Source organism: Bradyrhizobium sp. (assembly GCF_019244115.1).
Taxonomy (GTDB): domain Bacteria; phylum Pseudomonadota; class Alphaproteobacteria; order Rhizobiales; family Xanthobacteraceae; genus Bradyrhizobium.
In genome coordinates this window covers 1-44,923 of sequence record NZ_JAFATE010000314.1, presented here as the reverse complement: position 1 = coordinate 44,923, position 44,923 = coordinate 1, and the positions used below count along the sequence as shown (strand labels likewise).

The window sequence follows — 44,923 nt, the reverse complement described above, 5'->3', positions numbered from 1 at the left end:
TTCGAGGCCGCTCCGGCCCAATCCGGATTGGCGCCGATCAGCACAAGCCCGGCATAGGCGCCGCGCGAGTAGCCAAAGAAGCCGATTCTCTCCTGATCGATTCTCGCGGCGAACGGCGACGCACCGAGCATGAAGTCGATCAGGCGCTTGATGTCGGTGGGCCGCTCGTTGAAGCCCGAGAGGTCGTCGGTATGGCTCAGATCCTGCACGTAATCGCCGGGGTGATTGATCGCTCCGACAATGAAGCCGTGATCGGCGAGGGCCTCGGCGGTGTCGTGATTGATGAGAAGGCCAGCGCCTTGCCCATGGGAAAAAGCGATCAGCGGCAGATGGTCTCCCGCGAGCGGGCAGCCCGGCACGGCCGGCACGATGAAATTGTCGGCATGAAACTCTCCCGGCGGCTCAGTGCAGGGTGACCACACCACGCCGTGAATGGCCGGACCTTCGGCGTCGGCCGGAATATCGATCCCCATCAGCCCGGCGGCCGATGCCAGCGTCGCCGTGAGGCAGAAGCCGATGACGGAAAGGAATCGGCAGACGTGGTTGGAAGCGTACATCGACTTCTCCTCCCTGTTGCGCAAGGTTGCTCGACTGCAAAGAGCCTACGGCATCTGCTTGATCTGACCTGAACCCAACACGCGCGAATTGATCCGCGCCGCCGCCGCGCCGTGCAGTTTCACCACCGAACTTCCGAAGACGGAGATATCGGCATCCTGGCGCGGCGCGAGGTCGACGTCGCTGCTGCCGTAAACCTGCGCGCTGGCGCGTTCGGTGATCAGCCGGCCGAGGTCGGCGCGGCCGGAGCCAGCGGACTCGAGCGATACTTCTTTGGCCGCTCCGCTGGCGGTGACGACGCCGCTGCCATGCATCGTGAGGCGCAGCACGTCCTGCTTGATGTCGGCGAGGTCGAGAGCGCCGCTGCCGTGGATTTTCGCGATGGTCTGCTGGGTGACGAGCCGGCCGAGGTGGGCAAGGCCGGAGCCGGATGCCTCGAGCGACGCCTCGCGAACCTCGCCGCTTGCCGTCACGATGCCGCTGCCATGCATGGTGATGCGCAGCACATCCTGCTTGACGTCGGAGAGGTCGAGTTCACCCGATCCGTTCAGCGTCCATGCCGTGACCGCGGGGCCGGAGAACTGGATCACGAGATCGCCCGCCGGGAAACAGTCGACCAGGCGGTCCCATTCCACCGTGTCCCACTCCAGCGTGCCATCGCGCAGGCGCACATGGCTGACCAGGTCGGCGTCACCGCTGACGCTTGCCTCTGCCTTGGGTCCCGGCTGGTAACGCACCTGCGCCGGAATCTTGATCTTGACGGCGTTGCTGCCGAGCCAATCGAGATCGACGGTGCGGTGCTCGCCCGCGCCGGCTTTTTTCGCCGATGCGCAGGTTCGGAGCGGAGCGGCCCAGGATCGGTAGTCGCCGTTGATCCAGTCCGTTGCCGACGTCAGAACCGTGAATATCCCGCACGCCGCCGCAATGCTCAGCGACACCGCCGCAATCCCTATGAGACGTCTGTTCATGGCGCACCTCTGATCCCTGTTAAATCTGGTCCTGTTCCGGCTTGAGCAGCCGGTAATGCAGCCGGGCGTAATTGCCGAGCATCTTCACCGCGCCGTTGAGCCCCAGCAGCAGCAGCGCGCCGCCGCCGACACTGCCGGCGATCAGCCCGATGCCCGCCACCGCACGCAGCACGATTGCGGCGATCGAGGCGAAGTGCCCGAGTTTTAGGAGACTGAGCAGCAAGCCGATGCCGACGATGCCGAGCACGACGACGACGAGACCGATCACCAGCATGATCAGCGTCACCGTGAACAGCACCGGCAGCAGAAACAGAAAGTCGACCGCGGCCAATCCGCCGAGCGCCAGCAGGGCGGCTGCGGAATTGCCGAGGCTGCGGCGATTTTCCCAGCGGCGCAGCCCGGTTTCGGCGCGCAGTTCCCGCGCCAGCCGCCGGGGATCGCCGAGCGCGGCAGCGACCTCCGCCTCGCTTCGGCCGGAGGCCTCGGCTTCATCGAAATACGACATGTAGTCGGCGAGGATGTCGTCGATCTCGTCGGCGGGAAGCCCGGCAAGCCCGTCATTGAGAATGGTCAAGAAGGCGACGCGGTTCATTCAGCGGTCTCCCAGCAACTGATCGACGGCATCCGTAAAACTTCGCCATTCGCGCTTCTGCGCCGCGAAGGCCGAGCGGCCGGCCGGCGTGAGGCGATAGTATTTTCGCGGCGGGCCGCTGCTCGATTCGGCGAGGCGGGTATCCACCAGCCCGTCGTCCTGCATGCGACGCATAAGGGGATAGATCGTGCCTTCGCTCATGCCGACGCCGGCCGCAAGCGTGCTCGCGATCTCATAGGCGTAGCTCTCGCGCCGCGCCAGGAGGGCGAGCACGCACAGTTCGAGCGCGCCTTTCTTGAGCTGAATCTGGTTCGCCGAGTCCGTCATCAACGCGCACAGCCCGCTGGCTCTTCGCCTTACCTTATATAGCAAGGTACACTGTATAGCAAGGTACCTGTTGAAGCAAGTTTCTCGATCCCTGATTGTCCTGCGACGGCCGGGCAGCCGCCGCGAAGGGGCCGCCGCATGGCGGCGCGGCAAGGCAAAAGCCGCTTTCGCGCTGATCAGGGATGGGGGATTGACATGCAAGGCTGTAAGGTCCGCGATCAGCGCGAGGGGGAGGGATGACGGGATTCAATCCGCAGCGCGATGAGCTTCTGGAGCAATCATGCCTGTCCTATCAGGCCCAGTTCGCATTGCCGGCAGCGGTCCGCGGCGCATTGGCGGAATTCTCGCGCCGGCTTCGACAGACCGTGGTGTCCGGATTGTGGGTTGCTCCCGCGGAAAGCCTTCACGTGACTTGCTATTCGCTGGTTTCTCCCCGCGACCTGTCTTTCGACAAGGACCGCTATTGGCGCAGCATGCGATCGCAGGCCGAGGAGGCCGTCAGGCGCATCCAACTGGAGGTGCCGGCGTTCCAGCTTCGTTTCCGGACAATACGCGTTACCGAGCGCGCAATCGTCGTGCTGGCCGATGACCAGCCATCGGTCGCACGCGCGCGCCGAGTGTTTTCGCGGCTCGTGCTACCGCCCGGCGCAAAGCAATCGCTGGTCTACGACACCATCCACGTCACACTCTGTCGCTACGCGGACCCAAGCGGCATCAGGCGCGATCTGCCCGAGACCGTGGCGCCGTTGCGGCTGGAACTCCGCGCCGACATCGACACGCTGACGCTCGTCCGCGAGACGGTCTATCCCTCGTTGCACAGGCAAACGCTGATCTCGGCGTCGCTGGCTCGGATCGGACCTGCGGGTTGAACAGCCCGATCCTGAGCCCAAGTTGGACAAGTCCCGCCGGTTGAGCCGGCGGGTCTGCCTGTTGGACGATCTATTGCGGCGCGTGAAATCAGTCGCGATCGCGTTCGGCGCGATCCTCGACGTGGTCGATCAGCCTTTTCGCGCGATCGCCAAGCCCGTCTTCGGCCCGTTCGTCGACCGGACGATGATGGAATGCCGCGTTGTCGAGCACCGTCTTGATCTGGCCCGCGAGTTCGTCGCGATCCTCAGTGACGTCGCCGATCTCCTTCAGATAGCGCGCATAGACCTTGTCGGTCGCGATCACGGAGCGATTCGACCAGACGAGGCTCGCGCGGCCGAGCCGGCCGAGCGGGGCATTAAGCTGCTTGTAGGCCTGCGCGAGCTCGATGAAGTTTTCCCGGGCATCACGGATGCCGTCCGGCAGCGCGCGCTCATTGATCCATTCGGCGACCACGCGGCCCTCATGCAGATAGTCGTCGGAGAGGCCGAGCAGCGCCATGACCGTCGGCCGCACGTCGGCATGATCGGTGAACACCTCATCATTGCGCCCGAGCTGTTTCACGCCGGGGCCGACCATCGCGACCCAGGTCCGCGTGATGTCCCTTTGGAAGTCGCCGTGATTCCAGGCAAAGCCGGAGCCGACGAAGACGCAGTCGGACTGAACCGCGCAAGCCGTCGCAGGCGGCTTGCTGACGGTTACGAAGAAGTAATTTTCGTTGCCGAACATGGTCAGCGTCGGCGTGCGTGCGGCGCTCGTGGTGACCATGTGCAGCAGCTTCATCTCGGCCTGATCGGCCAGCAGCGCCGACAGCTTGTCGGTATTGCCGGTGATCGGGTTGGTCGCGACCAGCGCATCCAGATCGTGCTCCATCGTGCGGGTGACGGCGGCGGTTGGCGCTGGATTGCCGGTGAGATAGAAGGTCGGCGCGTCATCGGTGTGGATCGCGAACGGTGTCGTGTTGGCGCGCTGCGTGATCAAGAGACGATCGATTTGGGCGTTGACCTCGCCGACCTTTGCATAGGTGCAGGGCACCTTGATGCCGTCGCAATTGGCCGGCGTCGGAGCGCTGCCGACGAAATGATCGTTCTCGTCGGGCACCACCGTGAACAGCGTATTGTCCTTGGTGATGCCGTCCTTGGCGAGGCGCTCGAAGAATTTTCCGAACGCGATGTCGTACTGCTTGAGCTGCGCGACGTAGCCGGCCTCGCCGGGGCCGAAGGTGCCGGGGGCGGAGCGGTTGTCATGCGCGTCGGCGATGTAGAAATACACCACCGGCACGCCGGATTCGAGCATGGTCGCGGCATAGCCGAGCGATTGCGTCGCCAGCGGGCTAAAACCGTTCGGGAAGCCGGGATGGCCGAACTGGTCGGCAATCACGTTGCCATCAAGATCCTTCACCGGACCGGATGGCGAGATCACCGGCTGCACGTTGATGTTGCCGAACAGGCCCTTGAAGCCGACATAGCCGTTGGGCTCGTCGGGCAGGGGATCATTTGCGGCAAAGCCGTTTTGGCAGAGCTTGCTGCCGACGGCGCAATGGATGGCGATGCCGAGATAGTCGGTGGTCGCCTGCTGGCGGGTGGCCGGGCTCGACGAGGCGAGGTCCGCCCGCACCGCGAGGTCCTGAGGGCTGCCCGCGCCATAGAATGTTGTCACGTCGTCCGGCACGCGCTCGAACTCGATATTGGCGACGGAGAACGCGCCGACGTCACAGCCGGCGCGGGTATAGGGCACCCATGGCGCGGGCGCGGTCTTGCCCAGTTCGTTGAGCATTTCCGGTTTGCCGTCGCCGCCGAGCGCGGTCCAGTACAGGAAGGAGCTCGAGAAGCCGACGCTGCCGTCCGGCTTGAAGAAGCCGTAGGAGTTGGCGACGGGAATACCGTTGCGGTCGCCATAGACGCCGGTCAGACCGGTGACGATGTCGTGCGCGGTGTGCGAGATCAGCGGCGTATGGTTGTTGCCGCTGACGACGCCGTTGCTCTGCAGGAAGTTGAGCAGGTTCGGCATCTGTTCGAGGTCGGAGGGAACGTTCGGATTGTCACGCCGCAGATGCACGTTGTCGAAAACGATATTGATCACATGCTTGATCCGGCCGTCCGGCGAATGCAACTGGCAGGCGGCCGATGCCGATTGCGAGGCGGTACCGAGAAAGAACAGGCCGAGCGCAACGGAGATCGGCGCCCGCATTTGAGCTTTCAATCTTGTCATCATGTTCTCCCGACGTCGGCTGGTGAAGACTGAAATGTCCGACATGGAGAGATTACGGTGCGGCGTGTTGCGCTACGTTGACGCTGGCGTGACGTCTGACCGGAACGCACATGAATGTCGCGGCACGCCGTGACATTGTCGTGCCGGGCAATGAATTTAGAATCGGCCCGGTGCCCAGCTAAGCGCGAGATGCTGTCCTTCGCCGATCTGCGCCGGCGACATCTTTGAGGCCACGGCATTGCGCAGGCGCAAGAAATAATCGCGCTCCCGCAGCGAAGCCCGCGCCGCGGCGAGATCGAGCCATTTATAGGCCAGCACGAAATCCTGCGGCACGCCATGCCCTTTGTCGTACATCAGCCCGAGCATGCACTGAGCGAACGGATTACCGCTGACCGCCGCCTGCATATAAAGATCTGCGGCAGCGACATAGGCCTGCGGCGCGCCGTAGCCGTTCTCATACAGAAAGCCGAGAAACGCCTGCGCCCGCGCGTTTCCATGCAGTGCCGGCGGCGTCAACAGGTTGACCGCCTGGATGAAGTCGCCGCGGGCATAGGCGGCGTTGGCGCGCGCGACCGCGTCCGCACGCGCGGGCGCCGGCTGTCCGACGCAGCATACTGCGAGCAGCGCGACCGTAAGCCAGACGCGCCAGTGCGCATCCGCCGCTATCAAATGGTGTGACGCGCCTGCGGCGACGCCGTCACCGCGTCGTGTGAACCACGAGATCATCGGTGCTTGCCCCCACGTTGCCACGCAGTTTCGACCGCAGCTCTTCGGCGACGTGATGGGCATCGCTGCCGTCGCGGATGATCTGCGGACGAATGAAGATGATCAATTCGGTCCGCGTGCCCTTCTTGTCCTGATGCGAGAAGGCGTCGCCCAGCCCCTGGATCTCGTCGAGCACGGGAATGCCGTTGCGCGCGCCATTTTGCTGTTCGCTGATCAGGCCGGCCAGCAGCACGGTCTGGCCGTTGGCGATGGAAATCGAGCTTTTCACCCGCCGTTCCGAAACCGTCGGCGTCAGCGAAGCAGCTGTCTGCGGCGAGACGTTGCTGATCTCCTGCTCGACCTCCAGCCGGACATTGCCGTTGGCATTGATGCGCGGCGACACGCGCAGGATGATGCCGGTGTTGCGGTAATCGATGGTGTTGACGACGGTGTTGCTGGTGGTGAGCACCGTGGCGCTGCCGGTGGAGACCGGGACGACGTCGCCGACCTGCAGCGTCGCGACCTGGTTGTTGATCACCACCAGGGATGGGTTGGACAGCACCTTGACGCTGGTGACGGTGTGGAGGGCATCCAGGATCGCGCTCGGCTGCGCCTCCGAGCCGATCAGGAAATTGAATCCCGGAAAGGCGCGGTTGATGAAGGCGCTGGTCACCGTGGTCGCGACATTGTTGACCGTCGTGGTGGTTGTGGCCGGCGGCGCCGTCGACTGCGTATTGAGGATCGAGCCCTGGTCCGGCTTCAGGCCAAGATTCTTGCTGGTCAGGAACGCCTGCACGCCATAGCTCAATTCGTTGGTGAGCGTCACCTCGGCGATCGTCGCATCGATCGCGACCTGCAATTGCGGCCGGTCGATCTGCTGCAGCGTAGCCTCGATGATCCGATAGTTGCCCTGGTCCGCATAGATCAGCAGCGTGTTGTTGACGGTATCCGGCGTGATGCGCACGCCCTGCATCGGCGGCTGGCCGCCTCCGCCAGCGGAGCGGCTGTCGAGCGCGCCGCCCGCCGCCGATTGCGATCCGGCGGCGGTTTGGGCCGTTTGCGACGATTGGCCAAACCCCGATGTGCCGCCGCCCGTAGCGGATTGAAAGCGCGAGGCAAAGCTGCCTGGTGAAGACTGCGAATTGCCACCGGCGGAGGAGTTGTTCGTATTCAGCGACAGCCGGTCGGCAACGCTCGATGTCGCCGACGAGCCGGATCCAGGCGCAATCTCGTTGTCGGCATTGTCGAGCGAGGATTGTGATCCGCCGATGAACATGTCGGTCAGGACCCGGGCCATCTGGCGCGCTTCGCCAAAGCGGACATGGTAGACGTGAACGGTGTTGCGCGCCATGTCACCTCGGTCGAGCCGCCTGATCCAGGTCGCGGCGGTCTGCAGCAGCGCCGGCTTGCGGCTGACCACCAGGATGGCATTCAGCCGGGCGATGGCCTGCAGCTTGACGAGATTCTGGCTGAGGCCGCTTTCACCGGAGTCCATGATCTTTTCCAGTTCGGAGATGATCGGTTCGGGCGCCGAGTTGGCGAGCGGGTAGATGCCGACGGACTGGCCGCGCATCCAGTCGACATCGAAGCTCATCACGGTTTCGACCGCCGACTGCCGCTCGGTGCCGGTGCCCTGGATCATGAGCAGATTGCGCGTCGTGTCGGCGCGCACGCTGCCCGGCCTGGTCGCAAAGGAATCGAGCAGTTTCAAAATGGTCTGCGCCGACACATATTGCAGCGGCACGATGGAGACGCCGTAGCCGGGTTCCGGACTCCCTGCGTTCGCATCGACCCGGCCGGAGCCGATGGCATCGCCGAGCGGCGACAGGCGATAACCGCTGACGTCGCGCACCAGCACCACGCCACTCAGCCTGAGGGCGCTCTCGAGCACGAAAATGATGTCGGATTTGGCGACCGGCCGCACCGAGACCAGGCTGACCGTGCCCTGCACCCGCGGATCGATGGTGTAGCCGGTGTTCATGATGTCGCCGAGTACCACCTTGGCAACGGTCGCGACCGGCGTGTTCTCGAAATTGAGATCGTAGCCGTTGCCGCTCGATGTGCGCTGCACCCGCGCATCGGGAACGTCCGCTACGACGGTTCCTTCATACACGGCAGCCTGGCTTCGGCCGTTCATCCCGGGCTGTGAGCCGTTCACGCCCTGTGCCTGGCGGGGCATGATGTCCAGCGAACGCACCTTGTCGAGCACGTCGATATCGGCGGGAGCCGTGTTTCCGGTGGTCCCAAATGTCGCGGAGTTGCAAGATGCCAAGAGGCTGATCGCGCAAAGCGCCGCCGCGATCGCACAAAGTCCAGGTACGGTCGCAATAGGCCGGCGCTGACTGCCGACACGCACCATCTCTTCCCCGATTCAACTCAACAATGTCGATTGCGAATCCTGCACGATGGCGATCCGCACAAGGTTGCATCAGTAGCCGGGGAACATGACAACAACAATTAGCTGGCGTGCTTGATGACTTAATGACAGACAAGTGTGACCTTTCGGCAATGGTCGTTTGCTGCACTGCCGTCTTCGTAGCGGTGTCACATTTCGGATCGATAAGGCTGGTGTCCCGGTCCCGACATTCGTATTATCCCGCCGCGGGCTCATTCGCGGATGTCAGAACCGAAGGACACTAGCAAAATCAAGATTCTAGTATGGCTTTGATCTGACGTTTGCTATCAGAACCTGCGGACATGATGTAGCGAATGTCAGATGCGCCAAACTAGCACCAGACCATTGGTCCGGGCGGCCACCGCATCATCGGTTCAATTGAAACGCTGCGACTGGAACGAAGCATGACCGGCCAGCCATTGCAGTTCATAGAGTATCTTCGCCAGGCCGGGCATCTGAAGCCCACGGAAGCCTCCCAGGTTACCGATTCCGGCATCGCCGACCAGCCGCAGGGCAGCGGCCCGCGCAGCCCGCAACAGGCCCCGCTCGCCAAGCTCTGGGAAATGACTACGCTGTCGCCGGGCGAATTTGCCGACGAGGGTGCCCGCTTTTTCCACAGCGAACGTGTTGCACTGCAAGAGATGCTGGCGGCGACGCCGCTGATCGCCGCCTTCTCGCAGCGCTTTCTGCGCGAGACGCTGGTCTTTCCCTACCAGTCCGAGGATCGTCGCGCCATCCTCGCCATTGCCGATCCGACAGACCTGGCGGCCAGGCGTGCGGCGGAAATCGTGCTTGGCGCAGATATCGAAATCCGGATCGCCGCGTTCGACGAACTCGCCATCGTGCTGGACCAGCGCCTCGTGACCGACCAGGTCGATGGACAGCGCGATGCGGACGGGCCCGCACAGCTGCGCGAGGACGATATCGAGAGCCTGCGCGACCTCGCGAGCGGCGCGCCCGTCGTGCGCGCGGTCAACGATCTCCTGGAAAAGGCTGTCGAACTGCGCGCCAGCGACATCCATGTCGAGCCGTTTGCGTCAGGCCTCGTCGTTCGCATGCGGATCGACGGCCTGCTGCGGCCGGTCGCGTCCCCGGCCGGCGTGCTGCCGCAGGCGGTCATCTCGCGCATCAAGATCATCGCAAGCCTCAACATCGCCGAGCGCCGCCTGCCGCAGGATGGCGCGGCGCGCCTGCACGCCGGCCGCACCGACATCGACATCCGCGTCGCGATCATGCCGACCCAGCATGGCGAATCCGCCGTCATCCGCATCCTGCCGAAGGATCGCGGCCTGCTGGTCGTCGACAGGCTCGGCTTCGCGCGGACCGACGAAGCCAAGCTGCGGCGTCTCTTGAAACTGCCGCACGGCATGATCGTGATCACCGGGCCGACCGGCAGCGGCAAGACCACCACTTTGGCGACGATCCTGTCGATCCTGAACGAGCCGACCCGAAAGATTCTCACGATCGAGGATCCGGTCGAATACGAGATTGCCGGGGTCAACCAGTCGCAGGTCAAGCCGGCCATCGGTCTCACCTTTGCGAGCGCGCTGCGCTCCTTCGTCCGCCAGGACCCCGACGTCATCATGGTCGGCGAGGTCCGAGATGCCGAGACCGCCCATGTTGCCGTGCATGCCGCGCTGACCGGGCATCTCGTGCTGACCACGCTGCACACCGAGACTGCGGCCGCCGCCCTGCCGCGGCTGCTCGATCTCGGCGTCGAGGCCTATCTGTTGCGCTCGACCTTGCGCGCCGTCATCGCGCAGCGGCTGGTGCGCCAGCTCTGCGAACGCTGCAAGTCTGCGAGGGTGCTCGACGAGGCCGATATGGCCGAGGATCCGCGCCTTGCCTCCCTTGGCTTCCGGATCGGGGAGACCATCCATCAGCCCTGCGGCTGCGAGCGTTGCGGCGGCACGGGCTATCGCGGCCGGATCGGCGTGTTCGAGGTGCTCGAACTGGACAACGCGCTGCGCGAACTGATCGGTGAAAAGACCGATGGACTGAAGGTCGACCAAACCGCGATCCGCGGCGGCATGACCACAATGCTCGATGACGGGCTTGCCAAGTGCCGGGCCGGCCTCACCAGTCCCGCGGAAATCCTCCGCGTCACCACCGCCCGCTAGAGGTGACACGTGCCGACATTTCGCTACAGGGCCCTGACCCAGACCGGCGAGATCGTCCAGGGCACGCTCTCGGCGCCGACCGAGCACGAGGTCGCCGCCCGCATCGAATATCTGCGGCTGCTGCCGATCGAAACCGTCGAGGAGAAACGCGCCGCCGCGGCGGGCGCCAGCTTCGGCTTCTTCAACCAGCCGAGCGCCGCAGAAGTCACGACGTTCACGCGCGATCTCGCGCTGCTGCTCAAGGCCGGCGCGCGGCTTGACGATGCGCTCGAGCTGCTTGCAAGCGATGCCGATGTCGGCCGCCTGCGCCCTGTGGTCGCCAAATTGCGTGCCGCGCTGCTGACCGGGGAAAGCTTTGCCGAGGCAGTCGGCGGCCATCCCCTGCTGTTTCCGCCGATGTATGTCGCGCTGGTCAGGGTCGGCGAGGTCTCCGGCACGCTCGACCAGGTGCTGGAACTCCTCGGGAGCGAGCGCGAACGGGCCGAGCAGATGCGCCGCAAACTGTCGGATGCCATGCAATATCCCGCCTTCGTGCTGGTCGCGGCGCTCTGTGTGATGCTGTTCTTCATCCTGTTCGTGCTGCCGCAATTCTCCTCCGTGCTGCAGGATTTTGGCGGCAAGTCCGATACCGCGCTGAGCTTCTTCATCCAGCTGTCGGAGCTCATGCGCGGCAATGCAACGACGCTCTCGCTCGCGGCCGCCGCCCTGATTGCCGCGATCTGGTTCACCTTGCGCCAGCGCGGCGCGCGGGCCGCCCTGATCGGCGCGATCGCGCGGCTGCCCGGCATCTCCGGTATCTTCCGCTTCTACCGGACCAGCCTGTTCTGCCGGAATCTCGGCGTGCTGCTGTCGAGCGGGGTCAATCTGACGGCGACGCTGCGCATCCTGGTCGACATCATGGCGGTCACCGGTGACGCGCAAACCTGGTCGGTCGCCGCCGATCGCGTGCGGCATGGCGGCAAGCTGTCGGAAGGCCTGTCGGCTACCAACAGCCTGCCGCCGATGGCGGTGCGCATGCTCAGATTAGGCGAGGAGACCGGGCAACTGCCCGTGCTCGCGGGCCGGGTCGCCGAATTCTACGAGGCCAAGCTGCAGCGCAGGCTCGATCGCGTCGTCGGCATCATCGGGCCGCTCGCCATCATCTCCATCTCGACCGTGGTCGGCGGCCTGATCGTCTCGGTCATGACCGCGCTGCTCTCGGTCACCCAGCTCGTCGGATAATCGGAGGTCGTCATGCGAAAAGAAGCTCTAACAAAAAGGGACATGCATCGCCGGCAAGGCAGAGGCGGCGAGCTCGGCTTCACGCTGGTCGAGATGCTGGTGGTGATCACCATCATCGGTCTGATCATGGGCTTGGTGGGCCCGCGCGTGCTCAACTATCTGAGCGAGTCGAAGGTCAAGGCGGCCAAGATCCAGATGCAGAGCTTTGCCAGCGCGCTGGATCTCTTCAATCTGGACGCCGGCCGCTATCCGTCGAGCGCGGAGGGCCTCGCCGCGCTGGTGCGCCCGGCTCCCGGGGTGGCCGCCTGGAACGGGCCTTATCTGAAGGGCGGCGCCGTTCCCAACGATCCCTGGAGCCATCCCTACATCTATCGCGCGCCCGGCGAGCACGGCGCCTATGACATCATTTCCCTGGGGTCGGACGGGCAGGAAGGCGGCAGCGGCACCGCCGCCGACATCTCGCTCGACACCATGACGAGCGCGCGAAACGAGTAGATGACGAGGTCCAGCCAGCAGGGCTTCACGCTGTTGGAGATGGTGTGCATCATCGCGCTCATCGCCGTGCTGGCGGCCGTGCTGCTGCCGGCGCTTGCCCGCCACACCTCGCGTGCGCAGCTGCAGGCCTATGCGCTGGAGGCGGCGACGGTGCTGAAGACCGATCGCGACATCGCGATCCGCCGTCACGCCGACGTCGCGACGCTGGTTGATGCACATGCGCGCGCCATCCGCTCGGGCGCGACGGCGCAGGCGCTTCGCATTCCCGAGGACGTGCGCTTCGATGCGTTGCTGCCAAAAACCTGTCGGCAATACGCGGCGCTGTCGACCATCAGCTTCTTCGCCGACGGCATGTCGTGCGGCGGCGCGATCGCGCTGACACGGCTGGATCAGACCTACGAGATTCGCGTCAACTGGCTGACCGGAAGGATCGAAATTGTCTCCCGCGCGCCATTCGCCAACTGACCGATGTGAGGCCGGCTTCACGGTTCTGGAAGTCCTGATCGCGCTCGCGATCGTGGCGGTGGCGGTCGTCGCGATCGGCTCTGTCATGTCGACCAATGCGCGCGGTGTGCGGACGCTGGAAAGCCATGTCGCGCTGATGCAGACCGCACAGAGCGTGCTCGCGAGCGAAGTGCCGCCGCGCAAGGAGCTGCGGCCCGGCGTACTCTCCGGGCAGCTGCACGACTTTCGCTGGCGGATCGACATCGGTCCGGTCGGCGGCGACTGGATCGTTGAGCATGCGGATGTGGCCTGGATTCCCGAGCTGGTGAAGGTCCGGGTACGCGCCGCCTCCGGCGCGAGCGTCGAGCTCGAGACCGTCCGCCTGATGCAAAGGCCTCGGCAATGACCACGATGGCCATCGGGCGAGCTGGCGAGCGGGGCTTTACGCTGATCGAGGCGCTGATCGCGCTGGCGCTGACCGGTCTCGTATTGTCCGCCCTCGCGACCTTGACCGCGCAATGGCTGCCGAACTGGAATCGCGGCATCGACCGCATCCAGCGCAGCGAGATTTTGGGCATCGCGATGCAGCGGGTCGCCGCCGATCTCGCGGCCGCCGAATATGTGCCGGCCAGCGGCAACAGCAAGAAGCCGCTGTTCGACGGCTCGGCGCTTGCGGTGACGTTCGTGCGCACCGCGCTCGGTCCCAATGTCGGCATCGGGCTGGACGTGGTGCGGATCGGCGAAAACGCCGACAAGGGCCAGTTCATCACGGTGCGCTCGCGCGCGCCATTCGCACCGCTATCGCCCGGCGTCGCGCCGTCGGAGATTCACGTCGCCGATCCCGTGGTTCTGCTGCGATCGCCGCTGCGCCTGTCGCTGTCCTATGCCGGTCCGGACCACGTGTTCCACGACGCCTGGCACGACATGGAGATGCTGCCGGCACTGGTCAGGCTCACCGTCCGGGAGGCGGGCAGCGGACGGGTCCTCTCGGTGTCGACGGTGGCGACGGTCCATGTCGATGCGGCCGCGGGTGCCGCCAAATCCGATGACGATGCAAAGGGCGACACGAAGGACAGTGGCAAGGGCGACACCCCGGCCGCGCCCGCAAAGCCGGGGGCAAACGGATGACAAGATTCTCCGCGTCCCGCGCATCATCCAATCGCGGCTTCGTCATTGTCGCGGTGCTTTGGCTGCTTGCCGCGTTGGCCGCGCTGGTGACGGTCTTCTCGGTCTATCTGTCGAACTCGGCGCGCGCGCTCTCGGTTGCTGACGAGGCGGTGCAGGCCGAAGGCCTGGTGTCCGCCGGCGTCGAACTGACCGCCTATCAACTGCAGCTCACAGGCGAGAAGGCGCGGCCGGCGCGCGGATCGTTTCACGCCCGCCTGAGCGACATGGATCTCGCCGTCAGCTTCGTGTCGGAAGCGGCGCGTATCGATCTCAATGCGGCGCCGAAGGAGCTGATCGCCGGCCTTTTGACCGTGCTCGGTGCATCGGCGGAGGACGCGCGCGAATATGCCGAGCGCATCATCGCCTGGCGCACCAAGGCGATGGAGGACGACAAAGGAAAAGAGGACGCGCTCTATCGGGCGGCAGGCCGGGCCTATTCGCCGCGCCAGGCGCCGTTCGCCCATGTCAACGAGCTTGCGCTCGTGCTCGGCCTGCCGCCGGCGCTGGTGGCGCGGGCGCTGCCCCATCTCACCGTGTTCAGCGGTGCAGCTGGCGTCGATGCCCTGACCGCAGCGCCCGAGGTGATCGCGGCACTCCCCGGCATGACGCCGCTGCTCCTGAAGCAGTTTCTGGACGGTCGAGGCGCGCTCGCGAACGACAAGGCGGCCATCGCCGCCGCGCTCGGCCCGGCCGCCGCCAGCGCGTCCGCGCAGCAGAGCCGCGCCTACCGGATCGAGGTCCGGTTGCGCTTTCCGAACGGGCGGCAGACGATGTCCGAAATCGTGATCCGTCTCGGCAACGAAAAAGAAGAGGACCCTTACCGGGTTCTGTCATGGCAGAACGACGTGCCGAGGCTCCGGCGCGCTTCAAGGGAGTTTTGACAGGACATGATGTCGGAACTGAAAGACCTGTTCGCGGTGTGGATGTCTGGCGTCGCGGCCGCGCTCGATGCCGTGACGGCGCGAATCGCGCCGCAGCGGCGGATCGTCCTCGTCGAGCATGAAGCGGGCGCCTTCACGGCGCGCGCGGGCGCGCTGCGAAAGGGGGCGACGCTGCCACAGCTTGCGTTCAGGCTCGATCATGATCGCGTCGAGCCGGCCCCCGGCGCGGAGTGGCGCGCCGCGTTCCGCGGCAGCCGCATCGACATCCTGATGCGGCCGGACCAGGTGCTGTTTCGCGCCGTCGATTTCCCGAAACAGGCGGCTGATTTTCTGGGCGGCATGATCCGTGCCCAGATCGACCGCTTGACGCCGTGGACGGCAAACGACGCCGTGTTCGGCATGACAGCGCCTGCGCCGGTCGCGGGCGACCGCATCGCCCTGACGCTGGCGGCCACCTCGAAGCAGACGATCGAGCCACTCGTCAAGCTCGCGCAGAATCTCGGTGCGGCGTCTGTCGTCGGACAGGTCGTGCCGGTCGATGCAGCCAGCGGAACGGACCGGGTCACGCTGTTCGAGCGGCGGCTGACGGGCGCCTCCATGATCGATGCGCCACGCCTGCTGCGCGTCGCGCTGCTCGGCAGCTGCGCCGCGGCGCTGCTGTCGTTTGCAATCTCGAGCTATGTGGTCGGCTCGCTCGAGGCCGAACAGCAGGAGCTGGGCCGGCGGATCGCGCAGCGTCGCGCGGCGCTTCGGCTCAATCCGGGAAGCGGATCGGCCGAAACGCTGCTCGCCCGGCGCAAGCAGACCTCGCCGTCGAGCGTCATGGTGCTCGAGGGCATCTCGCGCGTGCTGCCGGACAGCACCTATGTGACGGAGCTGCGCATCGAGGGCGACAAGATGCAGGTGGCCGGTCTGACGCAGGATGCACCCGCACTGATCCGGCTGATCGAACAGTCACCGCAGTTCACCCGCGCGACATTCTTTGCTCCGACGACGCGCGCGCCGGAGGATCCCGGCGAGCGCTTCCATGTCGAAGCCCATGTCACACCCTATTTCGGATCAGGTTCATGAATCAGGCCGCCACACTGCAAAAGGCCTTGGGCAAGCCGCTGCCGGCCGCGGCAGCCTACGCCTGCGTCATGCTGCTGGCGCTGTTCGTGATCGGAGGCGCGCTTGCCGACATGCTCGGCAAGCGCGCCGAGGTCGCGGCGGCAAGGGCCATGCTGGAGCAGTTCGAAGGCCGCAAGACCACGGCGTCACATGGGTCGGCCGTGGACATTCAGGGGCCCGCCGGCTCGCCATTTTTGGATGGCGCCACCGTCACCGTCGCCGGCGCGGCGCTGTTGCAGCGCGTGTCCACCGCGGTCACCAGGCTTGGCGGGAATGTACTGTCCTCGCAGATCGATCTGCAGGGCACGCAAGCCAAGGCAGGCTTCGTCACGGTCATCGCGAACTGCGAGATCGATCAGCCCGGCCTGCAGAAGCTGCTCTATGACGTCGAGGCCGGCATGCCGTTCCTGTTTGTCGACCAACTCTCCGTGCAGGCGCCGGCCGGCGCGTCAGCGGGCGGTGAGGGCAAGCTGCGCGTCCTGATCGCGGTCTCCGGCCAATGGCAGGGGGCAAAATGAGCGGGCTCGGGACGATGCTGAAACACGCCAGGACGCTTGCGGTGCTGCTGTTGTCCGCATTCGCTGTGCCAGCCTCGACCTCGGCCTTTTCAATCGACGACAGCGGTCATGACATCGACCCGCCGCGGCGCGCCGATACGCCAACGGCGCCGTCATTGTGGGATCAGCCGGCGGCGGTCGCGGTGCAGGCGCCGGTATCGGCGCCTGCACCACCGGAACGCGCGCTGAGCGCCAATCCGCTATGGGCGATCCCGCTTGCGACACTGTCGAACACACGCGAGCGGCCGATCTTTTCGGTCTCGCGCCGGCCGCCTCCGCCCGCCGTCGCGCCGGTCGCGCTGGTGAAGGCGGCGCCGCCTCCGCCAAAGCCCCGGGTCGAGCGGCCGCCGCTCGCACTGGTGGGCACGATCTCGAGTGGAGATGAAAGTTTTGGAATCTTCATTGACCAGGCAAGCAGGGCGGCGCTGCGCCTGAAGATCGGCGAGGATTTTCAGGGCTGGCGACTGCGCGCGGTGCAGGGCCGCGAGGTGATCCTGCAGCGTGACCAGCAGACGGAGATCCTGAGCCTTCCCCAGCCCGGCACGGCCGGCGCGTCGCCGACAAGTTCGTTGCGTGCGCAAGTCGATGAGAGCGAGCAGTCCCCCGATCCGCCGCGTCGCGGCAACCGTCGTCAATAGACCATCCAGCCGGTTTGCTGAAGGGCGAGTGTGGCGAGCTGCCCGAACGCGAGAAACGGGCCGAACGGAAGCGCCGTCTGCCGCGTCATCTTCGCGCCCGCCAGATGCAGAACGCCCGCGGCCGCGAGCGCTGCGAGCGAGGCGACCAGCAGCAGCATCGGGATGCCGGCGATGCCGACCCAGATCGCGGAGGCGGCGAGCAGCTTGACATCGCCGAGCCCGAGGCCCTGGCGCTGTCGCAGCCGAAAATACAGCCACCGCAGCAGCCAGACGATCGCGCCGGTCAGGATGCCCTCGGCGGCCGCGCTGAGCGCCAAGACCCAGTCCTCGAGGATCACGATCCTGGCGAGACCCAGAACGGCGATTGCCAGATTGAGCCAGTCGGGAATGATGCCGCGGCGCAGATCGATCCACGCGAGCAGCAGGCTCGCAAGCGCAAGCAGGACGAGGAAGGCGACGGCGATCATGGCTGTGAGATGGACAGGCTGAAGAGTGACGCGTCGTCATATAACCCAAATATGCCCACTGTCCCGAATCCGAAGTTCGCCCGGAAGCGATTGCGTGGCGTCATCATTACTGCCGGAAGCCTATACCACGGCACCGCTGTGACGCTGCGTTGAAATCTGAGACGGCGTTCCGCAAGGCGAACGGCCGGACGATCCAAAGCCGGTTCCCGCCGATACCTCGATCGATTTTTTCGCGCATCTTTTGTGGTCTCATGCGCAATGACACGATCCTGAAGCAAACCTGTCATGTCGGCCGCTTAGGTTCTGGCGCGACATCAAGTCGCTTCGATTTTCATTTTCATCTCATCATGAGGACATGATGCTCAAGCAGCTGACGCAACGACTGCGCGATCGCACCGTGGTCACCGCCGCCATTCTCTCGCTGATGGGCTGCGATGCTTACGCGTCCGAGGCCACGCTGGGTGGCTCGCACGCGGGCGACCGCAAGGCCGACACCCCGATCAAGCACGTCATCATCATCATGGGCGAGAACCGCACCTTCGACCATGTGTTCGCGACCTATGTGCCGCGTTACGGCGAGCAGGTCGACAACCTGCTCTCCAAGGGCATCATCAACATCGACGGCACCCCGGGACCGAACTATGCGAAGGCCGCGCAGTTCGCCGCCGAAGACACCAATTTCTATTCCAATCATCCCGGCAACAAGACGCCCTACAACACCACCAGCAACAAGCTGCAGACGCCCGGAACCTCCTATGCGCCGCAGACCTGCTATGGCGCGGTCGACACTGCGGCGCTCAATGGTCCGGGCTGCATGGCCACGCTCGATCTCGCCAAGCAGGCCGAGAGTGACGACAATGGCGTCCATTTCAGCCTGCGCACGCAGGATCTGCCGCTCTTGACCGAGGGGGCGACGGGCATTGCCGGCAACTCGCCGGACACGCGCATCCAAAACGCTGCCAACCTGCCGAACGGACCTTATCCGCTGGTGACGGCGCAGGGCGCGAGCCTCTACGACACCTATGGCGGCAGCCCCGTGCATCGCTTCTACCAGATGTGGCAGCAGCTCGACTGCGACGCCGTCAAGGTGTCGCGGCAGAATGCCAGCGGATGCCAAGCCGACCTGTTCCCGTGGGTCGAGGAGACCGTCTCTTCGGGCAGCAACGGCAAGCCGTTCCCGTCGCCCGCCCCGTCGCCTCTGCTCAAGGAAGGCAACATCGCGATGGGCTTCTACAACGTCGCGAAAGGTGATGCGCCTTATTTCGTCAAGCTTGCCCGCGAATACACGCTGCTCGACAATTATCACCAGCCGATCATGGGCGGCACGTTTGCCAACCAGATGATGTTCGGCTATGCCGACGCGCTGTGGTATTCCGACGCCAACGGCAATCCGGCGACGCCGAACCATGTGCTGGTGCCGGGCTCCAATCCGCCCGCCTATGTCGATGAGGTCGAGAATCCGAACCCGGCACCGGAAACCAACAACTGGTACACCAATGACGGCTACGGCGGCGGCAGCTACACCAACTGCTCCGACTCGATGCAGCCAGGCGTGGCGACGATCGTCTCCTATCTGGGCGCGCTGCACGTCTCGCCGAACTGCGCGCCGGACCATTATTATCTGTTGAACAACTACGTGCCCGCCTATATCGGCAGCGGCCAGACCGACCCGATCAACAATGGCCCGTTCACGCTACCGCCGGTCATCAAGCAGAAGCATATCGGCGACGTGCTGAACGGCGCCCAGGTGTCCTGGGCCTATTTCGGCGAGCGCTGGAACGACTTCAAGACCGCGCCGGGTGAGGGCACGAATTTCGGCGCGCTCGATCCGGTCGCCTATCTCTACTGCAATATCTGCAATCCCTTCCTGTACTCGGCGTCGATCATGACGCACGCCGACCAGCGCGATGCTCACCTGAAGGACACCAATGATCTCTACGATGCCATCGCCAGCGGCAACCTGCCGGCGGTATCGTGGGTCAAGCCGTCGACCTTCAACGACGGCCACCCGGCGTCATCGAAATTCTCGCTGTTCGAAGCCTTCTCGCGCAAGATCATCGAACAGGTACAGTCGAACGAGGAGCTTTGGGAGTCCACCGCGATCCTGGTCACGACCGACGAAGGCGGCGGCTATTACGATTCGGGCTACGTGCAGCCGCTCGACTATTTCGGTGACGGCACGCGTATTCCGATGATCGTGGTCTCGAAATATTCACGGGGCGGGCGCGTGTCGCACGAATATACCGATCACGCCTCGATCGTGAAGTTCATCGAGCGGAACTGGGACCTGCCAAAAATCTCGGATCGCAGCCGCGATAATCTGCCTAACCCGAAGACGTCGAACGAGAACCCCTACGTGCCGCTCAACCGTCCGGCGCTTGGCGATCTCTTCGCGAGCTTCGACTTCGACCGCCACGGCGGTCACGACCACGATCACGACTGATCGCGCGCACATTGCGCATCGGGGCTTTGGCTCCGGGGCGCTGAATTTCCTCCGTCGTCATGCCCGGCCTTGTGTCGGGCATCCACGTTTTTCTTCTTTGGTGCTTCAAAGACGTGAATGGCCGGGACAAGCCCCGTCCATGACGAGCCGGGGGGGAAGCGATCGTTCTCCTTTTCGGAAGGAGCCTGTTGATTGAGAACAACCGTTCCACACCGTCAGCCGCCAGGCATCGACGCAGCCCGGCGCGCGTTCGGCGCGGGAGACATTGCCGCGACCGAGCGCATCTGCGCGGAAATTCTCGCGGATAGCGCCGACGATTGGGCGGCGTGGTGTCTCCTGACCGAGACGGCCCTGCGGCGCGGCCGGTACGATGCCGCGATCGTCTGCGCAGGCCGCGCGGTCAGGCTTGCGCCGCGCCAAGCCATGCCGCTCATTCTTCGCGCCAAATGCCTTTTCCTCAGCGGCGACAGCCGCGAGGCGTTGTCGGCCACGGAAGCTGCCGCGAAGCACGTCGGCGCCGCGCCTGACGCGCTCGACGCGCTCGGGGCGATGTTCGGCCTGCTCGGACTGCACCGCAGGGCCGGCGAATTCTTCGTCCGCGCGGTCGAGCTATGCCCTGACGTGCCGCAATATCTGTTCAATCTGGCGGCGACAGAACGCATGATCGGTGCGCTCGGCGATGCTGAAACGCATTGCGATGCCGCCATCGCGCGCGATCCGCATTATGCGCTTGCGCATTATCTGCGCTCGGACCTGCGGGTCCAGAGCGCCGACCGCAACCATGTCGAGGAGATGGAGGCGCTGATCCGCGACGCAAAGCTGGCGCGGCCGAGCGAGATCCTGCTGCGCTTTGCGCTCGGCAAGGAATGCGAGGATCTGGAGCTTTGGGAGCGCGCCTTCGCGCATGTGCAGGCCGGGTGCGACTTGCAGCTCCACCTCATGGCGCCTGATCGTCCCAATATGGCGGCCGAGATCGACCGGATCATCCGCCTGCACACGCGGGACTGGATCGCCTCCGCGCCTTCAGGCCACGCCGCCGCGGCCCCGGTGTTCGTGACCGGCCTGCCGCGCACCGGCACGACGCTGGTCGAGCGCATCATCGCGAGCCACCCGGCGATGAGTTCGGTCGGCGAAACCGGCGCATTCGCTTCCGAACTCGCCCGCGCCATCGCGGGGCAGGCCGGTGCGGCCGATCCGGCACGGCTCGGCAAGCGATATATCGACGCCGCCGCATTCCGCCTGCCGCCGAATGCGCGCTTTCTCGACAAGACGCTGGAGAACTATCTCCATTGCGGGCTGATCCACGTGGCGCTGCCGGCTGCAAAAATCATCCTGGTGCAGCGTCATCCGCTCGACGCCGGCTGGGCGATCTACAAGGCGCATTTCCAGGGCAAGTTTCCGTTCGCCTACGATCAGGTCGAACTGGCGGACACCATTCTGGCCTATCGCCGCCTCTCGCAACATTGGCAGGCGACCTTGCCGCCACACGCGCTGATGATCGTAAACTACGAGGATGTCGTGCGCGAGCCGGAAACGTCGAGCCGAACGATCATCGATTTTCTCGGACTGCCCTGGGCCGACGAGGTGCTGCGCTTTCATGAAAGCCCGGCGCCGTCGGCGACCGCGAGCGCGGTGCAGGTGCGGCGTCCGATCTATACGTCGTCCCTGGGCAGGTGGCGGCATCATGCCAAAAATCTCGCGCCGCTGCGAACGCGCCTCGCGCACGAAATTCCGGAGTCGGAGCTTGTGTGAGCGCGCTCGCGATTTCGTGTTCACGGCGATCCGGAATAATTACCGTCCGATCGGTCTGCCACCGTCCTGTCGCTTCGTTGTCTCCGAACTGTTACGCAAGCGCTGAATTGCGCGTCATCGACTCGCACTAAGCACGCTCCTGTTGCTGTTCATTTCCAAAAATCCAACAGGAGAGAGCTATGTGGAAAGCTTCGCTCGCGCGGAGGCTTGGCCGATTGCTGCTGGGTGCATCGGTCGTCACCCTCGCGCTGTCACATGCCGTTCGTGCGGAAGAGGGAAGTGCCTCGCAGAATGCGGTTGAACGCATCAGGACCGCCTCCCGGATCAAACATGTCATCATCATCGTCGGCGAGAACCGTAGCTTTGATCATCTGTTTGCGACCTACCGGCCGAAGTCGGACGACGAGCATGTGCTCAATCTGCTCTCCGAGCGGATCGTGAAGGCCGATGGCTCGCCGAACGAGAATTTCGACCGCGCGCACCAGTTCCAGATCGTTTCGGCGCCGAATGGCGGCAAGTTTTTCATCAGCGCCGGTCCGGCCAACAAGACGCTGTACGCGACACTGCCCGCGCCGGACCTGGCGGGCGTGCAAAATCCCCCCGCGGCTGCCATTCTCGGTCTGCCCGGCGGCGATCCCGGCCTGCCGGCCGCGGATCAGTTTCTGTTCGGCACGGGCGGAACGGGCCTGCCGAACAGCGTCGGACCGGACACCCGCATCACCAATGTCAACACGCTGCCGCCCGGCCCGTTTCAGTTGACCGGACCGACCATGCCCTATGACGCCTATACCGGCGACACCATCCATCAGTTCTTCCAGATGTATCAGCAGATGGATTGTGCCATCGACAGCAATCATGTCAGCCGCCGCAATCCGACCGGCTGCCTGCACGATCTGCAGTCGGCCGTGACCACGACCTTTTCGACGCCCCCGGGCGGCACGCCGCACGACACCGGCCAGACCATGGCGTTCTTCAACATGCAGCGGGGCGACGTGCCCTTCTTCAAGTCGCTCGCCGACACCTACACCATCAGCGACAACTATCATCAGCCGGTCATGGGCGGGACTTGGGCCGACAGCATGCCGCTCGGCTTCGCCGATCAGATCTTCTACAGCGACGGCCACGGCATCGCGATCGCGCCGCCGGCCAGCACCATCTACAATCCCGACCCGCAACCGAACACGCTCAACCTCTATACGTCGCGCAAGCAGTGGTTCAACTGCTCCGATTCGACGGCGCCGGGCATGAAAGCGATCCTGGATTACCTCGGCAAGCTGCCCTACAGGTTGCAGACCAAGTGCGATGCGGGCCATTTTTATCCCGCCGTCAATATCGGCCCGGCCTGGACGCCGCAGGGCACCCCCGCCGGCGCGGGTTCAGTGCCGACGGTCACGATGACCTCGATCGGCGATCTCCTCAGCGCCAAGAACATCCCATGGAAGTATTATGGTGGCGGCTACAACGTGTCCGGCACCGGCGCTCCGCTCGACGGACTTTATTGCGACATCTGCAATCCGTTCGAGTATCAGCTGAACTATCCGGCAATGCGCGCCGATCACATGCGCGATGTCACCGACCTGTTCGATGATCTGAAGAAAGGCACGCTACCGGCCGTCTCCTATGTCAAGCCCGACGGCGCGATGGACGGTCATCCGGCCTCGTCGAAGTTCGATCTGTTCGAGGCCTTTGCCAAGAACATCATCGAACTCGCTAAGAGCAATCGGGAGCAGTGGGAATCCACGGCGATCTTCGTGACGGTGGACGAGGGTGGCGGCTACTACGACTCCGGTTTCATCCAGCCCGTGGACTTCTTCGGCACCGGCCCGCGCATTCCGATGATCGCGGTGTCGCGGTTCTCACGCGGCGGCCATGTCAGCCATGTCTACAACGAGCATTCCTCGTTCGTGAAATTCGTCGAACGCAACTGGTACCTCGGCAAGCTGACGGCGCGCAGCCGCGACAACCTGCCCAATCCGCGCTCGGACGACGACAATCCCTACGTTCCCGTCAACATGCCGGCGATCGGCGATCTGTTCGACATGTTCGATTTCGACCATGGTCACGACTTTGATCATGACCACGATCACGGTCACGATCGCGACTGACACGAAGTGACGAATCGATCGGGGCCGGCAGATGGCCGGCCCCGATTTTCTTTGGCATGCGGCGCAGCCCGCTGGTCGCGGGGCCGCTCTCAATCGCGACGCCTTCTCAGCAAGGGTTCGTCGTCTTGGTGCCCGTCGTCGTCCTGTTGGACGTGCCCGTGCAGCCCGCGTTCGGGTTGACGCCCGGGTTGGCATTGGTGCCGGGGTTGGCATTGACGCCGGGATTGGCATTCAGGGAATTGCCGGAATTCATGCCGGTGGTGCCGCTCTGACCCGACAGGTTGCCGGTCGCCGGATTGCCGGTGCCGGTCGCAGTGCCGCTGCCCGTGCCCATGCTGCCGGTCGAACCCGAAGCGCCCGCGGACGATCCTGCGCCGGCGCCACCCGCGCCGCCGCCACCCGCGCCGCCACCACCGCCGTCTTGTGCAAATGCAACCGTGCTGGCCGAGGCGAGCGCGAGCGCGAAGAAACATGTGACCAACTTCATCGTTGCTCTCCATCTGCTTGATGGTGGGCAATGAACGCCGCAAGCCGTGGTTCCTAAGTCGTCCGGCCCTTGGTCGAAACGCCGCATCATTGGTTGCCCGGAAAACGTCGGTGCGAGGAGCGGCGCGCCGGTCCGTCGAGGAACGATCGCGAGCCCTCGCGGTTGAGTTGCGCAGAGGCGGACGGCAGCGGAGGATGCGATGAGAGCGCTGGTCTGGCATGGCAAGGAAGACATCCGCTGCGACACGGTGACCGATCCGGAAATCGAGCATGAGCGGGACGCCATCATCAAGGTGACGAGCTGCGCGATCTGCGGCTCGGACCTGCACCTGTTCCACAATTTCATTCCGGCCATGATGCCCGGCGACATCATGGGCCATGAGACGATGGGCGAGGTGGTCGAGGTCGGCGGCGGCGTCAACGGCGCTCTGAAGAAGGGCGAGCGCATCGTGGTGCCCTTCACCATCATTTGCGGCGAATGCGACCAGTGCAGGCGCGGCAACTTCTCGGTCTGCGAAACCACCAACCGCAACAAGGCGCTGGCCGAAAAAATCTTCGGCCATACGACCGCCGGTCTGTTCGGTTATACCCACATCACCGGCGGCTATCCCGGCGGCCAGGCGGAGTACCTGCGCGTTCCCTATGCCGACAGGACGCATATCAAGATTCCCGCCGGCATGACCGATGAACAGGCGCTGTTTCTCAGCGACATCCTTCCGACCGGCTGGCAGGCCGCTGTGCAATGCGACATCGAGCCCACCGACAGCGTCGCGGTGTGGGGCTGCGGCCCGGTCGGCCAGATGTCGATCCGCAGCGCCCTTTTGCTCGGTGCCCGGCAGGTGATCGCGATCGACCGCATTCCCGAGCGTCTTTCCATGGCTGAAGCCGGGGGCGCCATCACCATCGATTTCGACAAGGAAAGTGTGGTCGAGCGGCTGAACGCGCTGACCGACCACAAGGGACCCGACAAGTGCATCGATGCAACCGGCATGGAATCCCACGTCAACATGGCTCAGCCCGCCACGCTGCTCGATCGTGCCAAGCAGATGTTCATGCTCGAAAGCGACCGCCCGCACGTGCTGCGCGAGATCATCTATGTCTGCCGCCCGGGCGGCGTGATCTCGATTCCCGGCGTCTATAGCGGCTTTTCCGACAAGATCCCGATGGGCGCACTCATGAACAAAGGGCTGACGGTGCGCACTGGCCAGACCCACGTCAATCGCTGGACCGACGAACTGGTGCGGCGGATCGAGGAAGGCCAGATCGATCCCTCCTTCGTCATCACGCACCGCGTCGCGCTGGAGCAGGGACCGGAGATGTACCGGGTGTTCCGCGACAAGCAGGATTCCTGCGTCAAAGTGGTGCTCAAGCCGTAAAACCATGCGAGTTGTTGCGATGAATTTCTTGGCCAATGTTGCGAGATCGAAGGGTGATCCGAAAATCGTCAGCTCCGGTCCAAGCGTTCGGACCCCGGCGGACCGGATGGCGCGTGCGCTCGGCTGGTTCAGCATCGGGCTCGGCACGGTCGAACTGCTTGCTGCACGTCGCCTGACGCGTGCGCTGGGGATGCGCGGCAGAGAGGGTCTGATTCGCGTCTTCGGCGTGCGCGAAATCATGGCCGGCGTGATGTCGCTTTCAGTCGACAAGCAGGCCGGTCTGAAAAGCCGCATCGCCGGCGATGGCCTCGATATCCTGGCGCTGCTGGCGGCCCTGCGCTTCGACAATCCGCGCAAGGGCAATGTCGTGCTGGCCCTGTTGATGGTGGGCGCCGTCACCATGCTCGACGTCAGAAGCGCCCAGGACCTCGCCGTGCAGCACGACCCGAAGCGGGGCAGGCGGCGGCTTTACCCCGATCGCAGCGGCTTTCCCAAAGGGATCGCGATGGCGAAAGGCGCGGCCCGGCGGCTGCCCTCGCGCGCCGCGGCTTCCTAACTGCGTCGCCGTCGGCAAAATGACCGCCCGCCGCTCGTTGTCGGGCGCGCCGTTCCCCGTGCAGTCGTGAAGCATCCGTTTGCAACTGCGGGAACTCCCGCGGCGCATCTAGCGTTGGCCTCCGCCCGCCGGCCTGGGCCTGGTCCATCACCAGGTGGGCGGTTCCTCCCTGACATCTGGCGGAACGAGTGACATGCCCGACGAACCCATCGCCAATGCCGTCGATTCCAGGGAGCCTTTGGCCAGCAATCCGGATCCGGGAGAGGGCGGCAGAAGGAGCGCGGGGCGGCCGCGATGGGGATATGTCGTCGCCACGCTTCTCTGTCTCGTCTTCATCGTGGCGGCGAGCATCGCAGCGGGGTTCCTGGTCGCGTTCCCGTGGCCGACGGCAGCGGAGGTGACGTCGCGGCGCGTGATCGTGATGACCTCGGCCGACGGGCACGACCTGTTCCGCAAGGGTAACCTGCAGCTGGCGCCGGTGGCGGTGAAGGACATGCCCGCCACCGTCATCGACGCGGTGCTCAGCATCGAGGACCGCCGCTTCTATCGGCATCACGGCGTCGATCCGCTCTCGATGGTGCGGGCGTTCCGGGCGAACAGCGAGGCCGGCAGGGTGGTGGCGGGCGGCAGCACGATCACGCAGCAGCTGGTGAAAATTCTCTTTCTCGGTCCGCAGCGAACCTACAAGCGCAAGATCCAGGAAGCGGCGATGTCACTGTGGATCGAGCATCACCTGACCAAGGACGAGATCCTCACGAGCTATCTGAACAACGTCTATCTCGGCTCGGGGACCGTCGGATTTCCAGCGGCCGCGAAGGTGTATTTCGGCAAGACGGTCGACCATTTGAGCCTCGCCGAGGCGGCCATGCTGGCCGGCATGATCAACGCGCCGAGTCATGACGACCCATTCCACGATCTTGGCGCCGCACGCAAGCGGGCGACCAGCGTGATCGATGCGATGGTGGCCAACGGCAAGCTGACCGAGGAGGACGCGCTGGTCGCAAAGCTGCATCCGGCGACGCCCGTGGCCGGCGAGAGCGCGCCGGCGTCGACCGGCTGGTTCGCGGACTGGGTCTACAACAAGGCTGCGCCGATCATACCGGCCAGCGGCGGCACCGTTCGCCTGCGGACGACACTCGATCTGCGTTTGCAGGAGCTGGCCCAAAACATCGTGCAATCGACACTGGCCAAATCTGGCGGCGAGAAGAACGCTGGCCAGGCGGCGCTCGTTGCGATGCGGCCCAACGGCGCGGTGCTCGCGATGGTCGGCGGCCGAAACTACGATTCGAGCCAATACAACCGCGCCGTCGATGCCGAGCGGCAGCCCGGCTCGGCATTCAAGCTGTTCGACTATTACGCCGCGCTGCGCCAGGGTTACACGCCTGATGACACGGTGCTCGACGCCCCGATCGACATCCGCGGCTGGCAGCCCAAGAACTATGGGCATCGTCACCGCGGCGAGGTGACGCTTGCGGATGCCTTTGCCGATTCGCTCAACGACGCCGCCGTGCGCCTGGCGCAGCAGGTCGGCATCGGCGAGGTGATATCAGCGGCGCGCGACCTCGGCCTGCGGGCCCCACTGAAGAACAATCCGAGCCTTGCGCTCGGCAGCAACGAGGTGACGCTGCTCGATCTGACCTCGGCTTATGCTGCCGTCCGCGCCGGACAGGCCCCCGTCAGCCCGCGCGGCATTGCGGCGCTCGTGACCGAGAAGGGCGACGTGCCGGCCGATGCGTCCGGCACGACGCAGCACAGTCTGGGACAGTACCAGTCCCAATTGATCGCACTGTTGCGCGGCGTGGTCGAGCACGGCACCGGGCGTGCGGCGGCGCTGCAGGGCTTTGCCGCGGGCAAGACCGGGACGGCGCAGGACTATCGGGACGCCTGGTTCATCGGCTTCGACGACCATCTCGTCGTCGGCGTCTGGGTCGGCAATGACGACCACACCCCGATGAACCGTGTGACGGGCGGCTCGCTGCCTGCAAAAATCTGGAAGGATTTTGTGGAGCAGGCGGAGCAGATAGCGGCGGTTGATGTCAATTCGCCGGCATCCGGCGCGCCGGCAACGACGGTCGGACAGTCCAGCGGCGGGACCTCGCCCGAGCGCGCCATCGCATCGGACCAGGATCGCGCGGCGGCCGCCGATGGAAGCCTCGCGCCGGCCTCTGCCGAGTCGCATGGCGGCCAGTGCAACGTTGCGGCCTGCGAGCAGTTTTATCACTCGTTCCGATCATCGGATTGCACCTACCAGCCCTATTCGGGCGGCCCGCGGCAATATTGCGCCCGCTGATCGGCCGCCTGGCTCGTCGCAACGAGCGGAGCGTCGCGATTGCGGCCGCGATGCGCGCCTGATCGGGGCACGCTTTGATGGTCCGCTTTTGCTTCCGGCGCGCTTGGTCTAGCCTTGCCCGTGCACGGAGCAGCAGCAAATGGAAAATTCACTGGACCGAATGCCGACAGGCGGGTTCGCACCGCTCGTCCCCGAGCTCGACGTCTTCGATCTGGCGAAGAGCAAGCAGTTCTGGTGCGACATTCTTGGTTTTCAGATCGCGTATCAGCGGCCGGAGAACGGCTTTCTCTATCTCGAGCTGCAGGGATCGCAGATCATGCTGTGCCAGCACAATGGCAACTGGGAAACCGGCCATCTCGAGTGCCCCTTGGGACGTGGCATCAATTTCCAGATGTTCGTGGCCTCTGTCGACCCGCTGCTCAATGCACTCGCGCGGGCAAATTGGCCGCTGTTTCGGGACTGTCACGTCGCGTGGTATCGGATCGGAAATCAGGAAAAAGGCAGCCGGCAATTCCTGGTCCAGGACCCCGACGGATACTTGCTGCGCTTTGCGGAGGACATGGGAGCCAGGCCCAAACTTGAGCTGCTTCAATATCTCTCCGCTGTCGTGCCCCGCTTTAAGCGGGGCATCCAGTATTCCAGAGACGGCAGTGCTCGAGCTGATGAGCCGCCGCGTACTGGATCGCCCGGTCGAGCCGGGCGATGACGTCGGAAATCCCAATCTGTTCTCAGCGACTTGCCGTCATCTGTTGACGGTAACGCTCGGCGTCCCAGTTGAGCAGGGCCTGCTCGGCCTTTGCGGGCAGGTATTTGATCTGTGCCCGCAACGGCAGGCGGCTCGCAACCAGCACGAGGCAGCTCAGCATCGCCTGCGCGGCCGCATTGGCGTCGTTGCGGATGACGATGCCCTTGCCGGGGATCAGCATGGCGATCGGCGCGGGCAAACCGGCCCTCGCGGTGTGTGCGAGTCTCGCCGTCAGGGTTTCGCCGCCCACAAGTGCGGGCAAGGCGGGGCCGAGGAAAATGACGTGGTCCGGATAGAGCGAGCCTGACGTGACGAGGCGAAGGTTGTGACGGTCGGTCGCAAGCTGGTGGCTGATCTGGTCCGCCACGGGGCTATACGCCGTGCCATCGCAGATCTCCGCGAGCGCGGTCGTGTCGGCAAGCGCAGCGCTGCGCGGTGGCAGCGCAAGGCGGCGCTCGACCTCCAGGACGAGCGCCTCCGCGGCCTCGCAGGTTTGCGCGCCGACGACGAGGCCATGATTGCCCAGGATCAGCACGTCGGCGGGCCGCCGCGCCAGGCTTTCGCTCACGGCGCGTGCAAGCGGCAGGCCGGGGTGGTGATAGTCGAGCCTTTGCCAGGCGAGGCCATGAAGGCGCGCGGCCAGCTTGTCGGCCGCGTCGGTTCGCACCGACCATGCAATCGTATTCACGGAATGGACGTGCAGCACGACCGGATGCGGCATCAGCGCATGCAGCGAGGTCTCGATGGATCCGCGAAGCGGGCTGTGGTGGCCCGGTGCGAGCGGCATGCGCTCGTCGTCCTCGGCAAGTGCGGCGCGGGCACCGGAGAGCGAAATCGGCACGAAGACCTCCTTGTCCTCGGCATCGGCCAGCCACATGCCGGAGGCTTTGACCCAGAGCACGTCGTCCTGCTTGATGGAGGAATTGCCGCCGGCGGCCTGCGTCAGCAGGATGTTGCTGCCGACGCGCGCGGACATGCGGCGGAGTTCGTCGATACCAGCGGGTTTCTGCATTGCGTGGTGTCACCAGGCCAGATGTTGCAGTGTCCAATGCGGCGTGCGCGCTTCGGAGCCGGCGAGTTTAAGGATCGCCTGTGGCAGATCGGCGGCGTCCGCCAGCGCCGCCCGGTGGACACCGGAGCGGATCAGCGCCGTCAGCATGCCCGCCGCGCGTCCGCCGGCGACGTCGTGATCGAGCGAATCGCCGACCACGAGGACGCGGCTAGGGTCCGGCTGGCCGAGCCGCGCCAGCGCCGCTTCGAAGATCGGGGCATGCGGCTTGCCGACGAATCTCACCTTGCCCCCGAGCGATTGATAGAAGGCCGCCAAGGCGCCCGGCGCCGGGATCAGTCCTCCGGCACCGAACATCACGAGGTCCGGATTGGCGCACAGCATCGGGACGTCGTGCATCGCCGCCGTGCTCAGGCGGCGCCGCCACTGTTCCGGCTCTGCGGCCGCGTCATCGAGCCCGCCGAGCAGGATGAAGTCGGCCTGTTTGAGATCGTCGACCAGGCTGAGGCCGAGTCCGGCGACGATGGAGCGGTCATTGTCGCGCGTGATCAAAAAGCAGGCCTGGCCGAGGTCCTTGAACGGCGCGCGATCGCGCGCGCGCAGTCCGTTCCACGTCACCTCGCCGGACGACAGCACGCCCTCATAGCTCTCCGCTGGCAGGCCGAGCGCGGCGAGACGGCGCTGATTGGCCTCGGCGCGCTTGCCGGAATTGGACAGCGCCAGCACGCGCTTGCCCGCGTCGCGAAGCTTCATCACGCAGCTATAGGCGGCGGGCGCGATCGCGCGGCCCTCGTGCAGGGTGCCCCATTGGTCGAGCAGGACGTGATCGAAACGGTCGGCGATGGCGCCAAGCCCGGCGATGGCGACGGGACCTTCCGTCATGGCGGGCTGCCATGAAGCGCAAGCAGCGCGGCGCCGTAACTGGCCTCCGTCTGTTCTGCTGTCGTGACGGGAACGCCGAGCGTGCGGCGGCGGATGTCCGTCCATGGTGCATTCTTCGCGCCGCGGCCGATGCTGATGACGCGGCGCAGGGGGTGCGCGCCGAGTAGCGCCAGGCGCTGATAGGCGAGCGCCTCGACCGCAGCGATGCCCTCGAGCAGGCCCTGAAAAAAGCGAACCGGTTCGGCGGGGCGCGGCGTGATCCGCGCCGCGAGATAAGGATCGGCGATCGGAAAACGCTCGCCGGGCTTTGGCAGCGGATAGTAGTCGAGCCCGGTGGGCTCCGCCGGTGTGAGCTGTGGAGTGAGGCGGTCCATCTCATCTGCGGTGAAATGCGCGAGCAGCGCCGCGCCGCCGGTGTTGGAGGCGCCGCCCGCGAGCCAGCGCTCGCCGAGGCGGTGCGAGTAGACGCCCTGGTCGGCGGCAAAGATGGGCTGGGTTGCGAGCTGCTTGAGGACCAGCGTGGTGCCGAGCGAAGTGACGGCATCGCCCGGCTGATCTGCGCCGGTTGCGAGGAAGGAGGCGACGCCGTCGGTGGTGCCGGCCGCGATCTCGGCCGAAGGCGGCAGACCCAATGATCGCGCGACGGCCGGATCGATTGTCGCCAGCGATGTCCCCGGCACCAGCACCTTTGGCAGCAGCGCGCGCGGCACGCCGACGTGATCGAGCCAGGCCGGCCATCTGCGGGTCACCGGATCATAGCCGAGCTTCAAGGCATTGTTCTCGTCGCTGATGCCGTGCAGAGCGGCGAGGCGGCCGGCGATCCAGTCAGCTTGGTGCACGGCGTGGCGGAGATCGGTGGCCTCGGCCTGGTCCAGCAAATGCAGCAGTTTTGCCAGCGCGCTGCTGCGGCCATGCGCGCCGCTCTCCGCCGGCACGATTTTGGCGATGCGGGCTGCCTCCGCGACGGAGCGCGCGTCGTTGTACATCAACCCAGGCGAACGCGGCCGGCCCTCCGCATCGATCAGCAGCAAGGTGCCGGACGTGCCGTCGACCGAAATGCGCGTGACGCGGCCGAGATCGACGGCCTGGCCGAGCTTGCCGATCGCAGTCACCATCGCCTGCCACCAAAGCTCCGGCTCCTGGTCGATCGCATCGCCCTGCTGCCGCGGCGGCGGCAGGGACGCCGCAGCCGTGCCCTGGATCTCGGCGCGTGCATCGATCGCACAGGCGCGGACGCCGCCGGTGCCGATATCGATGCCGAGGAACAGGTCTGCCATTCGACTTCACTACGCCCTTTGCGGTCAGCCGGTCAGGTGCCACCGACCGGCAGCCGCCACCACCGTTGCGCCGCAGCATGATCAGGGGCTTGACGCACGGAGCTGCTTTTGCAATTTTTTGCAAGACGTGAAGAATTTTGCAAGCGGTCGTTTTCAGCATGGCTGGGTCTTCCGACAGGCTGCCGATCATCGACGACGATGCGTCACTGGCGACGCGCGCGGCCTGGCTCTATTTCGCCGCCGGGCTGACGCAGTCGGAAGTCGCCGAACGGCTGAACATCCAGAGCACCAAGGCGCACCGCCTGATCGCGCGGGCCAGCCGCGAGGGCATGATCCGCGTCTTCGTCGAAGGACCGGTGGCGGAATGCGTCGCGCTGGAAAACACGCTGGCCCAGCGCCTCGGGCTTGCGTTCTGTCGCGTCGCGCCCGACCTTGGCGAGGGCGACCTGCCGCTAAAAGCGCTGGCGCTCGAAGGCGCAAGTTTCTTGCGCCAGATTCTCGAACGCGGCGACGACAAGGTCATTGGCGTCGGCCATGGCCGTACGCTCGCCGCCGTGATCGAGCAGTTGCCGCGGACGCCGGCGCGCGAGGTGCAGTTCGTCTCGCTGCTCGGCGGGTTGACGCGAAAGTTTGCGGCCAATCCGTTCGACGTGATCCATCGCCTGTCCGAACGCACCGGCGCCGAGGCCTATCTGCTGCCGGTGCCGGTATTCGCCAATTCCGTCGCCGATCGCGCCGTGCTGATGAAGCAATACGGCATAGCCGACGTCTTCGCGTTGGCGCGCCAGGCCTCGCTGCTGTTCGTCGGCATCGGCCAGATCAGCCGCGACGGCTTTCTCGTCTCCAGCGGCATGATCAAGCCGGAGGAGGTCGTCGAATTGAAGCGGGTCGGCGCCTGCGCCGATCTGCTCGGGCATTTTTTTCACGAGGACGGCCGCGTGCTCGACATCGATCTGTCGGCGCGGGCCACGTCCATGAGCGCGGATGACCTGCGAAAGCACCGCATCGTGGCGATCGCGGGCGGCCTGCCCAAGCTGACCGCGCTGCGGGCGGTGCTGCGCAGCGGCATGCTGCACGGGCTCATCACCGACGAGGCGACCGCTCAGGCGCTCGCCAGTGACAAGCCGGAGGCGACATCCGGCACGAGAAGAACCAAGGGTCGGAAGTGAAACGTGTAACCAGGGAGAGGATTGAATGTTCGATCGTGAGAAGAATCTGTTCGACTCCTACGCCAAGAAGCGCATCAGCCGGCGCGATCTCTTGGACGGCGCCGCCAAACTCGGCATCGCCGGGCTCGCCGCCAATGCCGCCTTCGCAGCCTCGGTGTCGCGGGCGATGGCGGCGGATTTCAACTGGAAGGGCCAGAGCGGCAAGTCGATCAAGCTGCTGCTGAACAAGCACCCTTACGTCGATGCGATGATCGGCGACCTCGACGCCTTCAAGGCGCTGACCGGAATGAACGTCTCCTACGACATCTTCCCGGAGGACGTCTATTTCGACAAGGTCACCGCGGCGCTGTCGTCGAAATCGGACCAATACGACGCGTTCATGACCGGCGCGTACATGACCTGGACCTACGGCCCCGCCGGGTGGATCGAGGACCTCAACACCTACATCAAGGATGGCGCGAAAACCAATCCGGCCTTCGCCTGGGATGACGTGCTGCCGGGCCTGCGCGCCTCGACGGCGTGGGACGGCGTCGCCGGCTCCGAGCTCGGCTCCGGCAAGGCCAAGCAATGGTGCATTCCCTGGGGGTATGAGCTCAACAACATCACCTACAACCGCACCATCTTCGAGAAGGTCGGCGTCAAGCCGCCGCAAAATCTCGACGAGATGATCGAGGTCGCGGCCAAGATCACCAAGGATGCCGGCGGGCCCTATGGTGTCGGCGTGCGCGGCTCGCGCTCATGGGCGACCATCCATCCGGGCTTCCTGTCGGCCTATTCGAATTTCGGCCAAAAGGATTTTGTGATGGAGGGCGGCAAGCTGAAGGCCGCCATGAACACCAAGGCCTCGAAGGATTTCCACGAGAAATGGGTCAGGATGATCCAGCAGTCGGGACCAAAGAACTGGTCGACCTACACCTGGTACCAGGTCGGCACCGATCTCGGCGCCGGCGCCTCCGGCATGATCTTCGATGCCGACATTCTCGGCTACTTCATGAACGGGGGCGACAACAAGGAGAAGGGCCATCTCGGCTATGCCGCCTTCGCGGCCAATCCGGCCGCCAAGGCGCCGACGCCGAATGTCTGGATCTGGTCGCTGGCGATGTCGAGCTTCTCCAAGCAGAAGGATGCGGCCTGGACCTTCATGCAATGGGCGGCTTCGACCGAGCATGACCTGTTCGGCGCCCGCAAGATGGATTTTGTCAATCCGGTGCGTGCCTCGGTCTGGAAGGACAGCGAGTTCCGCGACCGCATCGCAAAGTCCTATCCGGGCTATCTCGAGCAGCACGACGTCTCGGCGCCCGGCGCAAAGATCTATTTTACCGCGCAGCCGCTGTTCTTCGATCTGACCACCGAATGGGCGGCCTCGCTGCAGAAGATGGTCGCCAAGGAGGTCAGCGTCGACGAAGGGCTCGACAAGCTCGCCGACAGCATCAACCGCCAGCTCAAGCAGGCTGGTCTCGGCTGATGTCTTGCATGGTGCCCGTTCCTCCCGCACCATGACAGCCCGCCGGTTCGGAAGTTGGCCCCGTCCGGGCCGGCGGTGTGCCTCGCAACGCGATCAATGGTCAGGGATGAGCATACTTCAGCTTCTTCACACCAGCCCGCTGACCGGCCGCAAGGCGCGGCCACGCGGTCGCTGGCTGCCTTATCTGCTCAGCCTGCCGGCGTTGCTGGTCTGCATCGCGATCCTGGTGCCGTTCGTGACCGCGGCGGCCTATTCCCTGCAGCGCTACCGGCTCAATTTGCCGTACCTTCGCGGCTTCATCGGGGTCGACAACTATATCGACTTTCTGTCGGATCCGGCGTTCTGGAACACGCTGCGCATCTCGCTCGTCTACACTGCCTTGACCGTGATTCTCGAGCTCCTGCTCGGGCTTGGCATCGCACTCCTGCTACGGCGTCCGACGCGCTTCCACAACGCGGTCTCGATCGTGCTGCTGCTGCCGCTGATGACCGCGCCCGCCATCGCGGCCTTGATGTGGAAGCTGATGACCAATCCGGGCTTTGGCATTCTCTCTTATCTCGTCAGTCTGTTCGGCGTCACCGACTTCAAATGGGCCTCTGATCCGTCGAGCGCGCTGTTCACGGTGGTGCTGGTCGACATCTGGGTCTACACGCCCTTCATCATGATCCTGCTGCTCGCCGGCCTGCGCTCGCTGCCGCGCCAGCCGTTCGAGGCGGCCGCGCTCGACGGCGTGCCGGCCAGTTTCGTGTTCTTCCGCATCACGCTGCCGATGCTGGCGCCCTACATCATCACCGCTTCGCTGTTCCGCCTGCTGGACTCGATCCAGCAGTTCGACATCATCTATGCGATGACCCAGGGCGGGCCCGGCGACCGGTTGATGGTGTTCCAGGTGCAGGCCTATCTCGAATTCTTCCAGTATACGAATGTCGGGCGTTCGGCCGCACTTCTGATGATCCTCTGGCTCATCACCAATATCCTCTCGAACATCTTCATCAGGAACTGGCTGCGATTGCGCGCACGCGCACACGGCCAGGCCTGAGGATGGAGCGCTGGCCATGGAACATTCCAGTCTCGCCGGACGCATCTTCCGAGGCATCGCCCTTGCGCTCGTCCTCGTGTTCTTCATGTTTCCGATCGTCTGGATCTTTCTGATGTCGTTCCAGACCAACGAGCAGATTTTGCGGATCCCGCCCCGCCTCGTGTTCGAACCGACGCTTGGCAATTACGCGGCGCTGATCTCCGGCCAGTTGCGGACGACCGCGGGCAATCTCGAAATTTCCTTCGTGCACAATCTGTGGAACAGCTTTGCGCTGTCGAGCGCCGCTGTCGTGCTGGCGCTGCTGCTCGGCGTGCCGGCGGCCTATGCCTTCGCACGATTCAAGTTCAAGCTCGGCGAAACCATCGCCTTCACGCTGCTCTCGTTCCGCTTCGCGCCGCCGTTGCTCGTGCTGCTGCCGCTGTCGCTGTACTATCAGGACATCGGCCTCAACGACACCTATTTCGGCATCGTCTGGGTCTATCAGCTCATTGCACTGCCGTTGATCCTCTGGATCGTGCGCGGCTACTTTGAGGACATCAGCCCCGATATCGAGCATGCCTACCGTCTCGCGGGCCATTCCTGGCGCGAGGCTTTTACGCGCATCGCGGTGCCGCTCGCCGGGCCCGGCATTGCCGCGGCCGGCCTGTTGTCGTTCATTTTCTGCTGGAACAATTTTGTCTTCGCGCTGATCCTCGCCTCCGCAGACAAGCAGCCGGTGACGGTCGGCGCGCTCGCCTTCGTCACGGCTTCGGGAATCCAATACGGGCAGATCGCCGCGGCGATCGTGCTCTCGGTGACGCCGACCCTGCTGCTCGCGCTTTATGCGCAGCGCTACCTGGTCGAGGGGCTGTCGCTCGGCGCGGTGAAAGGCTAGGGAATGTCACGGCTCGAGCTCAAATCCGTCAGCAAGGCGTTTGGCACGACACTGCCGGCCGATCGTCTGTCGCTCGCCGTCGAGCCCGGCGAGATCGTCGCCGTGTTCGGACCGTCCGGCAGTGGCAAGACGGTGCTGCTGCGCATGATCGCGGGCATGTTCGAGCCCGACGAAGGCGAAATTCTCATCGGCGGCCGTTCGATGGTCGGCGCGCCGCCCGAGCGGCGCGGCATCGGCATGGCGTTCCAGAATTTTGCGCTGTTTCCGCACATGTCGGCCCGCCAGAACATCGCGAGCGGACTGCGCGGCAAAGCCGCCGAGGTGGCGGCCCGCGTGCAGGCGATCAGCCGATTGCTCAAGATCGAGCATGTGCTGGGTCACATGCCGCGTGAATTGTCGAACGGGCAGAAGCAGCGCACCGCGCTGGCGCGTGCGCTGATCGGCAGCCCGGACGTGCTGCTGCTGGACGATCCCCTGCGCAATGTCGACGCCAAGCTGCGCTATGAAATGCGGCTCGAACTGCCGAACCTGCTGCGGCGCGGTTCTTCATCGGTGCTCTATGTGACCCAGGATTATCGCGAGGCGATGGCGATCGCCGATCGCATCGCCGTGCTGATCGACGGCCACCTCGAGCAGGTCGCGCCTCCCGAGGACATTTATGCGAGACCCGCCTCCGTCGCCGTCGCGCGGCTGTTTGGCGATCCCTCCATCAATCTCGTCGAGGTGACGCCGCTCGCCGAGCATGGCGCGCTCTCGGCCGCGATCTCTGGCGCCCGCGTGCATCTCGGCCCGGCTGGCGCGGAGCCGCCGACAGCGGCCTGCTGGCTCGGCGTGCGGCCTGAAGATCTGATGATCTCGTTATCGGCTGCTGACGACGCCGTCCCGGCGCGCATCCTCGCGGTCACGCCGATCCACGAAAAGGCCGTGCTGTTGCTTCGCCTGGCCGATGGAACGGAATGGCTCGCGGCCCTGCCGCCTGACGCACCTTACACGGCGTCCGACGCGTCAGTCTTTGTCCGCTTCACGCCGGAGGCGGCGCTGTTGTTCGACCGCGCGAGCGGACGCCGCATCGAACTGTCGCACCGGCGACAGGCCGCATGATGGAGCAGTGATGGCCATGGGCATACTCGAGCTTCGCAGCGTTGACAAGGTCTATGCGAGCCGCAGCAAGACGCCGGTTCACGCCGTGCGATCTCTCGACATGGAGATCGGCAAGGGCGAGATCGTCGCACTCTTGGGCTCATCCGGCTGCGGCAAGACCTCGACCTTGCGCATGATCGCGGGTTTTGAGAGCGTGACGGCCGGATCGATCACGCTGCAGGGACGGCGCATCCACGAGCTGCCGCCGGCCCGGCGCAAGGTCGCGATGGCTTTTGAAGGCTACTCGCTCTATCCGCCGCTTACGGTGCGCGAGAACATCGCGTTTGCGCTGAAATCCCGGCAGCTGTCGCGCGCGGAGATGTCGCGGCGCGTCGACACGATCGCGCACTTGGTCGAGATCGAGGACATTCTGGACAGCTATCCGCGCTCGATCTCGGGCGGTCAGCAGCAGCGGGTGTCGCTGGCACGCGCGCTGGTGCGCGACGCCGATCTCTATCTGCTCGACGAGCCGATGGGGCAGCTCGAGCCGCAGCTTCGCGCGGTGCTGCGCGGTCGAATCAAAAGCCTCCTTGCCGAGCGGGAAATGACGGCGATCTTCGTCACCCACGACCAGACCGAAGCGAGCGCGCTGGCGGATCGCATCGCGGTCATGGAGGACGGCGTGCTGCAGCAGTTCGCCAGCGAGAAGGAATTGAAGGACCGGCCCGCAAACCTGTTCGTCGCCAGCTTCATCGGCGAGCCGCCGATGAACCTGCTGGAGGCGGATGTCAGCCGCACCGATGGCGGCTTCCGCCTGTCGGTCGGCCGCGACGTGGCCCTCCAGATCGAGGGCGACGCGCTCGACGCCGTCGCGCGAAAAACGCTGGAGACGGCGCCGTCGCTGCGCATCGGCATCCGGCCACAGAAGATCGCGGTCGGATCGGGCGAGGCACGCGTGCGCGTTGCCTCCAATCAATGGCTCGGCGACCAGTCGCATATCGCCGGCGAACTCTGCGGCCATCTCGTGATTGCCGTCACGCCGGGCCGCGTCGCGGCGCGGCCGGGTGAGCTCGTGCCGTTTGCGATCGAGCCGCGTCACATCCACATTTTCGCCGCCGACGGCACCTGCATTCACCATGCGGAGGCGGCGGCACGATGACGCAAAGCCGCGACCTGATCGTCGGCATCGATGCCGGCACCTCGATGATCAAGACCGTGGCGTTCGCGCGTGACGGCGGGCAGCTCGGCGAATTCGCGCTGCCGAACAGCTATCGCATCGCCGCAGGCGGCCGGGTCGAGCAGGAGATGGCGCGGACCTGGACCGATACGGTCGCCGCGGTCAGGGGACTTGCCTCCGTCGTCCCCGATCTCGGCACGCGCCTGGCGGCCATCGCGGTCACCGGGCAGGGCGACGGCACCTGGCTGATCGACGACGACGGGCGGCCGGTCGCGCCGGCGCTGCTGTGGCTCGATTCGCGCGCGGCAAAACTGGTGGACGAGATCAGGTCCAGCGAGCGTAACGCAAAACTCTATCGCCGCACTGGCTCCGGCCTCAATGCGTGCCAGCAGGGCGCCCAATTGGCGTGGTTCAAGGCCCACGAGCCGGATGTGCTGTCGCGGGCGCGCACCGCCTTTCATTGCAAGGACTGGCTCTACTTCCTGCTCACCGGCGAGCGCGCCACCGATCCGTCGGAAGCCACCTTCACGTGTGGCAAGTTTCGCAAGCGCGGTTTTGATGAGGAGACCGCTGGTCTCATCGGCATCTCCGATCTGATGAGGCTTTTTCCCAAAGTGGTCGACGGCGTCGCCACCACGCATCGGCTGACCGATGCGGCCGCGGCGGAGACTGGCCTGCCCGCCGGCGTGCCGGTGTCGCTCGGCTATGTCGACGTGATCTGCAATGCGCTGGGCGCCGGCCTCTACGATACCGCGCCCGATATCGGCTGCACCATCGTCGGCTCGACCGGCATGCATATGCGGCTCGCCGCCAATGCGGACGCAGTGACATTGAACAGCGAGGCGACCGGCTACACCATGCCGTTCCCGGTGCCCGGCCATTATGCGCAGATGCAATCCAACATGGCGGCGACGCTGAACATCGACTGGCTGCTCGATCTTGCTTTGGACGTGCTGGCCGCCGAAGGCGTGACGCGCGCGCGCGGCGATCTCCTCAAACGGCTCGACGAACGCGTGCTGCAGGCCGAGCCGGGCGAACTGCTGTTTCATCCCTTCATCTCGGATGCCGGCGAGCGCGGCCCGTTCGTCGCGCATGAGGCCTGCGCGCAATTTTTCGGCCTGCGCTCCCGCCACCGCTACTGGGACCTGATGCGCGCTGTCATCGAGGGACTGGCATTCGCGGCGCGCGATTGTTACGCCGCCATGGGAACGCTGCCGCGCGATATCAGGATCACCGGCGGCGCGGCGCGCAGCCGGGCGCTCGGCACGATCCTTGCGGCCACGCTCGACTGCAACATTCGGATCTGCAGTCGCGCCGAGGCCGGTGCCGCGGGAGCGGCGATGATCGCGGCTGTCGCCACCGGCTGCTACGCCGACATGGCAGCCTGCGCAGAAGACTGGGTGAGCCCGCATCTCAGTACGCCGCAGGCGCCCGATCCGGTCCTGGCTGCGCGCTACGCAAAACTGTTTCCGGTCTACCTCGATGCGCGGCTCGGCTCCCGGCCGGTCTGGAAGCAGCTCGCCGCCTTGCGCGCGGGGGACGCCCATGTCTAGTACAAAGCCTCACGCGATGCCCGATTCGACGCTGTCTCATTCCAATACCAACGCCATTGCCGTCATCGGCGATCGTTTCATGCTGCCGTCGGTCTTCGCCGAGCAAATTGCCGCGGCGTGCGGCAACGGCATCAGCATCAAAACGCTCGAGCAGCCCTGGCCGGACGAGCCGATGGAGCACGGTTATGCCGGCTCCCCGCTCGATGGCCTGAAGGAATATATGGGACAGCCGGACGAGGTCGCGGCCTTCATCGGCGATGCGGCGCTGCTCGTCACGCATCTTGCGCCGATCTCGCGGGCCATGCTGGAACGGCTTCCCAAGCTGAAATTCATCGCGGTCTCGCGCGGCGGCCCGGTCAATATCGACCTCAAGGCGGCGCGCGATCACAACGTGCTGGTGGTCAACACGCCCGGCCGCAATGCGAGCGCGGTCGCCGAATTCACCATCGGGGCGATTCTCGCCGAAACGCGCCTGATCCGCAGCGGCCACGAGGCGTTGCGATCAGGCGAATGGCGCGGCGATCTCTATCGTGCCGACCGCACCGGGCGCGAGCTGTCCGAGATGACGGTCGGGATCGTCGGTTATGGCGCGATCGGCAGCCGGGTGACAAGACTGCTCAAGGCCTTTGGCTGCAGGATCCTGGTGACCGATCCCTATGTCCAGCTCAGCGCGCAAGACCGTCATGATGGCGTCGAGCATGTTGCGTTGAATGAATTGCTGGCGCGTGCCGACGTGATCAGCCTGCATGCGCGGGTCACGCTGGAGACAACGGGATTCATCGGTCGTGATGCGCTGGCGCGGGTCAAGGACGGCGCGATCCTCATCAATACCGCGCGCGGGCCGCTGGTGGATTACGAGGCACTGCATGACGCGCTGGTTTCGGGCCGGCTGGCCGGCGCGATGCTCGACACCTATGCCGTCGAGCCGGCGCCGCCGGACTGGCCGATCCTGCAACTGCCCAATGTCACACTGACGCCGCACATTGCCGGCGCCTCGGTGCGCACCGTCACTGTTGCCGCCGAGCAGGCGGCCGAGGAGGTTCGCCGCTTTCTGGCCGGCGAGCCGCCGCTCAACCCCTGCTGAGGACGAAAGGTTTCGCTTATGACCGGTGAGGAACGAAAGCTGCGCGAGGCGATCATCGCAAAATGCCGATGGATGAACGACTCGGGTCTCAACCAGGGTACCTCAGGCAACATCTCCGCCCGCTACAAGGACCGCATGCTGATCACCCCGTCGGCCACGCCTTATGACGCGATGAAGCCGGAGATGATCGCCGCGATGGCGCTCGACGATTCCTATGGCGAATGGTCCGGGCCATTGCAGCCCTCGACCGAATGGCGCTTTCATCTCGACATCATGCGCGCCCGCCCGGACGTGGGCAGCGTCGTGCACACCCATTCCACCTATGCCACGGTGCTCGCGATCGCGCGCAAGCCGATCCCCGCCTGCCACTACATGATGGCCGCGTTCGGCGGTACCGACATTCGCTGCGCGGGCTATGCACGCTACGGCACCGCGGAGCTCTCCGAGCTCGCGCTGGAAGCGCTCGAAGGCCGCAATGGCTGTCTGTTGGCCAATCACGGCATGATCGCGGTCGGCGCCAACCTCGACAAGGCGATGTGGCTCGCGGTCGAACTCGAGACCATTGCGCGCCAATACTATCTCTCGCTCGCGCTCGGTGAGCCCGTCATTCTCAGCGACGACGAGATCGCGGAGACCGCGCGGGGATTTTCGACCTACGGCTTGCAGGCTCCGAAGCCCAAAGCCGTGGCAAAGCCGGCCGTGAAGCCGCGCGCCTCGGCGAAAGCGTCCGCGCGGCGAATTGAGAAGCGGGTCGGCAAGACGCGATGAATGGTGCTGCACCGGCCGCGGGCGGGGATCACGGGCTGGTCGACATCGCCGTCATCGGGGGCGGAATCAACGGGGCCGGCATCGCGCGCGATGCGGCCGGGCGGGGCCTTAAAGTTCTGATTTGCGAGAAGGACGACTTTGGCGAGGGCACGTCGTCGCGCTCGGGCAAGCTCGTCCATGGCGGTCTGCGCTATCTCGAATATTACGAGTTTCGCCTGGTGCGCGAAGCGCTGATCGAGCGCGAGGTCCTGCTCGCCTCCGCGCCCCACATCATCTGGCCGATGCGGTTCGTGCTGCCGCATTCGCCGGAGCAGCGTCCGGCGTGGCTGGTAAGGGCTGGCCTGTTCCTGTACGATCATCTCGGCGGCCGCAAGCGCCTCCCGCCGAGCCGCGGCCTGGATCTCACCCGCAGCCCCGAAGGCAAGCCGCTGCGCTCTGAATTTCGCCGCGGTTTCGAATATTCCGACTGCTGGGTCGACGATGCGCGGCTCGTCATCCTCAACCTGATCGATGCGGCCCAGAACGGCGCGCGCGTGCTGCCGCGCACCCGCGCCTTGCGCGCGCAGCGCGCAAACGGCGGCTGGCTGCTCGAGATGCAGGGCGCGGATGGCACGACGCAGGTCGTTCGCGCGCGCGTGCTCGTCAATGCAGCCGGCCCCTGGGTCCAGGACGTCGCATCTGTCGTTGCCGGACTGAATTCCGGGCACAGGGTGCGCCTCGTCAAGGGCAGCCATCTGGTAGTGCCAAAGTTCTGGAACGGGCCGCAGGCCTATCTGCTGCAGAACGACGATCGTCGCGTCATCTTCGTCAATCCCTATGGCGACAAGCTCGCGCTGATCGGCACCACCGACATTCCCTATGACGGCCGCGCCGAGGATGTCGCGATCGACGCTGCCGAGACCGATTATCTGTTGCGCGTGCTGCGCCGCTACTTTCGAAAGGCCCCGGAGGCGCGCGACATCGTTCACACTTTCTCCGGTGTCCGGCCGCTGTATGATGACAATGCCAAAAATCCGTCCGCGGTGACGCGGGATTATGTCTTCGAGGTCGACGGCGCGGCAGGCACCGCGCCGCTGCTGTCGATTTTTGGCGGCAAGATCACCACCTACCGAAAACTCGCCGAGCACGCGATGCAGCGTCTCCTGCCATGGTTTCCGGACATGCAGCCGGCCTGGACCGCCGGAAAACCGCTGCCCGGCGGCGACATGACGTCGTTTCCAGACTTTGCGGCGGAGCTGGCGCGCGAGTATGCGGCCCTGCCGCAGGATCTGGTCCATCACTATGCGCGCCTCTACGGCACGCGTGCGCGAGAACTGTTGGGATCGGCGCGCCGCTGCGCGGATCTCGGGCGGCATTTTGGCGCGAATCTCTATGAACGGGAGGCCAGCTATGTCAGCGACACGGAGTGGGCGACATGCGCCGCTGATATTCTCGATCGGCGGACAAAGCACCGGTTGTCGCTGACGTCGGCGGAGCGGGCGGCGTTTCAAACCGCCGTCGGAAGCGGATGGGGAGGGCTGAACTGTCGGATTGTACGGACTGATTTGCCCGACGGGTCGTTCTGACAAAATGCTGTCCAGCCCCCGAGCAAAAAATATTTCTGCTTGCTGTTTCGGCAAATCAGAAGTATGGTGCGGCTATCCCGCCTCGATGCAGAGGGCGTATCGCGATCGTCACGACACGTGAGGCGGGGATGCGGTGGACGTGTTGGTCTCGCCGGACGAGCGATATCGATGCGGACGGCGAAAGCGCGTGGTCCTGGCCTCCCGACGCTGAGGCCAAGCTCGCGAGATGATGATCTCGCGGGCGATGGGAGCAAGAAAGCCCGGTTCCCAGGGAGAGCGCGCCATAAGCGTTAAAACCATCGCGCAGGGAATGCCGGGATGATTTGGCTGAACCTGTGGTTACTGCCGCCAGCTTTTCTTGTTGCTGGCGGGCCATGGGTTGCGGCCAGCACCCGGCATTCCCCATAGGCGTTAAGTTTGGTCTTGCGTATTGGAAACGCTCGTGATTCCAACACGAGATGAGTCACGAATCACTTGTAAACGAAGACTGGACGAGAGTGGTTTCCCG

40 protein-coding genes are annotated in these 44,923 nt (G+C 65.1%); 28 read left to right on the top strand and 12 right to left on the bottom strand.

Annotated features, from left to right (window positions below):
• The 4 genes from JOZ76_RS14115 to JOZ76_RS14100 all read right to left on the bottom strand — a co-directional run.
• Nucleotides 1-557 (bottom strand): alpha/beta hydrolase family protein (locus JOZ76_RS14115; protein WP_441300031.1); only part of this gene is annotated, 557 nt, incomplete at its 3' end.
• A 45-nt stretch (nucleotides 558-602) separates the two neighbouring features.
• Complete coding sequence (locus JOZ76_RS14110; protein ID WP_291699239.1) at nucleotides 603-1,523, bottom strand: GIN domain-containing protein; 921 nt, start codon at nucleotides 1,521-1,523, stop codon at nucleotides 603-605.
• 19 nt (nucleotides 1,524-1,542) lie between these two features.
• Complete coding sequence (locus JOZ76_RS14105; RefSeq protein ID WP_291699238.1) at nucleotides 1,543-2,115, bottom strand: DUF1700 domain-containing protein; 573 nt, start codon at nucleotides 2,113-2,115, stop codon at nucleotides 1,543-1,545.
• The gene (locus JOZ76_RS14100; protein WP_291699237.1) at nucleotides 2,116-2,442 is read right to left on the bottom strand and encodes a PadR family transcriptional regulator; all 327 of its coding nucleotides are present in this window, start codon (nucleotides 2,440-2,442) and stop codon (nucleotides 2,116-2,118) included.
• A gap of 236 nt (nucleotides 2,443-2,678) precedes the next feature.
• Between JOZ76_RS14100 and JOZ76_RS14095 the strand changes: the two genes are divergently transcribed.
• Complete coding sequence (locus tag JOZ76_RS14095; protein ID WP_291699236.1) at nucleotides 2,679-3,311, top strand: 2'-5' RNA ligase family protein; 633 nt, start codon at nucleotides 2,679-2,681, stop codon at nucleotides 3,309-3,311.
• A gap of 88 nt (nucleotides 3,312-3,399) precedes the next feature.
• Here the strand turns inward: JOZ76_RS14095 and JOZ76_RS14090 are convergent, their stop codons facing one another.
• From JOZ76_RS14090 to gspD, 3 genes are all read right to left on the bottom strand, one after another.
• Nucleotides 3,400-5,520 (bottom strand): hypothetical protein, encoded by a 2,121-nt coding sequence (locus JOZ76_RS14090; protein WP_291699235.1) that lies wholly within the window; start codon nucleotides 5,518-5,520, stop codon nucleotides 3,400-3,402.
• 156 nt (nucleotides 5,521-5,676) lie between these two features.
• Nucleotides 5,677-6,144, bottom strand: a complete 468-nt coding sequence (locus tag JOZ76_RS14085) for a tetratricopeptide repeat protein (RefSeq protein ID WP_291699243.1) — start codon at nucleotides 6,142-6,144, stop codon at nucleotides 5,677-5,679.
• A gap of 73 nt (nucleotides 6,145-6,217) precedes the next feature.
• Nucleotides 6,218-8,584 (bottom strand): type II secretion system secretin GspD, encoded by a 2,367-nt coding sequence (gene gspD, locus JOZ76_RS14080; RefSeq protein ID WP_291699234.1) that lies wholly within the window; start codon nucleotides 8,582-8,584, stop codon nucleotides 6,218-6,220.
• Nucleotides 8,585-9,024: 440 nt separating this feature from the next.
• Between gspD and JOZ76_RS14075 the strand changes: the two genes are divergently transcribed.
• Genes JOZ76_RS14075 through JOZ76_RS14030 form a run of 10 tightly spaced genes read left to right on the top strand, consistent with a single transcriptional unit; the run spans nucleotide 9,025 to nucleotide 17,253 of the window.
• Nucleotides 9,025-10,740, top strand: a complete 1,716-nt coding sequence (locus JOZ76_RS14075) for a GspE/PulE family protein (RefSeq protein ID WP_291699233.1) — start codon at nucleotides 9,025-9,027, stop codon at nucleotides 10,738-10,740.
• A gap of 9 nt (nucleotides 10,741-10,749) precedes the next feature.
• On the top strand, nucleotides 10,750-11,961 hold the full coding sequence (locus JOZ76_RS14070; protein WP_291699232.1) for a type II secretion system F family protein: 1,212 nt from the start codon (nucleotides 10,750-10,752) through the stop codon (nucleotides 11,959-11,961).
• A 12-nt stretch (nucleotides 11,962-11,973) separates the two neighbouring features.
• Entirely contained in the window at nucleotides 11,974-12,456 is a 483-nt protein-coding gene (gene gspG / locus JOZ76_RS14065) for a type II secretion system major pseudopilin GspG (RefSeq protein ID WP_441300030.1), read from the top strand.
• Nucleotides 12,457-12,921: a prepilin-type N-terminal cleavage/methylation domain-containing protein gene (locus tag JOZ76_RS14060; protein ID WP_291699231.1), complete on the top strand. Its 465-nt coding sequence runs from the start codon at nucleotides 12,457-12,459 to the stop codon at nucleotides 12,919-12,921.
• Entirely contained in the window at nucleotides 12,893-13,306 is a 414-nt protein-coding gene (locus tag JOZ76_RS14055; RefSeq protein ID WP_291699230.1) for a prepilin-type N-terminal cleavage/methylation domain-containing protein, read from the top strand. The genes JOZ76_RS14060 and JOZ76_RS14055 overlap by 29 nt, the downstream gene beginning before the upstream one ends.
• The gene (locus JOZ76_RS14050; RefSeq protein ID WP_291699229.1) at nucleotides 13,303-14,028 is read left to right on the top strand and encodes a PulJ/GspJ family protein; all 726 of its coding nucleotides are present in this window, start codon (nucleotides 13,303-13,305) and stop codon (nucleotides 14,026-14,028) included. The genes JOZ76_RS14055 and JOZ76_RS14050 overlap by 4 nt, the downstream gene beginning before the upstream one ends.
• A complete protein-coding gene (locus JOZ76_RS14045; protein WP_291699228.1) occupies nucleotides 14,025-14,948 on the top strand; it encodes a general secretion pathway protein GspK in 924 nt (307 codons plus the stop codon). The genes JOZ76_RS14050 and JOZ76_RS14045 overlap by 4 nt, the downstream gene beginning before the upstream one ends.
• 6 nt (nucleotides 14,949-14,954) lie before the next feature.
• Nucleotides 14,955-16,019 carry a PilN domain-containing protein gene (locus JOZ76_RS14040; protein WP_291699227.1) on the top strand — a complete coding sequence of 355 codons (1,065 nt, stop codon included), beginning with the start codon at nucleotides 14,955-14,957 and terminating at the stop codon, nucleotides 16,017-16,019.
• Nucleotides 16,016-16,576, top strand: coding sequence for a type II secretion system protein GspM (gene gspM, locus JOZ76_RS14035; protein ID WP_291699226.1), 561 nt, complete (start codon nucleotides 16,016-16,018; stop codon nucleotides 16,574-16,576). Before JOZ76_RS14040 ends, gspM begins: the two co-directional genes overlap by 4 nt.
• The gene (locus tag JOZ76_RS14030; protein WP_291699225.1) at nucleotides 16,573-17,253 is read left to right on the top strand and encodes a hypothetical protein; all 681 of its coding nucleotides are present in this window, start codon (nucleotides 16,573-16,575) and stop codon (nucleotides 17,251-17,253) included. The genes gspM and JOZ76_RS14030 overlap by 4 nt, the downstream gene beginning before the upstream one ends.
• Here JOZ76_RS14030 and JOZ76_RS14025 read toward each other — a convergent pair.
• Complete coding sequence (locus tag JOZ76_RS14025; protein ID WP_291699224.1) at nucleotides 17,247-17,720, bottom strand: prepilin peptidase; 474 nt, start codon at nucleotides 17,718-17,720, stop codon at nucleotides 17,247-17,249. The two genes, JOZ76_RS14030 and JOZ76_RS14025, sit on opposite strands and share 7 nt — an antisense overlap.
• A 358-nt stretch (nucleotides 17,721-18,078) precedes the next feature.
• Here JOZ76_RS14025 and JOZ76_RS14020 point away from each other — a divergent pair, with 358 nt between their 5' ends.
• From JOZ76_RS14020 to JOZ76_RS14010, 3 genes are all read left to right on the top strand, one after another.
• The gene (locus tag JOZ76_RS14020) at nucleotides 18,079-20,163 is read left to right on the top strand and encodes an alkaline phosphatase family protein (protein WP_291699223.1); all 2,085 of its coding nucleotides are present in this window, start codon (nucleotides 18,079-18,081) and stop codon (nucleotides 20,161-20,163) included.
• A 192-nt stretch (nucleotides 20,164-20,355) separates the two neighbouring features.
• Entirely contained in the window at nucleotides 20,356-21,915 is a 1,560-nt protein-coding gene (locus tag JOZ76_RS14015; protein ID WP_291699222.1) for a tetratricopeptide repeat-containing sulfotransferase family protein, read from the top strand.
• 179 nt (nucleotides 21,916-22,094) lie between these two features.
• Complete coding sequence (locus JOZ76_RS14010; protein ID WP_291699221.1) at nucleotides 22,095-24,020, top strand: alkaline phosphatase family protein; 1,926 nt, start codon at nucleotides 22,095-22,097, stop codon at nucleotides 24,018-24,020.
• A 106-nt stretch (nucleotides 24,021-24,126) separates the two neighbouring features.
• Here the strand turns inward: JOZ76_RS14010 and JOZ76_RS14005 are convergent, their stop codons facing one another.
• Nucleotides 24,127-24,507 (bottom strand): hypothetical protein, encoded by a 381-nt coding sequence (locus JOZ76_RS14005; protein ID WP_291699220.1) that lies wholly within the window; start codon nucleotides 24,505-24,507, stop codon nucleotides 24,127-24,129.
• Nucleotides 24,508-24,706: 199 nt separating this feature from the next.
• Here JOZ76_RS14005 and JOZ76_RS14000 point away from each other — a divergent pair, with 199 nt between their 5' ends.
• The 4 genes from JOZ76_RS14000 to JOZ76_RS13985 all read left to right on the top strand — a co-directional run bounded on the left by JOZ76_RS14000 (nucleotide 24,707) and on the right by JOZ76_RS13985 (nucleotide 29,434).
• On the top strand, nucleotides 24,707-25,882 hold the full coding sequence (locus JOZ76_RS14000; RefSeq protein WP_291699219.1) for a zinc-dependent alcohol dehydrogenase: 1,176 nt from the start codon (nucleotides 24,707-24,709) through the stop codon (nucleotides 25,880-25,882).
• A 19-nt stretch (nucleotides 25,883-25,901) separates the two neighbouring features.
• A complete protein-coding gene (locus JOZ76_RS13995; RefSeq protein ID WP_291699218.1) occupies nucleotides 25,902-26,438 on the top strand; it encodes a hypothetical protein in 537 nt (178 codons plus the stop codon).
• Between the two features lie 193 nt (nucleotides 26,439-26,631).
• Nucleotides 26,632-28,728 carry a PBP1A family penicillin-binding protein gene (locus JOZ76_RS13990; RefSeq protein ID WP_291699217.1) on the top strand — a complete coding sequence of 699 codons (2,097 nt, stop codon included), beginning with the start codon at nucleotides 26,632-26,634 and terminating at the stop codon, nucleotides 28,726-28,728.
• Nucleotides 28,729-28,867: 139 nt separating this feature from the next.
• Nucleotides 28,868-29,434: a bleomycin resistance protein gene (locus JOZ76_RS13985; RefSeq protein ID WP_366938580.1), complete on the top strand. Its 567-nt coding sequence runs from the start codon at nucleotides 28,868-28,870 to the stop codon at nucleotides 29,432-29,434.
• 22 nt (nucleotides 29,435-29,456) lie between these two features.
• Here the strand turns inward: JOZ76_RS13985 and JOZ76_RS13980 are convergent, their stop codons facing one another.
• From JOZ76_RS13980 to JOZ76_RS13970, 3 genes are read right to left on the bottom strand one after another with little or no spacing between them, the layout of a single operon-like run.
• On the bottom strand, nucleotides 29,457-30,485 hold the full coding sequence (locus JOZ76_RS13980) for a class II aldolase/adducin family protein (RefSeq protein WP_291699216.1): 1,029 nt from the start codon (nucleotides 30,483-30,485) through the stop codon (nucleotides 29,457-29,459).
• A gap of 9 nt (nucleotides 30,486-30,494) precedes the next feature.
• The gene (locus JOZ76_RS13975) at nucleotides 30,495-31,364 is read right to left on the bottom strand and encodes a TIGR01459 family HAD-type hydrolase (RefSeq protein ID WP_291699215.1); all 870 of its coding nucleotides are present in this window, start codon (nucleotides 31,362-31,364) and stop codon (nucleotides 30,495-30,497) included.
• Nucleotides 31,361-32,641 carry an FGGY-family carbohydrate kinase gene (locus JOZ76_RS13970; RefSeq protein WP_291699214.1) on the bottom strand — a complete coding sequence of 427 codons (1,281 nt, stop codon included), beginning with the start codon at nucleotides 32,639-32,641 and terminating at the stop codon, nucleotides 31,361-31,363. Before JOZ76_RS13970 ends, JOZ76_RS13975 begins: the two co-directional genes overlap by 4 nt.
• Before the next feature lie 158 nt (nucleotides 32,642-32,799).
• Between JOZ76_RS13970 and JOZ76_RS13965 the strand changes: the two genes are divergently transcribed.
• The 10 genes from JOZ76_RS13965 to JOZ76_RS13920 all read left to right on the top strand — a co-directional run bounded on the left by JOZ76_RS13965 (nucleotide 32,800) and on the right by JOZ76_RS13920 (nucleotide 44,415).
• Complete coding sequence (locus JOZ76_RS13965; protein WP_291699213.1) at nucleotides 32,800-33,810, top strand: sugar-binding transcriptional regulator; 1,011 nt, start codon at nucleotides 32,800-32,802, stop codon at nucleotides 33,808-33,810.
• Nucleotides 33,811-33,835: 25 nt separating this feature from the next.
• Complete coding sequence (locus tag JOZ76_RS13960; RefSeq protein ID WP_291699212.1) at nucleotides 33,836-35,275, top strand: extracellular solute-binding protein; 1,440 nt, start codon at nucleotides 33,836-33,838, stop codon at nucleotides 35,273-35,275.
• Between the two features lie 106 nt (nucleotides 35,276-35,381).
• Nucleotides 35,382-36,314 carry a carbohydrate ABC transporter permease gene (locus tag JOZ76_RS13955; RefSeq protein ID WP_291699211.1) on the top strand — a complete coding sequence of 311 codons (933 nt, stop codon included), beginning with the start codon at nucleotides 35,382-35,384 and terminating at the stop codon, nucleotides 36,312-36,314.
• A 16-nt stretch (nucleotides 36,315-36,330) separates the two neighbouring features.
• Nucleotides 36,331-37,188, top strand: a complete 858-nt coding sequence (locus tag JOZ76_RS13950; protein WP_291699210.1) for a carbohydrate ABC transporter permease — start codon at nucleotides 36,331-36,333, stop codon at nucleotides 37,186-37,188.
• Nucleotides 37,189-37,191: 3 nt separating this feature from the next.
• On the top strand, nucleotides 37,192-38,289 hold the full coding sequence (locus JOZ76_RS13945) for an ABC transporter ATP-binding protein (RefSeq protein WP_291699209.1): 1,098 nt from the start codon (nucleotides 37,192-37,194) through the stop codon (nucleotides 38,287-38,289).
• 16 nt (nucleotides 38,290-38,305) lie between these two features.
• Nucleotides 38,306-39,427 (top strand): ABC transporter ATP-binding protein, encoded by a 1,122-nt coding sequence (locus tag JOZ76_RS13940; protein WP_291699241.1) that lies wholly within the window; start codon nucleotides 38,306-38,308, stop codon nucleotides 39,425-39,427.
• Nucleotides 39,424-40,998: an FGGY-family carbohydrate kinase gene (locus tag JOZ76_RS13935; RefSeq protein ID WP_291699208.1), complete on the top strand. Its 1,575-nt coding sequence runs from the start codon at nucleotides 39,424-39,426 to the stop codon at nucleotides 40,996-40,998. Before JOZ76_RS13940 ends, JOZ76_RS13935 begins: the two co-directional genes overlap by 4 nt.
• A 16-nt stretch (nucleotides 40,999-41,014) precedes the next feature.
• On the top strand, nucleotides 41,015-42,082 hold the full coding sequence (locus JOZ76_RS13930) for a 2-hydroxyacid dehydrogenase (protein ID WP_291699240.1): 1,068 nt from the start codon (nucleotides 41,015-41,017) through the stop codon (nucleotides 42,080-42,082).
• An 18-nt stretch (nucleotides 42,083-42,100) separates the two neighbouring features.
• Nucleotides 42,101-42,850 (top strand): class II aldolase/adducin family protein, encoded by a 750-nt coding sequence (locus JOZ76_RS13925; protein WP_291699207.1) that lies wholly within the window; start codon nucleotides 42,101-42,103, stop codon nucleotides 42,848-42,850.
• Nucleotides 42,847-44,415 (top strand): glycerol-3-phosphate dehydrogenase, encoded by a 1,569-nt coding sequence (locus tag JOZ76_RS13920; protein WP_291699206.1) that lies wholly within the window; start codon nucleotides 42,847-42,849, stop codon nucleotides 44,413-44,415. The genes JOZ76_RS13925 and JOZ76_RS13920 overlap by 4 nt, the downstream gene beginning before the upstream one ends.
• Nucleotides 44,416-44,923 lie beyond the last annotated feature (508 nt).

What these genes read in the sequence shown, in the direction of transcription:
- JOZ76_RS14095 (WP_291699236.1), top strand. Translation starts at nt 2,679, where the DNA reads ATGACGGGATTCAATCCGCAGCGCGATGAGCTTCTGGAGCAATCATGC.
- JOZ76_RS14105 (WP_291699238.1), bottom strand. Translation starts at nt 2,115, where the DNA reads ATGAACCGCGTCGCCTTCTTGACCATTCTCAATGACGGGCTTGCCGGG.
- JOZ76_RS13940 (WP_291699241.1), top strand. Translation starts at nt 38,306, where the DNA reads ATGGGCATACTCGAGCTTCGCAGCGTTGACAAGGTCTATGCGAGCCGC.
- JOZ76_RS14005 (WP_291699220.1), bottom strand. Translation starts at nt 24,507, where the DNA reads ATGAAGTTGGTCACATGTTTCTTCGCGCTCGCGCTCGCCTCGGCCAGC.
- gspG (WP_441300030.1), top strand. Translation starts at nt 11,974, where the DNA reads ATGCGAAAAGAAGCTCTAACAAAAAGGGACATGCATCGCCGGCAAGGC.
- JOZ76_RS13990 (WP_291699217.1), top strand. Translation starts at nt 26,632, where the DNA reads ATGCCCGACGAACCCATCGCCAATGCCGTCGATTCCAGGGAGCCTTTG.
- JOZ76_RS13945 (WP_291699209.1), top strand. Translation starts at nt 37,192, where the DNA reads ATGTCACGGCTCGAGCTCAAATCCGTCAGCAAGGCGTTTGGCACGACA.
- JOZ76_RS13930 (WP_291699240.1), top strand. Translation starts at nt 41,015, where the DNA reads ATGCCCGATTCGACGCTGTCTCATTCCAATACCAACGCCATTGCCGTC.
- JOZ76_RS14075 (WP_291699233.1), top strand. Translation starts at nt 9,025, where the DNA reads ATGACCGGCCAGCCATTGCAGTTCATAGAGTATCTTCGCCAGGCCGGG.
- JOZ76_RS14110 (WP_291699239.1), bottom strand. Translation starts at nt 1,523, where the DNA reads ATGAACAGACGTCTCATAGGGATTGCGGCGGTGTCGCTGAGCATTGCG.
- JOZ76_RS13925 (WP_291699207.1), top strand. Translation starts at nt 42,101, where the DNA reads ATGACCGGTGAGGAACGAAAGCTGCGCGAGGCGATCATCGCAAAATGC.
- JOZ76_RS14060 (WP_291699231.1), top strand. Translation starts at nt 12,457, where the DNA reads ATGACGAGGTCCAGCCAGCAGGGCTTCACGCTGTTGGAGATGGTGTGC.
- JOZ76_RS13985 (WP_366938580.1), top strand. Translation starts at nt 28,868, where the DNA reads ATGGAAAATTCACTGGACCGAATGCCGACAGGCGGGTTCGCACCGCTC.
- JOZ76_RS13950 (WP_291699210.1), top strand. Translation starts at nt 36,331, where the DNA reads ATGGAACATTCCAGTCTCGCCGGACGCATCTTCCGAGGCATCGCCCTT.
- JOZ76_RS14045 (WP_291699228.1), top strand. Translation starts at nt 14,025, where the DNA reads ATGACAAGATTCTCCGCGTCCCGCGCATCATCCAATCGCGGCTTCGTC.
- JOZ76_RS14010 (WP_291699221.1), top strand. Translation starts at nt 22,095, where the DNA reads ATGTGGAAAGCTTCGCTCGCGCGGAGGCTTGGCCGATTGCTGCTGGGT.
- JOZ76_RS13970 (WP_291699214.1), bottom strand. Translation starts at nt 32,641, where the DNA reads ATGGCAGACCTGTTCCTCGGCATCGATATCGGCACCGGCGGCGTCCGC.
- JOZ76_RS13935 (WP_291699208.1), top strand. Translation starts at nt 39,424, where the DNA reads ATGACGCAAAGCCGCGACCTGATCGTCGGCATCGATGCCGGCACCTCG.
- gspM (WP_291699226.1), top strand. Translation starts at nt 16,016, where the DNA reads ATGAATCAGGCCGCCACACTGCAAAAGGCCTTGGGCAAGCCGCTGCCG.
- JOZ76_RS13960 (WP_291699212.1), top strand. Translation starts at nt 33,836, where the DNA reads ATGTTCGATCGTGAGAAGAATCTGTTCGACTCCTACGCCAAGAAGCGC.
- JOZ76_RS14050 (WP_291699229.1), top strand. Translation starts at nt 13,303, where the DNA reads ATGACCACGATGGCCATCGGGCGAGCTGGCGAGCGGGGCTTTACGCTG.
- JOZ76_RS13955 (WP_291699211.1), top strand. Translation starts at nt 35,382, where the DNA reads ATGAGCATACTTCAGCTTCTTCACACCAGCCCGCTGACCGGCCGCAAG.
- JOZ76_RS13975 (WP_291699215.1), bottom strand. Translation starts at nt 31,364, where the DNA reads ATGACGGAAGGTCCCGTCGCCATCGCCGGGCTTGGCGCCATCGCCGAC.
- JOZ76_RS13965 (WP_291699213.1), top strand. Translation starts at nt 32,800, where the DNA reads ATGGCTGGGTCTTCCGACAGGCTGCCGATCATCGACGACGATGCGTCA.
- JOZ76_RS14100 (WP_291699237.1), bottom strand. Translation starts at nt 2,442, where the DNA reads ATGACGGACTCGGCGAACCAGATTCAGCTCAAGAAAGGCGCGCTCGAA.
- JOZ76_RS14025 (WP_291699224.1), bottom strand. Translation starts at nt 17,720, where the DNA reads ATGATCGCCGTCGCCTTCCTCGTCCTGCTTGCGCTTGCGAGCCTGCTG.
- JOZ76_RS13995 (WP_291699218.1), top strand. Translation starts at nt 25,902, where the DNA reads ATGAATTTCTTGGCCAATGTTGCGAGATCGAAGGGTGATCCGAAAATC.
- JOZ76_RS14030 (WP_291699225.1), top strand. Translation starts at nt 16,573, where the DNA reads ATGAGCGGGCTCGGGACGATGCTGAAACACGCCAGGACGCTTGCGGTG.
- gspD (WP_291699234.1), bottom strand. Translation starts at nt 8,584, where the DNA reads ATGGTGCGTGTCGGCAGTCAGCGCCGGCCTATTGCGACCGTACCTGGA.
- JOZ76_RS14040 (WP_291699227.1), top strand. Translation starts at nt 14,955, where the DNA reads ATGATGTCGGAACTGAAAGACCTGTTCGCGGTGTGGATGTCTGGCGTC.
- JOZ76_RS13980 (WP_291699216.1), bottom strand. Translation starts at nt 30,485, where the DNA reads ATGCAGAAACCCGCTGGTATCGACGAACTCCGCCGCATGTCCGCGCGC.
- JOZ76_RS13920 (WP_291699206.1), top strand. Translation starts at nt 42,847, where the DNA reads ATGAATGGTGCTGCACCGGCCGCGGGCGGGGATCACGGGCTGGTCGAC.
- JOZ76_RS14000 (WP_291699219.1), top strand. Translation starts at nt 24,707, where the DNA reads ATGAGAGCGCTGGTCTGGCATGGCAAGGAAGACATCCGCTGCGACACG.
- JOZ76_RS14090 (WP_291699235.1), bottom strand. Translation starts at nt 5,520, where the DNA reads ATGACAAGATTGAAAGCTCAAATGCGGGCGCCGATCTCCGTTGCGCTC.
- JOZ76_RS14020 (WP_291699223.1), top strand. Translation starts at nt 18,079, where the DNA reads ATGCTCAAGCAGCTGACGCAACGACTGCGCGATCGCACCGTGGTCACC.